Source organism: Nonomuraea antimicrobica, assembly GCF_039536965.1.
Taxonomy (GTDB): Bacteria; Actinomycetota; Actinomycetes; order Streptosporangiales; family Streptosporangiaceae; genus Nonomuraea; species Nonomuraea antimicrobica.
This window is the reverse complement of record NZ_BAAAZP010000187.1, coordinates 57,246-114,564: the sequence shown is the minus strand read 5'-3', so window position 1 is coordinate 114,564 and position 57,319 is coordinate 57,246. Positions and strand designations below refer to the sequence as shown.

The window sequence follows — 57,319 nt, the reverse complement described above, 5'->3', positions numbered from 1 at the left end:
GCTCGGCCACCTCGGGCAGATGGAACCTGCGGGCCTGCTTGCCGGCCTCGCGGGCCGTGGAACGCCACCGGCCCAGCGCCTTGGCGACCTTGTCGCCCTTCCACTGGGTGATGCTGCGCGCGGCCGACCACGGCACGATCACGTCGACGCCGGCCTCGGTCATCATCTCGACGGCCAGCTCGCCCCTGTCGCCCTTGGGCAGACCCTGGACGACCACGAGCCGGGGCCTTGGCGCCTCGACGTCGTAGCGGCTCAGCACGTCGAGGCGGAGCGCGTCTTTCAGCGTCTCGCGCACGACGCACTCGGCGACCGCTCCGGCCCCGTCGGTCAGATCGACCCGCTCACCGGCCCGCAGGCGGCGTACGGCGGCGGCGTGCCGCCCCTCGGGGCCGCCGAGCGTCAACTCGGGGCCGTCGAGGTCGTGGGACAGGAAGACCGGTGTGGTCACCGGCCGTTGAAGGCGTCGCGCAGCCGGGAGAAGAAGCCCTGCTGCCCCGGGGCGAACTTGCCCGGCGGCCGCTCCTCGCCCCGCAACCTGGACAGCTCGCGCAGCAGCTCCTCCTGCGCGAGGTCGAGGCGGCTCGGCGTCTCGACGTTGACGTGGATCAGCAGGTCGCCCCGGCCCGACTCGTTGAGCCGCTGCACGCCCCGCCCGTACATGGTGATGACCTGGCCGGACTGCGTGCCGGGCCGGACGTCGATCTCCTCGGCGCCGTCGAGCGTCTCCACGGTCAGCACGGTGCCGAGGGCGGCGGCGGTCATCGGGATCTGCACGGTGCAGTGCAGGTCGTCGCCGCGGCGTTCGTAGATCTCGTGGGCCCGCTCGACGATCTCGAGGAACAGGTCTCCGGGCGGGCCGCCGCCGGGGCCGACCTCGCCCTCGCCGGCGAGCTGGATGTGGGTGCCGTCCTCGACGCCCGCGGGGATGCGGACCTTGATCGTGCGGCGGGTGCGCACCCGGCCGTCGCCGGAGCACTCCTGGCAGGGGTGGCGGATGATCGAGCCGAACCCGCCGCACTGCGGGCACGGCCGCGAGGTCATGACCTGGCCCAGGAACGAGCGGGTGACCTGGGAGATCTCACCGCGCCCGTTGCACATGTCGCAGGTGTCGGGATGGGTGCCCGCCGCCGCTCCGGCACCGTGGCACACCTCGCAGAGCACGGCCGTGTCGACGACCAGCTCGCGCGTGGTGCCGAACGCCGTCTCACGCAGGTCGAGCTCCACCCGGATCGTGGCGTTGCGCCCCCTGCGGGCGCGCGAGCGTGGCCCGCGGGCGCCGCTCGCCGTGCCGAAGAAGGCGTCCATGATGTCGCTGAACGGGAAGCCCGCCCCGAACCCGCCGGCGCCCGCGCCCGCACCGGCGCCGCCGAAGGGGTCGCCGCCCAGGTCGTACATCTGGCGCTTGTTCGGGTCGGACAGCACCTCGTAAGCCTGCGTGATCTCCTTGAACCGCTCTTGGGTCTCAGGATCGGGGTTCACGTCGGGGTGCAGCTCGCGGGCGAGTCGGCGGTAGGCCTTCTTGATCTCGTCCTGACTTGCGTCACGGCGCACCCCGAGGGTGGCGTAGTAGTCGCTGTTTGCCACTTATCGACCTCTTATGATGCAGCCAGGATCTGGCTGACGTAGCGTGCCACCGCGCGTACGGCGCCCATCGTCACGGGATAGTCCATCCTCGTCGGCCCCAGCACGCCGAGCCGGGCGAGTTGGTTGTCGCCAGAACCGTATCCCGTCGCGACGACGGATGTGCCGCGCAGGTAGGGGTTTTCCGAGCCGATACGCACGGTGAGCGCGGACGGGGTGTCTGAGGAAGTCTCGCCGAGCAGCCGCATCAGCACCACCTGCTCCTCCAGCGCCTCCAGGACGTCGCGCAGGCCGATGGTGAAGTCGGCGCCGGCGAGGTTGGCCGCCCCGGCGAACACGATCTTCTCGTCGTGCCGCTCGACCAGCGTTTCGAGCAGCACCGACAGGATCGTGGCGACGGCGGGCCGATCTTCGGCAGGCAGCCGCTCCGGCAGGTCGGCGACCAGCTCGGGCACACTGCTCAGGCCGCAGCCGTCGAGACAGGCGTTGAGCACGGCGCGCAGGTGGGCGATCCGCGCGTCCTCCACCACTTCGGGCAGCTCGACGGCGCGCTGCTCGACGCGGCCGGTGTTGGTGATCAGCACGAGCATGACCCGCCGGTCACTCAGCGGGACCAGCTCGACATGCCTGACGGTCGAACGGGTGAGCGTCGGGTATTGCACGACGGCCACCTGCCGGGTGAGCTGCGCCAGCAGGCGCACCGTGCGGGTGACCACGTCGTCGAGGTCGACCGCACCGGCGAGGAACGTCTCGATCGCCCGGCGCTCGGCCCCCGACAGGGGCTTGACCTGCGAGAGCCGGTCGACGAACAGCCGATAGCCCTTGTCGGTCGGCACCCGCCCCGCGCTGGTGTGAGGCTGGGTGATGTATCCCTCGTCCTCCAGCGCGGCCATGTCGTTCCTGACCGTCGCAGGGGAGACCTTCAGGTTGTGGCGCTCGGCCAGCGCCTTGGAGCCCACCGGTTCGTTGGTGGACACGTAGTCTTCGACAATGGCGCGGAGCACCGCCAGCTTTCGATCGTCGAGCACGTGCTCACCTCCTGCCTCTTGTCTTTATCAGGAACGAGGTGTCTAGCACTCTGTGTTCCTGAGTGCCAAGTGTACGGCTCTCGCCCACAAGGTGCGATAACACCGCGTCCCCTCCTGGTCTGGCTTCTTGCGAGCGACAGGCCTCACACTTGCCCACATGACCGACGAATCCCAGCCCCCGTCGTACGGCCCGCCGCCAGGGCAGGGTCCCTACCACGGTCAACCACGACCGCCTCAGTACGGCCCGCAGCCCGGCTCCCAGCCCGGCCCGCCATCAGGCCCACAGCCAGGCCCACAGCCAGGCCCACAACCAGGGCAACAGCCGGGTCCGCCGCCCGGGTACGGCCAGCCGTCACCTTTCGGACAAATGCCACCTTTCGGACAACAGCCCCAATCGCCACAATTCGGACAGGCGCCACCTCCGTTAGGTGAGCCGGCCCCGTTCGGCCCGCCACCTCAGTACGGACAATACGGCCAACAAGCCCAATTTCCACCGCCAATATCTTCCAAAGCCATAAAACCCAGCCTGTGGTGGCTGGCCGGCGCCTGGGGCGTGTTCGTGGTGTGCCTCGCGGCCGGGGTGGCGCTCTTCGTCGGCGGCGTGGCCGACGCGGGCCCGACCCGTACGTTCGCGTCCGGCGAAAGCGTCACCGTACCCGTCGACCCGGCCGAGAAGCCCGGCGTGTACATCGCCAGCGACACCCAGGTCAGCTACGACTGCGCCATCACCGGCGGCCCAGGACAGGCCAGGCTCGCCAAGACCACCGGCACCCAGACGGTCACGACCGGGGGCGCGGTGTGGGAGCAGTTCCTGGTGATCAACGCACCGGCCAAGGGCGACTACCAGCTCACCTGCGTCAACCAGGAACAGGCCACCGTGCGCTACGGCGTGGGCCCCGACGCCATGTCGGCCGTGGGCGGCGTCGCCGGCGGGCTGGTCGCCCTGATCGCGATCCCGGTAGCAGGGCTGCTCGCCGCGGTCGCCGGCACGATCGTCGTCCTGGTCCGCCGCGGCGGCGCGCGTAAGCGCCTTGCGGTCGGTGGGTGATTTGCTACGGTCCCCGTGTGTACGAGGGCGATGTGCTGGCGGGAAATTGGCGGCGGCCGGGCAAGGGGAAGATCCCGAAGGTGCCCGCCGAGCCGGACCTCGTCGTGGAGGACGCCGACAGCGGCTTCTGCGGCGCCGTGGTGGCCTGTGACAAGGAGGCCGTCACGCTGGAAGACCGGTTCGGCAAACGCCGGCTGTTCCCGCTCGCGCCCGCCGCGTTCCTGCTGGAGGGCAGGCCCGTGACCCTGGTACGCCCCACGGCGTCCACCGCTGGGTCCACCGCTGGGTCCACCGCTGGGTCCACCGCTGGGGCCCCCGCCGGGCCCAGGCGCAGCGCGTCGGGCTCGATCGCCGTGGAGGGGCTGCGGGCCAGGGTGGCCAGGCAGAGCCGGATCTACGTGGAGGGCGTGCACGACGCCGCCCTCGTGGAGCGGATCTGGGGGCACGACCTGCGGGTCGAGGGGGTGGTCGTCGAATACCTCGAAGGGGTCGACGACCTGCCGGCCATCGTCGCGGAGTTCGGGCCCGAGCCGGGGCGACGGCTGGGCGTACTGGTCGACCACCTGGTGCCCGGTTCCAAGGAGAGCCGGATCGCCGCCGAGATCACCTCGCCGGACGTGCTGGTGGTGGGGCATCCGTTCGTCGACATCTGGCAGGCGGTCAAGCCGTCGGTGCTGCGCATCCCCGCGTGGCCCGACGTACCACGCGGGGTGCCGTGGAAGGAGGGCGTGATCGCCGCCCTGGGCTGGCGCATGGAGCCCGCGCAGGCGTGGCGGCGGATCCTCGGCGCCGTCTCGACGTACACGGACCTGGAGCCGGAGTTGCTCGGCCGGGTCGAGGAGCTGATCGACTTCGTTACGGAGGCACCATGAGCCAGGACCCGTCCCAGAGCCAGGACCCGCCCCAGCCGCCGCCCGACGACGACGCCACGCGCAGCGTCTCCCCGTCGGACCTCCCACCTGCCCCGTCCTCCGGCCCTCAGCAGCCGGGCTACGGGGACGACGCCACCCGCAAGGTCTCCCGATCGGACCTCCCGCCACCCTCGCCCTCCGGCCCGCAGCAGCCCGCCCACGCCGAGCCCGGCCCGTACGGCCAGCCAGACGGCTACGCCCAGCCCTCTTACGAGCAACCCGGCGCGTACGGCCAGCCTGCTTACGGCCAGCCGGGCAACGACCAGCCGGGGCACGGCCAATCAGCCCCGCACGGCCAGACCCCCTACGGCCAGTCCGGCCCGCACGGCCAGACCCCCTACGCCCAGCAGGCTCCCTACGGCCAGCAGGCCCCGTACGCTCAGCAGGCCCCTTACGGCCAGCAGGTCCCCTACGGGCAGCAGCCCGAGTCGGCCCCCGGCTACGGCCAGCAGCCGCCGTCCGGCCACGGTCAGCAACCGCCCTCCGGCTACGGTCAGCAGCCGCCCGCCGGCTACGGCCACCCCGGCGCATACCCGCCCCCGCCTCCCGGATACGGCCCCGCCCAGCACCAGGCCCCCCAGGGCTACGGCCGCCCCCAGGAGCCGTACGTCCCCGGCAGGTTCGGCCCCCGCCCCGGCACCGACGACACCACCATGGCGATGTTGTCGCACCTCCTGGGCCTGCTGGTCTCCTGGATCGGCCCGCTGATCATCTATCTGATGAAGAAGGACGAGTCCCCCTACGTCAGAGACCAGGCGGCGGAGGCGCTCAACTTCCAGATCACCATGTTCATCGGCTACGTCGTCTCCGGGATCCTGATGGTCGCCTTCATCGGCTTCATCCTGTTTCCCGCCGTCTGGATCATGTCACTGGTCTTCCACATCATGGCCGCGATCGCCACGAACAAGGGCGAGCGCTACCGCTACCCGCTGTCCATCCGCATGATCACCTGAGGCGGTGCCGGTCAGACCAGCAGGTCCCGGATGAGGGCGTCGGCCAGCAGCCGCCCCTGAAGGGTCAGCACCATGAGACCGGCCTTGAACGGCTCGGGCTCTAGCAGCCCGCGCGCCAGGGCACTCGCGACCGTCGCGCGGGCGGCGGGCGCCACCTCGGCCAGCGGGTAGCCCGAGATCAGCCGCAGCTCCAGCATCAGCCGCTCGGCGTCGCGGTCGTCCTGGCCGAGCACCTCGCGGGCGTGCGCGGGCGAGTCTCCGGCGGCCAGGCGCTGGGCGTAGGCGGCCGGGTGTTTGACGTTCCACCAGCGGGTGCCGCCGACGTGGCTGTGGGCCCCCGGCCCGGCGGCCCACCAGTCGCCGCCGGTCCAGTAGAGCAGGTTGTGGCGGCAGCGCGCCCGGTCGGTGAGTGCCCAGTTGGACACCTCGTACCAGCCATATCCGGCACCGGCCAGCAGTTCGTCGGCGATCAGGTAGCGGTCGGCGGCCACATCGTCGTCGGGCATCGGCAGCTCCCCGCGCCGGATGCGGGCCGCCAGCCTGGTGCCCGCCTCGACGATCAGCGAGTACGCCGACACGTGGTCGGGCCCGGCCTCGATGGCCGCCGACAGCGAGGCCCGCCAGTCGTCGTCGGACTCGCCCGGCGTGCTGTAGATCAGGTCGAGGTTGACGTGCTCGAACCCGGCCTCCCGCGCCTCGCGGACGGCCTGCGCGGCCCGCCCGGGGGTGTGCCGCCGGTCGAGCACCTGGAGCACGTGCTCGCGGACGCTCTGCATGCCGAAGCTGATCCGGTTGAAGCCGCCGTGGCGCAGCTTCTCCAGCGAGGACGGGTCGACCGACTCGGGGTTGGCCTCCGTGGTGACCTCGGCCCCCGGCGTCAGCCCGAACTCGGAGTCGATCGCGGCCAGGATCCTGGCCAGGTCTTCAGGAGGCAGCAGGGTGGGCGTGCCGCCGCCGAAGAACACCGTCTCCACCGGCAGGTCGGCCGTGCCCAGGACGCGGCGCGCGAGGCGCACCTCCTCGACCACCGTGTCGGCGTAGTCGCGGTGCGAGGCGCCTGGCCCCAGCTCGGCGGCGGTGTAGGTGTTGAAGTCGCAGTAGCCGCAGCGCGTCACGCAGAAGGGCACGTGCACGTAGAAGCCGAACGGGCGCTCGCCGAGACCGCTCAGGGCGCTGTCGGGCAGCTCGCCGGAGGTGGGCACGGGATCGCCGTCGGGCAGGGTGGATGGCACGCTTCCAGTCTGCCCGGCCCACGGGAGTGTCTGGTCCGCCGGGCGTCGCACGGGGCTTGTGACCCTGGACGAGATCGTGCGGATCGTTGACGGTCGCGGGGAGCGGCTCTACGATCACGTCAATCTTATAGGAAAGTTTCCTATATAAGAGCCCAGTTCCCGGGAGCCGCTCCGTGAAGAAGAAGATCCTGTTCGCACTGTCGCTCTTACTCGGCCTCACGGTGGTCTCCGTGCCCGCCGAGGCCCGTACCGACTTCAAGCGGGTCGCGTACTTCATCCAATGGGGTGTCTACGGGCGCAACTACCACGTCAAGGACCTCGACACCACCGGCGCCGCGGCCAAGCTCACGCACGTGAACTACGCGTTCGGCTTCGTCAACGCGGAAAGCGGCTGCTACTCCTCCGACCCGTGGGCGGACTGGCAGCGTCCGGTGCCGGCGGAGCAGAGCGTGGACGGCGTCGCGGACGCACCGGGCCAGGCGCTCAACGGCAACCTCAACCAGCTACGCAAGCTCAAGGCCAAGCACCCCGGGCTCAAGGTGATGATCTCGCTGGGCGGCTGGACGGGCTCGAAGTACTTCTCCGACGCCGTTCTCACCCCCGAGTCGCGCGCCGCGCTCGCGACCTCCTGCATCGACCTGTGGCTGCGCGGCAACCTGCCGGGGCTGGAGCCGGGCGCGGGAGCCGGCGTGTTCGACGGGATCGACCTCGACTGGGAGTGGCCGGGGTCGTCCGGGGCCGAGGGCAACGTGATCAGGCCCGAGGACAAGCAGAACTTCACGCTGTTCGTGCGGGAGCTGCGGTCGCAGCTCAGGGCGTTCTCGTCGCGGGCGCAGCTCTCGGCCTTCCTGCCCGCCGCGGCGGCCAAGATCGACGCCGGCTTCGAGGTACGCGAGGTCTTCAAGCAGCTCGACTTCGCCACCCTCCAGGGCTACGACCTGCACGGCACCTGGGAGCCGCAGACCGGGCACAACGGCAACCTGTTCAACGACCGCAGGGACCCGAACCCCGTGAAGTACAGCGTGGACCAGACCGTCCGCGACTTCCTCTCGCGCGGGGCGCCCGCCCGCAAGCTCGTGGTCGGCGTGCCCGCGTACGGCCAGGGCTGGACGGGCGTCACCGGCGGCGGGGACGGCCTCTACAAGCCCGCCACCGGACCGGCCCCCGGCAAGTGGGCGGCGGGCGCCGAGGACTACAAGGACCTGGTGGCCAAGCCCGGCAAGCGCTACCGCGACCTGCGCACCGGGGCCATGTGGCTCTACGACGGGAACGAGTTCTGGTCGTACGACGACCCGGCGGTGATGCTGCAGAAGGCCGCCTACATCCGGCTCAAGGGGCTCGGCGGCGCCATGATGTGGTCCATCGACCAGGACGACTCGCGCGCCTCACTCACCTCAGCCCTGTATTCGGTCCTTCGCTGACACCTCGCGCCGACGGAAACTCCCGCGGCTGAGCACAGGGGCCGGCGACCACGCACCACGACGGGCGAACCGCCGGCCCCACCACCGTGATCCGGGAACGTCAGCGCCGGCCCCACCACCGTGACCTGGGAACGTCAGCGCCGCCCCGGGAAACGGACCGCTCAGCCGAGGGTGCGTTCGGCCATCTCGTCCCACTTGGGGTCGTGCCCTGGGACGGCCAGGATGCGGCGCAGGGCGGCTTCGTCGCCGTGCCGGGCGCGGAACCAGTCGGCCACGCTCACCCCGGTCTCGGGCCGGGCGACGACCTCTACCTCGTCGCCCGCACCCAGCGCGCCCAGCTCAACGACCTTCAGATAGGCCCCAGGCCGCGCCGCCGCCGTGAACCGCTTGAGCCAGCCGGACTCGTTCATCCAGTTGCGGAACACCACGCAGGGTGTCCGCGGCCCGGTGACCTCCAGCAGGGTGCTGCCCACCCGCCACCGCTCGCCGACCAGGGCGCCGTTGACGTCGACCCCAGAGGTCGTGAGGTTTTCCCCGAACCGCCCGGCCCGCAGCTCCCTCCCCAGCTCACGCTCCCACCAGTCGTAGTCTTCCCTGGCGTAGGAGTAGACGGCGTGATCGGGCGAGCCGTGGTTGGCCGTGTCGGCCCGCTCGTCTCCGGCCAGCCCGTTGGGCCGCACCTCGATCCGGTGCTCGACCGCCCGCTTGTCGATGGCCGTACGCCCCTGCTTTCCCGCCCATCCGGCATCGACCGACCTGCCCACGTTCACGGAAAGAATGCGCATATCTGGAACGTATCCGAGCCCCCCTCGACCTGCACCTTCAATTCCGCTCGCCCAGGGCGCGGCCCCACCCGGGGACCTGGCCCCGGCCGTCGCGCACGCCTGCCGCCACGGCCTGGTCAACCCCGGTTGAGCTGCGACTCCTCGTCGAAGCCCGCGAGCTGTAACAACGCCTCCAGCGCCGCCTGCCTGGTCTCCTCCACCGACCCGCCACGCTCGCAGAAGCACTCGGCCGCCACGTCGAGCACCGCCGTCACCACGGCCGCGTCGGGATAGGGCACGTCGACGAGGACGGTGCCGTCGTCGCCCTGCCCTCCCTCGCCCAGGTGCCGCCTCAGCAGCCGCCGCGTCTCCTCAGCCACAGCGACCCCCAGAACGGCGGCACGCTCGAATCGCTCAGAAGCACTCACGTCACCCTCCAGTCGCACAAGTGTTCGGGTGACCCAAGGTAGCCGGTGCCACCGACAGAATCCCTTGCGCCATCGGGGATCCCGGCATCCACCACGCCACGACGGCGACGCCGACGGACCGATCCCGAGCGTGTCGCCGACTCGGGATCAAGTGGCCCAATGCCCGGTCGATGTCCTTGCCCGGCCCTACTCGATGGCCGAGGGTATGTCGCGCGAGAAGATCGGCCCACCCTGCCGGGACAAACCTGCAGCCGAAGAGACAGCCGCCGTCCGATCCGGGCATCGGCTCCGACGTCTCAGGCGGCTCGGCTCTTGAGAAGGGAACCACACACCATGAGCAAGGTGATCGCGAACGCGACGGTCTCGCTGGACGGCTTCATCGCCGACGAGTCGGACCGGGTGGGTCCGCTCTTCGACTGGTACGGCAACGGGGACGTCCCGTTCAACGGCGGCGATCCCGAGCGCGTCTTCCACGTCTCGGCCGCGAGCGCCGCGTACATGGAGAAGACCTGGTCGCGGATCGGCACGGCGGTGATCGGCCGTCGCCTGTTCGACCTCACCAACGGCTGGAACGGCCGTCCCGCGGCCGGCGAGGCCGTCTTCGTGGTGACCCATGAAGCGCCGGCGGACTGGCCGTTCCCCGACGCGCCGTTCACGTTCGTATCGGACGGTCTGGCGAGTGCGATCGCCCGGGCCAGGGCCGCCGCCGGCGACAAGGACGTGTCGCTGACCGGCGGTGACCTGCTGGGCCAGGCCCTGGCCGCCGGGCTGGTGGATGAGCTGCAGGTGGATCTGGCCCCGGTGGTGTTCGGCAAGGGGATCCGGTTCTTCGGCGGCCACGACGGCCCGCCCGTGCTCCTCGGCGACCCGGAGGTCGTCCAGGGCGACCGGGTCACGCATCTGCGCTACGACGTCCTGCGGTAGCGGCCGCGGCCCGGCTCAGGCGACGTACACGTCGCTCGGCTCGCCTCCGTACGGGATCGTACGGTCCTTGCGCATCCCCGCCCGCTCGGCGACCTTGCGCGACGGCAGGTTGACGTCCCGGATGACCGCCACGACGGTGCCTAGTCGCCCGCCGACGCGCAGGGCGGCCCGGACGAGTTCGAGGGCGTACCCGTGTCCCCAGGCCGACGGGCGGAAGCGGTAGTAGAGGTTGAGCACCTCGTTCCCATCGACGACGGCGCGGCGCAGCCCGCCGAAGCCGATCACCTCCGGCCGCCCGGGCAGCCGGGCCGCCCAGTAGCCGATGCCGCGTTCCTCCCAGTCGGCCAGCCACAGGTCTAGCATCGCGCGGCACGACTCCACGTCGACGACGGGGCCGCCGGGGTGGTAGACGCTCGTACGGGGGTCGGAATGGATCTCATGGACGGCGTCCAGATCATCGAGAGTGACCCGAGATAGCACCATTCGTGCCGTCTGCACCACTTCCATAGCTTCAGGGTATTCGCCGAAGTAGACCGGCGACCCGCCACAGCGCACGCCCCCGCGAAGGGGACGCGCGACGTAATGCCGGGGGCACGAAACCCCCACGAACCAGGAAAGCGGCGGCGGCTACTTCTTGGCCTTGTCGACGCTGGAGTCGGTGGACAGCGCGGCGACGAAGGCCTCCTGCGGCACCTCGACCCGGCCGACCATCTTCATCCGCTTCTTGCCTTCCTTCTGCTTCTCCAGCAGCTTCCGCTTACGGGAGATGTCACCGCCGTAGCACTTGGCCAGCACGTCCTTGCGGATGGCGCGGATGTTCTCGCGGGCGATGACCCGGGCCCCGATGGCGGCCTGGATCGGCACCTCGAACTGCTGCCTGGGGATCAGCTCGCGCAGCTTCTTCGCCATGTCGACGCCGTAGCCGTAGGCCTTGTCCTTGTGCACGATGGCGCTGAAGGCGTCGACCGGCTCGCCCTGCAGCAGGATGTCGACCTTCACCAGGTCGGCCTCCTGCTCGCCGGCCGGCTCGTAGTCGAGCGAGGCGTAGCCGCGCGTACGCGACTTGAGCTGGTCGAAGAAGTCGAAGATGATCTCGCCGAGCGGCAGCGTGTAGCGGATCTCGACCCGGTCTTCCGACAGGTAGTCCATGCCGAGGAGCTGGCCGCGCCGCCCCTGGCAGATCTCCATGATCGCGCCGATGAACTCGGACGGCGCCAGGATCGTGGACTTGGTGACCGGCTCGAAGACCTGCGCGATCTTGCCGCCCGTGGGGAACTCGGACGGGTTGGTGACCGTGAGCTCCTTGTCGTCCTCCATGACCACGCGGTAGACCACGTTGGGCGCCGTGGAGATCAGCGACAGGCCGAACTCCCGCTCCAGCCGCTCGCGCACGATCTCCATGTGCAGCAGCCCGAGGAAGCCGACCCGGAAGCCGAACCCGAGCGCCGCCGAGGTCTCCGGCTCGTAGACCAGCGCGGCGTCGTTGAGCTGGAGCTTGTCGAGCGCCTCGCGCAGCTCGGGGTATTCGTCGCCGTCGATCGGGTAGAGCCCGGAGAACACCATCGGCTTGGGGTGCTCGTAGCCCGCCAGCATCTCGCCCGCGGGCTTGACCGCCGAGGTGACGGTGTCACCCACCCGCGACTGCCGCACGTCTTTCACGCCGGTGATGAGGTAGCCCACCTCGCCGACACCGAGCCCGCGCTCGGCGGGCTCGGGCTCGGGCGAGATGACGCCGATCTCCAGCGTCTCGTGGGTGGCGCTGGTGGACATCATCAGGATGCGCTCGCGCTTGCCCAGGTGACCGTCGATGACCCGGACGTAGGTCACCACGCCGCGGTAGGTGTCGTAGACCGAGTCGAAGATCAGCGCACGGGCGGCCGTGTCGGCGTTGCCGACCGGCGCGGGCACCACCTCGACCACGTGGTCGAGCAGCTCGCGTACGCCCTCGCCGGTCTTGCCCGACACCCTGAGCACGTCGGACGGGTCGCAGCCGATCAGCCCCGCCAGCTCCTCGGCGAACTTCTCCGGCTGCGCCGCCGGCAGGTCGATCTTGTTGAGGACGGGGATGATGTGCAGGTCGGCGTTCATGGCCAGGTAGAGGTTGGCCAGCGTCTGCGCCTCGATGCCCTGGGCGGCGTCGACCAGCAGGATCGCGCCCTCGCACGCCTGCAGCGACCGCGACACCTCGTAGGTGAAGTCGACGTGCCCGGGAGTGTCGATCATGTTGAGCACGTGACCGTCCCACGGCAGCCGCACGGCCTGCGACTTGATCGTGATGCCCCGTTCGCGCTCGATGTCCATCCTGTCGAGGTATTGGGCCCGCATGGAACGGTCGTCGACCACGCCGGTGATCTGGAGCATCCGGTCGGCAAGGGTCGACTTGCCATGGTCGATGTGCGCGATGATGCAGAAGTTGCGGATCAACGCGGGGTCGGTCTGGCCAGGCTGAGTGCGCACCGAAGTCCGTTTCGACAGGGTTGAGGTCAAGCAGTCTTTCATGGTGACATGCCCGGGTGATTGTCCGAACCGTCATCCGCCGCAGCCTGCGCCTGCTCGCGCTTGCCTTGGCCATCGTGGTGGCGCTGGCCGGCCTCGTCGCCGTCGCGCTCCGCCTTCAGTTTACCGGTGCCCCGGCCGCCTGGGCGAAGAGCACCGGCAACGACGCTCTGTGGATGGGGCACATGTGGGTGGACGGCCGCCGTACGGAGGAGGACGTGGAGCAACTGGCGACGCGCCTGCGCGCCACGGGCGTGAAGGACGTGTACGTCCACTCCGGCCCCTTCGAGTGGGACGGCCGCCTGGACCCCGCCAAATACCCCAACGCCGGAAATTTCATCCAATGGATGCGCAAGCACCTCCCCGGCGTCCGCGTCTCCGCCTGGCTCGGCCAGACCGTCAAGAACGGCCTCGACCTCGACGACCCGAAGTCCCGCGAGAACGTCCTGGCCGGCGTCGCCGCCATCATGCGGCAGGGCTACGACGGCATCCACTACAACTTCGAGCCGATCGGCGACGGTGACGCCGAGTTCCTCGACCTCCTCGACCGGACCAGGCAGCACACGCGGCTCCTGTCCACCTCCACCCCGCAGATCGAGCCGTACGCCGGCATGCGCCTGTCCGCCAGGGCCGTGCTGGGCCACGACAAGTACTGGTCGGAGGGCTACTTCCGGCAGGTCGTGGACCGCGTCGACCAGGTGGCCATCATGACCTACGACTCCTTCCTCCCCTTGCAGACCCTGTACGGCGGACACGTGGCCCGCCAGGCCGCCCTGGCACTCGACCTGGTCCCCGACGCCAAGTCCCTCTACATGGGCGCCCCCGCCTACCACGACCACGGCGTGCCGTGGGCCGACCAGGCCGAGAGCGTCGCCACGGCCGCCGAGGGCGTTCGCCTGGCGCTGTCGGAGCACGGCCGCCGCGAACGCTTCGGTCTGGCCCTCTATGTGGACTTCGCCGCCACCGAGGAAGATTGGCAGGAGTACATGACACGATGGCGTTGATTTGAGCAGCCGCCTCGGTTATTGGTACCCTGAGCAACTGCGTGTGGCGCGCCCTCTCTCGAGCCGCGCGCCCCGTCCATCACTTCAGACTTCACCGAGGCTTCTTCGTGGCGAACATCAAGTCCCAGATCAAGCGCAACAAGCAGAACGAGAAGGCTCGTCTGCGCAACAAGGCAGTCAAGTCCTCGCTGAAGACGGCTGTCCGCAAGTTCCGTGAGGCCGCCGAGCAGGGCGACGCCGAGCAGGCCGTGGCCCTGCAGCGGGCCGCCGCCCGTCAGCTCGACAAGGCCGTCAGCAAGGGCGTCATCCACAAGAACCAGGCCGCCAACCGCAAGTCCTCGATCGCCAAGCAGGCCGCGGCCCTCGCAGCCGCCAAGTAGGCACCGCGAGCAGGCGCCCCGAGTAGGCGCCGCCGGGCACGTCGGTTTTGCGACGCCGCACCTCACGAGGGTGCGGCGTTCTGGCTTTCTGTGGCCCCTTTTGTCACGGTTTCGATATCACACCGCCATATCGGGTCCGTCACCGTTGAAAAGATCCCTTGCCCCCGCTCACGCACCTGCCCGAGGGTGCACTAAACGGGCGAGGGGGGACTCATGCGGGGGCCGTTGGTCGTCAAGAGGGCGTTCAGCGAGCCGCTGCTCCTCCTGGCCGCGTTCGGCTCGATCCTGCTCGCCACCACCACGCTGGTGGCGCTGACCATGTACGCCTCCTCCATCGCCGAGGCCGGAGTCCGCCGCACGATGGAGACGGCCTCGTACCGGCAGACCGCCGCCACCGTCAGCGCACCCGTGACGGCCGAGACGTTCCCCGTGTACGACCGGGCCGTACGCGCCGAGTTCGGCCGGGCCTACACCCAGCCGCCCGCGATCACCACGAGCCTGCGCTCCGACTCCTACACCATGCCGGGCCAGGAGGACCGGGAGCTGCCCGAGCTGCTCAGGTTCGGCAGCTACGACGGGCTCGACCGGCAGGCCAGGCTCGTCTCCGGCACCTGGCCGCGGCCCGGCGACGAGCCGGTCCAGGTGGCGATCTCGCTGTCGGCGGCGTCGGCGACCGGGTTCGAGGTGGGCCGGGAGTTCACCACCACGGGCCGGCTGGACCCCCGCCCGGTCAAGGTGCGCGTGACCGGCGTCTTCCAGCTCAACGACCCGTTCGGCGAGCGCTGGGCCGGCGAGCAGTTGCTCAGCCGCGGGGTCGAGCGGGGCGACTTCACCACGTACGGGCCGCTCATGGTGGCGCGCGAGACGTTCGTCGCCCGGTTCGCCACCAGCGTCAACGCGACCTGGACCGCCGTCCCCGACCTGCGCACGCTCACGCCCGAGCGGTTACGGCCGCTGGCCGGCGCGATCGCGCAGGTGGGGCCGCGGCTGAAGGAGGGCGGCTGCCCGAGCTGCGTGGCCGCCAGTCACCTGCCCGAGATGCTCACCCAGCTCGACACCGCCTCGCTGGTGGCGCGCTCCACGATGCTGATCCCGGTGCTGCAACTGCTGTTGCTGGCCGCGTACGCGCTGATGCTCACCGCGCGGCTGCTGGCCGACCACCGGCGCATGGAGGTGGCGCTGCTGCGCTCGCGCGGCGCGGGCACCGCGCGGCTGGCGGCGTTGGCGGGCGGTGAGGCGCTGCTGGTGGCGCTCCCGTGCGCGGTCGTCGCGCCGTTCCTGGGGCCGCCGCTGCTCGCGCTGGTGAACCTGCTGCCGTGGATCAGGTCCTCCGGGGTGCGGCTGGCGCCGGCGGCGGACGCGGGGACGTTCCTGGTGTCGTTCGGGGTGGCGGCGGCCTCGGCCGTGCTGCTGGTGCTGCCCGCGCTGGCCGGGGCGCGGCGTACGTACGTGGAGGAGCAGTCGGCGCGCGGGCGCGGCGGCGGGCGCGGGCTGATCGAACGCGCGGGCGCCGACCTCGCGCTGCTGGTCGTGGCCGGGCTGGCGATCTGGCAGCTCCAGCGCTACGGCGCTCCCGTGACCGCGACGGCCGCGGGCGGCCTGGGCATCGACCCGCTGATCGTCTCCGGCCCAGCGCTGGCCCTGCTCACCGGCGGCATGCTAGGGCTCCGGCTGGTGCCGCGCGTGTCGCGGCTGGCCGAGCGGCTGACCTCGAAACGCCCCACGCTCGCCCCCGCGCTCGGCGCGTGGCAGGTCAGCAGGCGCCCACTCAAGTACGCCGGCCCCGCGCTGCTGCTCACCATGGCGATTGCGATCGGCATCGTGTCCCTGGCCACCGCCGCCACCTGGCGTACCTCGCAGCTCGACCAGGCCCGCCACCAGGTGGGCGCCGACCTGCGGCTGTCGGGGCCGTCCGACGGGCCGGAGCTGGGCGCGCTCGGCCGCGGAACGGCGTTCGCCGCGCTGCCCGGCGTCACCGCGGCGGCACCGGGCTTTCGCGGGCAGACCGACGTGAGCGGGGAGAACGCGCTGCTGCTCGCGCTCGACGCGGACCGGCTCGCCGAGCTGTTCCACCTGCGTCCCGACCTGTCGGCGCAGCCGGTCGAGGAGCTGTCGCGCGCGCTCTCCGGCGACCGGGCGACCGCGTTGGACCTGCCAGGACGTCCGCTGAAGCTGACCCTGCGCGCCGAGGTGAGCACGGACCTGCCGCTGCGGCTGGTGTTGTCCGACGGGCTCGGCGTCTGGCGCGACGTGTCGCTCGGGGTGCTGCGGCCCGGCGCGAACCAGGTCGACGTCGACCTGCGGGCGCTGGCGGGCCGGAGCGGGGCGATCACGTACCCGGTGTCGCTGCTCGGCCTGGTCGCGGGCGCCCCGGAGGGCGCCCCGAAGAGCGCTGCGGAGCTGAAGGTGACCGGCGTGAGCGCCGACGGCCACGACGTACGCGTGCCCGCGCTCTCGATGAGCGTGACCCGAGCGGCGGCGGCGCCGTTCGTCCGTCGCCCGGAGCAGCCGGGGCCCATGCCCGTCGTGCTCACGGCCGACCTCGCCGCCTCGCTCAAGCTGAGCGTCGGCCAGGTCGGGCGGGCGAGCATCGACCGCAGGGTGATGCCGATCAAGGTCGTGGGCGTCGTGGAGACGATGCCGACGACCGCGGCCGGGCAGATGGCCGTGCTCGCCGACTGGGAGACGATGCAGACCCACGAGCTGGCCGCGGCGCAGTTGCCCAGGCCCGCCACGGAGTGGTGGCTGGCCGCCGCCGACACCTCGGCCGCCGCGGCGGCGCTCAAGGGCCACCCCGAGTGGGACGCCACCGCGCTCGACCAGCGTGAGCTGGCCGCCTCCCTCCGGGACGACCCGCTGGCCAGCGGGCTGCAGGGGGCGCTGATCCTGGGGTTCCTGGCCGCGCTGGTGTTCGCGGCGCTCGGGTTCCTGGTCAACGCGGCCGTCGCCGCTCGGGAGCGGACGGCCGAGTTCGCGATCCTGCGGGCGCTCGGGGTGAGCTCCCGGCAGATGTTCGGGATGCTGGCCATGGAGCAGGCGTTCGTGGTCGGGCTGTCGCTGGTGGCCGGCACCGGGCTGGCCGTGGTCGTCGGCGTGCTGGTGGTGCCGCACATCGTGCTGACCGGCCAGGCCGCCGCCGTGACGCCCGGCGTGCTGCTCGACCTCCCATGGGCGGCGACCGGGCTGATGCTGGCGCTGGTGGCCGGGGTGCTGTTCGCGATCATCGCCGGGCTGGCGCGCAACCTGCGCAGGCAAGGGCACGGCCTTCGGGAGGAACAGTGAGGATCTGGCTGCTCGCCCGGGTGCACCTGGGCCCGGTGGCCGTGCTCTTCGTCCTGACGCTGAGCGCCTGCCTGCTGGTCGCGGGCCTGCCCAGGGCGACGCAGGCCGCGTACGACGAGGCGCTGCGCCGCGCGCTGAGCGCCACCCCGGCCGTGCAGGCCGACCTGACCGTGGCCGTGGAGTCGCGTTCGCCGGAGGAGGACCTGCACGAACGCGCCCAGTTCGACTCCCGCGACCGCCTCTGGCGCGAGATCCTGCCCGGCGAACTCCGTCCGCTGGTGACCGGCGCCGGTCACATGAGCGCCAAGACCACGCTCACGCCGATCACCGGGACCGGCGGCAAGTCGTACCTCAACCTCGGCTGGCTGTCCGACGGCGAGCGGCGGGTGGACTGGGTACGGGGACGCGCCCCCGGCGCGCCCGCCACCATGCGGTACGAAGGCAAGACGATCCCCGTGTTCGAGGTCGGGATCGTCGAGGAGGCCCTGCGGGAGATGGGCCTGGGGGTGGGCCAGACGAAGATGGTCGGCGAGCACGACTACGCCGCCGTCACGATCGTCGGCGCCTACCGGGCCAAGGATCCCGGCGACCGCTACTGGTCGCACAACGCCGACCTCCTGCACGTCTCCAAGATCCAGCCGCCCGGCGGGCTGGACTTCGAGAAGCACATCACCGCCCTGACGTCCGACGCCGGGCTGACCGTGCTCAGCGGAGAGGGGCGCAACCTGACCTACCGCTGGGTGCTGCCGATCGCCACCGGGGCCGCGAACGCGCTGGACGTGCCGGGCCTGCGGGCCGCGGTCGCCGAGTTCGACCGGGTGGTGGCGCTGCAGTCCAACGGCACGGCCAGCCCCTACCACGTCGAGACCGGGCTGCCCAAGGTGCTGGGCGACTTCCTGGCCGCGCTGTCCACCGCGCAGACCGTCATGTACCTGGTGCTCGGCGGCCTGCTGGCGGTGGCGCTCGGCGTGATCGTGCTGGCCGTGCAGCTCCTCGCCGACCGGCTGGACCACGCCCTGACGCTCGCGCGGGCGCGTGGCGGCTCGTTGCGGCAGGTGGCGGGGGCCGCGGCGGCGCTGACCGGGCTCGCGGTGGTGCCGGGGGCGCTGGCCGGGTACGCGCTGTCGTACCTCGTGCCCGGCCCCGTGCTGCCCGTCGTGCACGTGGGGCCGGTGATCGTGGTGCTCGCGGCCGTCGGGTTCGCCGCCGTCCGGCTGGCTCTCGCGCACCGCAGGCCGCTGCACGAGCGGCGCGACGACGTGGCCGCCGCCCGGCCCTCCGCCAAGCGGGTCACGCTGGAGGTGCTGGTCGTGGTGCTCGCGCTGGTGGGGGCCTACCTGCTGCGGGCCCGCGGGCTGAGCGCCTCGGCAGGGCAGGACCCGTTCCTGCTGGTGGTGCCGGTCGCCCTGACCGCCGCGGCGGCGCTGATCACGCTGCGCTGCTATCCGTACCCGCTGCGCCTGTTCGTACGGGTGGCCGCGCGCGGCCGGGCGGCCGTGGCGTTCCTGGGGCTGACCAGGGCGGCCAGGGCGCGTTCCGCCAGCGTGCTGCCGGTGCTGATCCTGCTGCCCGCGCTGGCCGTCTCGGTGTTCGCGGCGGTGATCTCCGACGGGATCGCGGGCACCCAGCGGCTGGCGTCCTGGCAGCAGGTGGGGGCGCCGATCCGGATGATCTCCGACATCGAGATCCCGGCCACCGCGATCGAGCAGGTGCGCAGGACGCCCGGGGTGGCGCAGGTGGTGCCCGCCCAGACCGGCCGGGTCCAGGTCGGGTACGGCGCCGAACGGGCCGAGGCCATCGCCGTGGACGTCGCGCAGTGGCGTTCGATCCTGGGAGACGCCCCCGTCGGCCTGCCCTCGCTGCCCGACGGGGCGCTCGTCTCGCCCGAGCTGCGCGGACGTGGAACGCTCGAGCTCGGCTGGCAGTCGCGGCTCAAGCTGCCCACGCGCGGCGTGATCGACTCGGTGCCCGGCTTCTACGCCACGGGCAAGTTCCTGGTCGTGCCGCTGAGCGTGCAGATCCGTCCGGCCGTGAACACGTTGCTGATCAAGGGGGACGCCTCGGACGCCACGCTCACCGAACTGGCCCGGCTGGTGCCGTCGGCCACCGTCGAGTCGCAGGAGCGGGCCCTGCTCGCCATCCGGGACGACCCGCTGACCGGCACGGTACGTTCGACGCTGGTGGTGGTGACGGTCGCGCTGGCCGCGTACGCGCTGCTGGCCGTGGTGCTGTCGCTGGTCGTCGGGGCCGCGGACCGGGCCAGGGCGGTATCGTTCCTGCGGACGCTGGGCCTGTCGCACCGGCAGGCCCAACGGCTGACCGTGCTGGAGATCCTGCCCATGATCCTCTTCACCGCGCTGGCCGGGCTCGGCCTGGGCCTCGGCCTGCCCGCCGCGCTCGGGCCCGGCGTCGACCTGTCCTCCTACGCCGGCGACCTGCCCGTCGGCGACTACTCGCTCGACCTGTTCCTGCCCAGCGCGCTGACGGCCGGGCTGGCCGCCGTCGCCGTGCTCGGCGCGTACGCGCACACCGCCATCAGCCGCCGTCTCAGCCTCGGCGCCGTCCTTCGAGTGGGGGACCTCACATGAACCCGACCCTGTCAGAGCTGGAAGCCAAGGCCACCGGAAAGAAGGTCGCGTTCGGCGGTGACGCGCACATCGTGTGCGACAACCTCGTACGCATCTACAAGACCGAAGGCGTCGAGGTCGTCGCCCTGCAAGGGCTGGACCTGGTGATCGACGAGGGCGAGCTGGTGGCCATCGTGGGCGCGTCGGGGTCGGGCAAGTCGACGCTGCTCAACGTGCTGTCCGGGCTGGACGTGCCGACGGCGGGGGTGGCCAGGGTGGCGGGCATGGACCTGCTGTCGATGAACGCCCGCGACCGGCTGCGCTACCGGCGCTCCGTGGTCGGGTTCATCTGGCAGCAGACGGCCAGGAACCTGCTGCCGTACCTGACGGCGCGGGAGAACGTCGAGCTGCCGATGAAGCTCGCGGGCGGGCCCTCCGGGGCCTCCCGCGCCCGGTCGCGGCGCGAACGGGCGGACGAACTGCTGGAGCTGCTCGGCGTCGCCTCCTGCGCGAACCGCAAGGCTCCCGAAATGTCGGGCGGGCAGCAGCAGCGCGTGTCCATCGCCGTGGCCCTCGCCAACTCCCCGCAGCTCATCCTCGCCGACGAGCCGACCGGCGAGCTGGACAGCGAGACCTCCGAGCAGGTCTTCGACGCCCTGCGCACGGCCAACAGGGAGCTGGGGGTGACCGTGGTCATCGTGACGCACGACCCGCTGGTGTCGGAGCAGGTGGACCGGACGGTGGGCATCCGCGACGGACGCACCAGCAGCGAGACGCTGCGGCGCGAGGGCGCGGAGGGCCAGATCATCGCCGAGGAGTACGCCGTGCTCGACCGCGTGGGACGCCTCCAGCTTCCCCGCGACTTCATGAACGCCCTCGAGATGGAACGGCGGGTGCGTCTCGAGCTCGAATCCGACCACATCGGCGTATGGCCCGCCCGAGAGGAACCCTCGAATGACTGACGCGCCCCTGGTCGCAGGAGAGAAGGCCCGCATGACCGACGCGCCCTTGATCGTGGTGGAGGAGGCCCCGCATGACTGACGCGCCCCTGGTCGTGGTGGAGGAGGCCCCGCATGACTGACACGCCCCTGGTCGTGGTGGAAGGGCTGCGCAAGGTTTACCGGACCGGGCCCAAGGAGGTCGTGGCGCTGCGGGAGGTGTCCTTCTCGGTGCTCCCCGGCGAGTTGGTCGCCCTCAGGGGCCGGTCGGGCTCGGGCAAGACCACCCTGCTCAACCAGATCGGCGGCCTGGACAAACCGGACGCCGGTCGCGTGGTGGTGGACGGGCACGAGATCACGTCCATGTCGGAGGACGAACTGCTGGCCGTGCGCCGGGACGTCGTCGGGTTCGTCTTCCAGTCGTTCGGGTTGATCCCCGTACTGTCCGCGGCCGAGAACGTGGGGGTGCCGATGCGGCTGCTGCGGGCCCCGGTGGCGGAACGCGAGGCCCGCGTACGGATGCTGCTGGGCCTGGTGGGGCTGGAACAGCACGTGAACCAGCGGCCGTACGAGCTGTCCGGAGGGCAGCGGCAGCGGGTGGCGATCGCCCGCGCCCTGGCGAACCGGCCGCGGCTGCTGGTGGCCGACGAGCCGACCGGGCAACTGGATTCGCAGACCGGGCGGCAGATCATGGAGCTGTTGCGGGCGCTCGTACGCAGTGAGGGGGTTACCGCGCTGGTGGCGACGCACGATCCGAGCTTGATCTCGCTGGCGGACCGCGTCCTGGAGATCACCGACGGCGTCGTACAGGAAGCCGCCCGCACCTGAACACCAGCCCCCCACGAACGTCAGCCCCCGTGAACACCAGCCCTCCGTGCCCAGGCACACCCGGCGCCCGGGCACGCCCACCGCACCGAGAGCCGCAGCTCGTTCATCCGAGCCCGAGCCCGAGCCCGAGCCCGAGTCCGGAACCGGCCGCCCAGCACGCCTTCGGCCCGCGAGGTGGCCCACGCGACGAAGGGTCTACCGTCCCGTACGGCTGGCCACGATGACCTGCACCGTGTGCTCCAACGCGTAGGCCGGGTCGGCTCCCCCGCCTTTGACCTGCTCATCCGCACTGGCCACGGCCTGGATCGCCCTCGACAGCCCTTCAGGACCCCACCCGTTGAGCTGCCGTCTCACCCGATCGACCTTCCACGGCGGCATGCCGACGTGACTGGCCAACTGCCCGCCCCTCAGGTTGCGAGGAGCACTGCCGACCTTCGCCAGCGACCGCAGCCCACCGGCCAGGGCGCTCACCAGCAGCACGGGGGCGACCCCGGTGCCGAGTGCCCACCGCAACTGCTCGAGCGCGTCCGCCAGCCGCCCTTCGACGGCCGAGTCGGCGACGTTGAACCCGGTGACCTCGGCCCGCCCCTTGTGATACCGAGCCACCGCCGCCGCACTGATCGTCTTGTCCTCGGTGTCGAACATCAACTGACTGGACGCGGCGGCCAGCTCACGAAGATCGTTCCCCACGGCGTCGAGCAGAGCCTGTGCGGCGTCCCCGGAGATGTTCCGCCCGGCTCGCTTGAACTCGCCCCTGATGAAGTCGAGCCGCTCTCCCGCCTTGGTGACCTTGTCGACCGTGATCACCTTGGCCCCGGCCTTCTTCACCCCGTCGACCAGCGCCTTGCCCTTCACCCCACCGGGATGCGCCAGGACGATCACCGTGTCGTCGGACGGTTGCCTGGTGTACGCCACGATCTCCGCGATGACGTCCTTGGCCAGGTCTTGCGCTGATCGGATCACCACGACCGACCGGTCACCGAACAGCGACGGCGAGGTGAGCTGCGTCAACTCACCGGACGTGACCTTGCTCCCCACAAGATCATGCACCTCGGATCCCTGGTCGGCGGCCCGCGCCGCCGCCACGACGCCACCCACCGCCCGCTCGGCCAGCAGCTCTTCGTCGCCGACGACCAGGGTCACAGGTGCTGGATCGGTTCCCGCCATGTCAGGCAGCATGCCATGCCCCACCGACAACCGCGTACTCAGCGCTCCTCCGGTCGGCCACGAGCGACGCCGGTGCGCATCCGATCCTGCGCTCGGGCCGGTCCCCCGGCCGCATCAGGTAGAGCTGACCTGCCCGGAGGCGGCTTCTGAGACAGGCAGGGCCGTCAGGTCGGTGCGCCGGCCGCATCACGTGGAGCTGACCTGCTCGGAGGCGGCTCCTGAGACCGGCAGGGGCCGTCAGGTGAGGTCGAGTACCGCCTTGCCGTGCAGGCGGCGTTCGACGAGGGCGCTCACCGCCTCGGACGCGTCGTTCCAGCCGCCGCGCCACGTGATCTGAGGGCTCAGCACACCGTCCGCGACCTGCCGGGCCAGCCAGGTCAGGTCTCGCCCCAGGCCGCCACAGAACACCAGCATGAACGTGACGATCGAGCGATCGTCACGTTCCGGTCCACTGAACATGGCTCCGAACGGGAAGCTCTCGCCGTCACCCGAGGAGTGCCCGACCGCCACCAGCGTGCCACCCTCGCCAAGCTGGTCGAACGCCTCCACGAGTTGCGGCCCGCCCACCATGTCGAGCACGCCGTCGAGCTTGCCGCCGACTTGCGCAGGACCGGACACCACCTCATGGGCGCCCAGAGCGCGCAACGCCTCGCCGTGCTTGGCAGGATCGCCGGTGGAGGCGATCACATGCGCACCGCCGAGTCGGGCGAGTTGGACGGCGTAGCGCCCGACGCCGCCAGTGGCGCCGGTCACGAGGATCCTGCGCCCCAGTATGGGCCCGGTCCTGTGGAGTGCGCGCAGCGCGGTGCCGGCCGCGACCGGGATGGTGCTGATCGCGCCCGGCTCCGCGCCCTCGGGCGCCACACCGATCCAGTCGGTACGCACGGCGCGGAACTCGGCCCAGCCGCCGCTCTCCTCAAGGGTCACGACGGGAGTGCCCACGGCCGGCCCCGACCCGTCCGCCGCCGCCTGGACGACGACTCCGGCGGCGTCCCAGCCGAGCACCGTCCCCTCCTCGGCCGTCTCTATGCCGTGCTTGACCTCGCCGTAGTTGAGCGAGGTGGCCGTGACCCGGACCAGCGCCTGGTTGGCGGCGGGCACGGGCTCGGGCACTTGCCCCACCCGCAGGCCGCCGGGGACGGAACGATCAACGATCAGGGCGCGCATGGCGTGATCCTTTCCTCAGACATTCGCACAAAGTGCCACTCAGGAGCATAAGCCTACAGAAGGCATCTGCGTTCCAGTTACACTAGAGGCGATGACTGCCGACCTTTCTTCCGCCTCCGAGCCGGGAACGCTCTCGCTGCGGGAGCGTAAGAAGCTCAGGACCAGGACCGCGCTGGTCGATACGGCCCTCGTGCTCTTCACCGAGCGCGGCTTCGACGCGGTGACCCTTGACGAGCTGTGCGAAGCCGTCGAGGTCTCCAAGCGCACCTTCTTCCGGAACTTCGCCAGCAAGGAGCAGGTCGCCTCCGCTCCGCTGGAGGCTCTGTGGAACGGCCTGCGGGACGACGTCGAGCACCTGCCGCTCGGCCGCGTACCCGTCCTGGAGGTGCTGCAGGAGGCGTTGCTCGCGGCGCTCGCCCGGAGGGACGACGGCGGAGCCTGGGTGACCCGCGTACGACGGAGCCGGAATCTGGCCGAGCGCACGCCGTCGATCGCCGCGTACGGGCTTCAGTACTGCGACCACACCAGCGCGGCCGTCGAGGCGACCCTGCGGCGCAGGCTGGGCCTGGACTCTGCCGACCCGCGCCCAAGGCTGGCACTGGACCTGGTGATCGCGTCGTTCCACGCCGCGCTGCGGGCCTGGACGGCCAAGCCCGGCCCGCAGACCCACGCGGGTCTCGCGGCCGAGCTGCGGTCGGTCTTCGCGACTCTCCCCGATGCGCTCACCTTCAGCGGGGCCTGACGAGCGGCCGGCCCGTCCGTCGCGTGCCACCACCGCACAACCACAGCACTCCCGAAGCAGGCATACCACCGATCCCGCCGACAACAGGACCTGCGACAACCCTCTCGTCCTCCCTCCGATGGAGGCACGAGGCCAACTGGCGCTCTCGGCTACGCAGCCTCACTGAGCTTGTGAACGAGAGACGAGCCGGAGGGAGCCATCAGCGCCCTCGATCGGCACCACCGGCCTGAGCGGAAGTTGTCCGTGACGTTGTCGTATGCGCCGTTCCTGTCGGCCGGCCAGAAGTCGAGCAGCACGTTGGCGAGGGGCTGGCAGGCGAGGCCGAAGACGTAGCCGCTGACCGTCAGCGGCGTGCCCGTGCCGGGCAGGACCGCGCGTTGCGGCGGGGTGACGGCCGACGACGAGCCGGTGCGTTGGGTGGCCGGTCGATTGAGGACACCGGACCGCACGCCGAGGCACCCACCTACCCGGCAGTACCGCACGCGGCAGACCGGAAAGTCACCTCCGACAGGCCGTGCCCTGAGACGATCACCCCCAAGAAGCCGTGCCCTGAAGGCGGTCGCTACCGACAAGCCGTGCCCTGGGAGGTCGCCACCGAGAAGCCGTGCCTGGACGGTCGCCACCGAGAAGTCGTGCCCTGAGGGGCGACCGCTACCGAGAAGTCGTGCCCCGGACCAGGTCGATCAGTTCGCGCAAGCGGAACGAAGACGCGGCTCAAGCGTTCGCCGGTACGGCCGTCGCCGGAACGGCCGTGAGCCGATGGACGCCAAGCAACGCGTAGCCCAGCACCACGAAGGCGGCCAGCGCGGCGACCGCCACCGCCGCGACCGTCGGCCAGCCCAGTCGCTCCACGTCCAGGAAGGGGTAGACGTAGCGGCGGGGCAGGTTGGGGGCGGCGATCAGCACGAAGCCGCCGTACAGGAGCGGGTAACCCAGCCAGGCGAACGGCGCCGCCCAGCGCACCCGGCGCGACCGGTCGAAGGTTGCCCAATCGACCAGCGCCATGACCGGTGTCACGTAGTGCAGCAGGAAGTTGCCCACCCCGCGCACGCCGCCGCCGTCCAGCAGCGCCAGCGGGTTCGCCAGGTCGCGCGAGATGTAGTTGACCAAGCAGGTGACCAGCAGGTACAGGGTCACCGCGCCCTTGGCGTCGGCGAAGCCCGAGCTCCTGCGGCCGTTGACCAGCCGCCACCCGTAGTAGAGCGCGAGCATGACGTTGCTCTGCACTGTGAAATACGCCCACGGGCGGCCGATCGACGTCGCCAGGCACACCAGGCCCGCAACGGTCGCCGTGACCAGCAGGATCCGCCACGCCGTCATCCGGCCCTCCGTAGCCAGAACGTGTGCGCGGCACAGGCCACCCCGGCGCCTGCCGCGTACCAGAAGAGGTCAGGCGGGTTGAACGTGCTGCCCAGGATCGGCCGCAGCAGGGCCGGGATTTCCCCGAGCTGGGCGAACTCGATCACCCAACTCGCCCCGGCCGCCAGCACCGCCGCCACCCAGGGACGCGTCCTGGGGAGGATCAGCACCACGAGCGTGTAGATCAGCACGGTGTAGAGGGCGTCGCCCGCGTACTTCGACACAGGGCCGTCGAACAACGCACGCACTCCCAACCCGACCGCAACAGTCAGGACGGCTACACAGAAGACGGGCAGGCGGGACATCAGATCACGTTAGCGCCAAGAGCAGAACGATTTACACCGCACCCGGAAACGACGGTGAACGGATTTCCGTCAATCGGCTCATCCGGCAGACGCCCATGTCAATGGACTCTGAGATTTCCCCGATGGCGGACTTGAGATGTCCCCGCTGGTGGACAGCAGTTCTCCCCAGGGTGGACACGGTTTCTCCCCGGGGCTGGGGTTAGTTGAGTGGGACGAGATCGATCCGATGCGATTCCCGATTCCCGATTGCCGCACGCTGCCCGGCTACCCACCACCTGCCCGGCTGCCCCACCTGCCCACCTGCCCACCTGCCCGCCTGGCCGCCTGGCCGCCTGGCCACCTGGCCACCTGCCCGAGGGGACCTGCCGCCCATTGCCGGAGGCCACGGGCAGTCCTACCCTCGCCGAGCGATCGCCTGAGCCGGATCGACGTGCATGGCGAGGAGTGGGCTAGGGACCGCGAGGGACTATGGCCATGCGTCCGTCCTCCCCTTCCACGATGGCGAGGTCTCCTGACTGGTCGGTTCGGTAGACGGTGAGGCCGAGCCGGTGGAGCAGGCGCAGGGTGGACGTGGCGGGATGGCCGTAGTCGTTGTCGGCACCGACGCTGATCAACGCCGTTCGGGCACCGAGGGACGCGAGGAAGGCGGGCGACTGCCTGTTCGATCCGTGGTGCGGGGTTTTGAGGATGTCGGCCCGTACCGTGAGCCGGTGCAGGAGTTCGTCTTGGGCCTCGGTTTCCAGGTCGCCGCCGAGCAGGATCGAGCCGGCTCGCCAGCGTACGTGGAGGACCACGCTTGAGTTGTTGATCGCGCTGCCCTCCCCCAGCCCGTTCATCTCGCCTCGGGCGGGGTCGGGAGCCAGCACGGTCACCTCCGACGGGCCGAAGCGCCAGCGTGTTCCCGGAGCGACCGTCCCTTCGGGTATTCGGTGCTGCCGGAGCACGGCCGAGATACGGTCATCCGCGCGGCCACCGGTCACCGGAGGGCCTACGACCACAGCCCCGACGCGCCGGTTCCTGAGGACTCCGGGAAGGCCGTCCACGTGATCGGCGTGGGGATGCGTGAGGACGAGCAGAGGGACGTCGTCAACGCCGACTCTCCTGAGGCACCGGTCCATGGCGATCGGATCTGGCCCCGTGTCCACCACGACGCCTCGACCCGGCCCGGCCGAGACGACGAGACCGTCCCCCTGCCCCACGTCGCACATCACCATCAACCAGTTCCTGGGTGGCCAATGACCGGCGATCGGCCGGACCACCAGTACCGCCACCAGGACGGCGGCGGCCACGGTCACGGCAACGGCGCGCCACGCGCGGCGTCGCAGGATCGGGATCGCGACGGCCACGGCGAGCAGGAGCAGTGCCAGCCCCGCGAGACCCGCGGGCCATGGCACGGTGGCGAACGGCAGATTCACCGCCCAGCGGGCGACCGTGACGATCCAGCCCACCGCGTACCCGGCCGGGATCACCAGCAGCCGTGCGCCGTCGGGCCACAGAGGTGCCACCAGCGCAGCACCGAACCCCAGCAAAGTCGCGGGTGCCACAGCCGGGGCGACGAGCAGGTTGGCGATCACGGCGACCGGGGTTACTTGTCCCGACATCAACACCAGGACAGGCGTCACAGCCACCTGCGCCGCCGTCGGCACCGCCACCGCCTCGGCTATCCAACGAGGCAGACGCCACCTCCGGCACCCCACACCATCTGGGCCCCTTTGGCGCTTCGCATGGTCAGGGGGTTCGTGGTTCTCACGGTCAGGACGCGTATCGCGCCCTTCACTCCCGCGACCTCTCCGGCACTCCTCAAGCTCACCGTGCCCCTGGCACATCTCAGGCTCGTGGTGCCCCTGACACATCTCAAGCTCAGGGTGCACGGCCAGCTCGGGGTGCCCTGGGTGCATGGCCAACTCGCGATCCCCCGGGTGCATGGTCATCTCACGGTGCCCCGGGTGCGCCGCCAACTCCTGGTGCCTCGGGTGCGTCGCCAACTCCTGGTGCCTCGGGTGCGTCGTCAGCTCACGGTATGTCCGGTGCTTCTCAAGCGCATGGTGCTCCTGATGTGTCTCAAGGTCGCGGTACCGCAGGTGCGTCTCGTGCTCTGGGAGCTGCTGGCGGGGCGTCCGGTTCAGGAGGGTAGGGATGTTGGCACGTCGAGGTTCGTCGGGCGGGGCTTCAGGCCGGTCGCCCGCTTCTTCCAGGATCTCGTCCGTGGCGGACGTGCTCTCCGCCGCCGCCCTCCTGTTCCCCTTCGGGGGCGGCGTCCAGAGCCCTTCGGCCGCCATCCGGCTTGGTGTCCTCGCCGTACCCTTCGCGTCCGGCCCTCCCTTCGGCTGCTCGTCCGTTGAACGTGTCGGGGCAGGGGCTGAGTCGGTCTCCTCGTCCCTTGGGGTTGTCAGCCTGTCTCGCCAGCGTGGGGCGAGGATGAGGATGCCTGCGGTGGCGGTGACCGAGAGCGCGAAGCCGTAGGAGCGGGCCAATTCCGGGGCGAACAGCACCAGGAAGAGGACCGTCGCAGAAAGGGCCGCGACCCCGTCCTTCGAACGGCCTGTGCCCATGGCGACGGCGGCTGCCAGGCCCATGAGGAGAGCCCGAAGCACGCTGGGGGAAGGGCGCGCCACCACGGTGAACGCGAGCATCGCGAGCGCCGCGAAGGCCGCCCGGAGGGGAAGCGGAAGACCGATCAGGCGGGACAGGGCGAGCGCCGCACCTGCCACTATCGCCAGATTGGCCCCGGATACGGCGTTCAGATGGCTCAGGCCGGCTTCCCTGAGGTCGGAGGTCACCTGAGGGTCCATGCGGGAGACATCGCCGACCACCAGGCCGGGGAGGAGGCCGCGTTGTTCGGGAGGGAGGACGTCGGCAGCGGATCTGAGGCCGGATCTGAGGGCTCCGGCGGCTGTTTGGAGGGTGGATGGGGGTGTGAGGACCCGTGGTGGGTCTCGAACCAGCAGGAACGCCGCCGCCAGGGTGCCGTGGGTTGGTTTCGCCAGACGACCGGTGACCTCAACCTGTTGGGTGGGCAGGAGGGCACTCCACGACCGTCCGGTGGCGAAGACCGTGATGGGGACGTTGACGGACTGTCTGGTCGTGGAGGTTTGGATGATCTCGAGGGTCGCGGAGATCACATAGCTTTCTTGAGCGAAACGCATGGTCCCATTCGGCCTGCGTTTGGGGTCGTCGGTCAGGGCGATCTGAGCGGTGATGAACGCGTTCCTGTGGGCGAGGTCTGCGGCGGGACCTGTGGTCACGGCATGGACGCGGAAAGCCACCGAGGCAGAAGCCGCCGCAGTGCAGATAAGGGTGGCTATCGTGATGTTGCGCCATGGGGTGGGTCTGACATTACGCCGGGTGGTGTGCGGGTGGGTGGGGTGGCGTCCGGTGGGGTCGGCCTTGTGGTGGGCGAGGTGACGTCCGACGGGATCGGACTCGTGATGGGCGAGGCGACGTCCAACGGGATCGGACTCGTGATGGGCGAGGCGACGTCCAACGGGATCGGACTCGTGATGGGCGAGGCGACGTCCAACGGGATCGGCCTCGTGGTGGGTGGAGTCTGTGGCGGTGGCGTCGTGGCTGGTGTGCTTCTTTTCTCCGTGGGCGGGATGATCGATGGCGTGCTGTCTGGTGCGCTTGGGCCCGACGTGTCCGGGTGGGGCAGCGGGCACTCTGGTTAGCCAGGCTGCGGTTGCGGAGGCGATGAGGGCCGATGCCGCGGCCATCATGCCCACCGGTGCGGGGCAGCCCAGGAGGATCAAGGCGCTGGCCCAGGCGGCCAGGGCGGGGAGGGCCAGAGGCCAGGAGCGCTTTCCCTCGTCGGTGGTGTCGGGGGCGCTCTGGAGTTCGAGGATGGACCGGCGCTGATCTTCGGCTGGCGGGACGGGCATGTCAGACGCGGACCTTCGGCTTGATTTCCTCGAACTTTCTCGGACCGATGCCGCTGACATCGCGAAGCTGGTCGACGGTGGTGAAGCCGCCACGGCTCGTACGGAACTCGGCGATGCGTGCCGCCAAGACCTCCCCTACGCCTGGGAGCTGTTCCAACTGATCTGTTGTGGCGGAGTTGAGGTCGAGGACGACGGACGCCGGGTCTGCGCCCATGGGCGAACCAAGGGCCGCCTGGCCTGCTGGTGCACCGACGACTATCTGCTCACCGTCGATCAGGCGTCTGGCCAGGTTGAGCGGGCCTGTGGAAGCCCCTCGGGACGCCCCGCCCGCCGCTGCCACCGCGTCCGTCACCCTTGCGCCTACGGGGAGCAGGTAGACACCCGGTTTGCGGATCTTGCCCGCGACGTGAACGGTCACCTTGGTGACGGCGCTGGTGGAGGACGGGGTGACGGGTGCGATGGGATGGAGGGAGGTTGGGGGTGGCAGAGGCTGTGGGGAAGGCTGCGAGCGCCAGACGACGAAGACGGCTACGGACGTTGCCACGACTCCTATGGCGAGGAGGACGCGTAGGCCGGGCTTGCCAGGGTCTAGGGACGGGCTCTGGGCGTTGAGGAGCTTACGGAGGGTTTGGAGGGAGGTGGGGAGGGCGGATGTGGAGGCGGGCGGCGTTTTGAGCGGCAGTTGGGGTGGAGGTAGCGGTGTCGAGGCCGGTGGCGGTTGGAGCTCCGAGTGGGGTGGCGCTGCTTCAGGTCGGTGAGATCCCGGAGGTGTTGTGTGGAGGGACGAGTATTCCGATAGCTCAGGTTGTGGGGGCCAGGCTGGCGGTGGTGGGAGCAGGGTGTCGTTGGCGTCGTGAGTGTGGGCGTTGTTGAGGTTTGAGCTTTGGTGGAATCTCGGGGGCCGGGTGCCTGCGGGGTCGATGGAAGGCTGCGGCCCTGGTGTGAGCTGCGGCCCTGGTGTGAGCTGAGCGGCTGGTGTGTTGTTTCGGGCTTCCTGACGGTGCTTGTCGTGCTGACTGCTGTGGGATGTGGTCCGGCTTCCCGTGGCCCAGCCTGGTCGTGCCGGCAACCGGCGGGAGCGGCGGGCAGGCGCGATGATCGACCGTAGCCGGGATTCGGCTATGGCCCGCTCTGCCGTCGGGTCGGGGGTTCGCACGGCAGCGAAGGTACGGCCTGAGCGCCTGGCTCCGAGGAACCGAGCGGGGTTCTGGGGATGAGGGGTGAGGCGGGACGAGGTGGTTGTGGATAACGCTGGCCGACGCTCAGGCGTTGCAGCCCACATCCCGGTGGATGGTGGGCGGCTGGAGTTGCAGGGGCGGTGGTCAGGGATTGGCGGACGTGACCGTGACGCCGAGCATGCCCGGCCCCACATGTACGCCGATCACCGCCCCCACCTCCACGATCCGCAGGTCCACCAGCCCGGGTACGCGCGTCGTAAGCCGTTGCGCCAGGGACTCCGCTCGGTCCTTCGCCTCCAGATGTTGCACTGCCACCTCCACCGGCCGGTCCCCAGCCGCCTGTACCGCCAGGTCCTCCAGGCGGGCGATGGCGCGCGAGGCCGTACGAACCTTCTCCAGGAGGGAGATACGGCCGTCCACGATGTGGAGTAAGGGCTTGATCATGAGGGCGGAGCCGAAGAGGGAGGCCACCGTGCCGAGGCGGCCGCTGCGGCGAAGGTAGTCGAGGCTGTCCACGTAGAAGTACGTTCGCGTGGACGCCATGCAGCGGCGGGCGGCCGAGACCACCGCCGCCAGCGGAGGACCGCTCGCCGCCGCGCGAACGGCGGCCAGGACCGGGTAGCCCAGGCCCATGGCGATCGACCGGCTGTCGAGCACCTCCACCGGTACGGGAGCGTCGCGCGCGGCGGCGCGAGCCGACTCCACGGTGCCTGACAGCTCGCCGGACAGGTGAATCGAGACGATACCCGTGGCACCGGCTGCCGCCAGGCTGGAGTAGCACGAGGCGAAGCGGGCGGGGGAAGGGCGAGACGTGACGGCGAAGGAGAGGTCGCCGGTGAACGAGTCCTCATCGGACGAAAGGGAGGAGGAGGTGACGGGAGGGTGGCAGGTGACGGGAGGGTGGGAAGTGGCGGGATGTGCAGAAGCCGGGTGGGCGGAAGCCGGGTGGGCGGGGTCAGCCTCGCTGGACGTGTCTTCCGCTAACGACGGCCGCCGGACGTTCGCGAGGGACCCACCCAGCGAGGGGCGATCGTCAGGTGTGGATAACGCGTTCTGTGGTGGTGGTGGTGGAGGGGAGTCGTCGCCGCTTGCGGAAAGAGGCGTAGGCGCGGAGTGGTCGTCGCCTTTGGACGACGACCGCAGTGATGGCGGCGTGGGGCTGTCGCCGTTGGCCGACGGCACGCTCGGTGCTGTTGGCACTGGATCATCGAGGTTTGCGGAAGACGCAGACGGTGGCGTTTGAGGTGACGTCCCCGCTCCAATGCCTCCGTGCGTGCCCTCCGCAATCGGCGGCGAGCCCACCCCCACGCCACTGGACCCGTCCTCCGCTGACGACGGCGGGTGGGGCTCGGCGCCGCTACTCGTGCTCGTGTCGTTCGCGAAGGACTGGCGCTGGCCGCTGGGATGCGGATCTTCGCCCCCGTACGGTGCCCCACCCCCGTACGCCCCCGAGGCCCGGACCGTCACCTGGACGGGCACCACGAACACCCCAGGCACCGAACCCAGGTAAGCGGTCGAATCCGTGACAACGGCAATCCAGGGCACCATAACCCGAGATCAACTACTGGACCGGTGTCCCACCCCGCCACACGCGGCGTGGCTTGAGGCCGAAGGACCAGGCGAAGGCGCCCTCGTGGTCGGCGTCCCACTGGACGATGTCCGCCAGCCGCCCCGGTGCCAGGACGCCGCGGTCGGGAGCGCCCAGGACCGTGGCGCCGCCGAGCGTGGCCGCGCGGAGGGCGTCGTTGACGCTCATCCCGAACGCCGACACCGCCATCGCGATGACCAGGGACATCGAGGTGATGCCGCAGTAGCCGGGGTTGTGGTCGCTGCCGAGGGCGATCTGGACGCCGTGCTTGATCATCTGGCGGACCGGCGGGAGGTGGCCGCGCTGGAGGGCGGTGGCGGGGCAGACGACGGCGGGGACGCCGTAGCGCGACATGATCGCGATGTCCTCGTCGGACATGTGGTGGAGACCGTCAGCAGAGGCGCAGCCGAGTTCGGCGGCGAGCTGGACGGCGCCGCGGCGGCTGAAGAGGCCGGCGTGGATGCGCGGCAGCAGGCCGACGTTGCGGCCGGAGGCGAGGACCCAGCGGGACTCCTCGGTGGTGAAGTGGCCCTCGTCGCAGTAGACGTCGACGCTGTCGGCGCCGGCCGCCGCCGCGTCGGCGCACCACGCGCCCACGGCCTCGACGTATTCGCGCTGCCTGCCGAAGTATTCCGGCGGCACCACGTGCGCGGCCAGGAACGTGACGTGCACCCGCGGCATCATCGGCTCCTTCTCCAGCTCGCGCAGGAGCCGCACGTCGGCGAGCTCGCCGTCGCGGGTGAGGTGGTAGCCGGTCTTGGCCTCGACGGTCGTGGTGCCGCTGAGCAGCCAGCCGCGCAGCCGCTCGCGTACGCCGTTGCACAGCGTCCACGGGTCGGTGCCGCGGGTCACGGTGACCGTGGAGCCGACGCCGCCACCGGCCGCGGTGATCGAGGCGGAGGTGGACCCGCCGGTGCGGATGGCCAGCTCGGCGTAGCGGTTGCCGGCGTAGACCGGGTGCGTGTGGGCGTCGATGAGGCCGGGCGTGACCAGCGCGCCGCCCAGGTTTTCGACGTGGTCGACGTCGACGATGTCGTCGACGACGCCCGGCACGCTCTGCGGCAGGTCGGGTGCGCGGCCGACCCACGCGATGCGATCGTTGTGCACCAGGATGGCGGCGTTGCTCAGGACCTCGTTTCCGGTCCAGAGGCGGCCGATGTTGGTCAGAAGTCGAACGGTCACCGCATCACCACCCAGCGCGACCCCTCGCACGGGTGCAGAGCGCAGTGCACGGCCTGCGCCGCGCCCACTGAGTCCGCTCCGGGTCCGGACGACATGGGGGGTCTCCTGCTCTCATCCGCATCGATGTTGTGCGGTGACCGTATCGCCGGACGCATGATCCGGCGATTTCAGTTCAGTTACGTTATTTCACATGTCGGGCTGGTGTACAGGGTTATTCGGAAGAAAGACCTCTCTTCACAACCGTAACGCAGCCCTACCTTGTCCCCATGGCCCCCGTTGACGACTTCGACACGTGCAGTCATCATCTGAAACCTTGAACCCGAAACCCAAAACCTGACCAACGTTAGGTCTGGCCAATCCTAGCAACGCCAAGGGGTCGCCTACCACTGCCGCTTTTGGGCATACCTGTGCGCTTTTAGGCGAGAGCTGCCCGGCCATACCGGTAAGTCATGGTCACGAGTTCCAGCGGACAGCGTCTGACCTGGTCCGAGCGGCCAGGGACGAGAAGCCGGCGAGCCACAGGCGGGATGCCGGGCCGGGCCGGGACGACCCCGGCGCCCGAGCGACCCCGCCTGACGCGAAACGACCCCGCCTGACGCGAGACGGTCTAAAGCCCTGACGCTAGAACACCCGCTCCACCGGCTTGCCCACCCGCAGCAGCTCCTGCGACAGGCTCGACAGCACGCGGGCGTGCAGGATCGTGCCGTCCTCCACGTGGTCCATCGAGAGCACCTCGCCCTCCTTGTGGGCCCGCGAGATCAGGTCGCCCCTGTCGTACGGCACCAGCAGGTGCACCTCGTGGTCGAGCCGCGGCAGCCGCTCCTCGATGAGCGCCATCAGCTCGGGGATGCCCTTGCCGGTGCGCGCCGAGACCACGATGCTGTCGCGTTCGCGCCTGGCGATGCGGTCGAGCACCTCCTGGCTCGCGGCGTCGGCCTTGTTGATCACCACGATCTCGGAGATCCCGGCGGCGCCGTCGATGTCGGCGAGCACCTCGCGCACCGCCGCGAGCTGGCCCTCGGGGTCGGGGTGCGAGCCGTCGACCACGTGCAGGATCAGGTCGGCGTCGCCGACCTCCTCCAGCGTGGAGCGGAACGCCTCGACGAGCTGGTGCGGCAGGTGCCGGACGAAGCCGACGGTGTCGGCGATCGTGAACAGCCTGCCCTCCGGCGTGCGCGCGCGGCGCACGGTCGGGTCGAGGGTGGCGAACAGCGCGTCCTCCACCAGGACGCCCGCCCCGGTGACGCGGTTGAGCAGCGAGGACTTGCCCGCGTTGGTGTAGCCGGCGATGGCCACGGCCGGGACCTCGCGCCGCTGGCGCTGGTGGCGCATGGTCTCGCGCGAGGTGGACATGCCGCTGATCTGGCGGCGCAGCTTGGACATGCGCTCGCGGATGCGCCGCCGGTCCAGCTCGATCTTGGTCTCACCGGGGCCGCGGCCGCCGATGCCGACGCCGCCCGCGGCGCGACCGCCGACCTGCCGGGACAGGTTGCCACCCCAGCCGCGCAGGCGCGGCAGCAGGTAGGAGAGCTGGGCCAGCTCGACCTGGGCCTTGCCCTCGCGGCTCCTGGCGTGCTGGGCGAAGATGTCGAGGATGAGCGCGGTGCGGTCGATGACCTTGACCTTGACCGTCTCCTCGAGCTGGCGGAGCTGGCCTGGGGTCAGCTCGCCGTCGCAGATCACGGTGTCGGCGCCGGACGACTCGACGACGTCGCGCAGCTCAAGGGCCTTGCCCGAGCCGATGTACGTGGCCGGGTCGGGCCGTTGCCGCCGCTGGATGAGCCCGTCGAGCACCTGCGACCCGGCCGTCTCGGCCAGGAGCTTCAGCTCGAGAAGGGAGTTGTCGGCGTCTTCGGCCGTGCCCGAGGTCCAGACGCCGACGAGGACGACCCGTTCGAGTCGTAGCTGCCGGTATTCGACCTCGGAGACGTCCTGAAGTTCGGTGGAGAGGCCCGCCACCCGGCGCAGCGCCTGGCGTTCCTCGAGGTCCATGTCGCCGGTCTCGAACGCGTCGAACTCGGAGTATTCGTGCATACGTGTCATCTCTATGAGGGAACGTCTGGACACCTCGGTGTCTTCCCACGATGGTGGCATGACATCCCCGACGCCATCACCTGGTTATCCGGGCAGCTCAACAGACTGTCAAGACACGGTGACGTCGCCGGAGCCCGCGGTGATCGAGATCTTGTTCGGTGCGGAGGCGTCGGTCCTGACCGAGATGTTGCTGTCGCCCGACCCCATGTCGCTCTTCACGGCGTAGGCGCCGTCGGGGACGTCGAGCGTGATGTCCCCCGAACCGGTGTCGAGCTCGGTGCTCTCGGGCGCGGCCAGGAACTCGAGCTCGACGTTCCCCGACCCCGACTTGGCGAACACCTTCTTGCCCGTCAGCCCGGCGGCGTCCGCGTCGCCGGAGCCCAGGTCAAGTTCGAGCGGCCCGCTGAGGCCCCTGAGCGTGAGGTTGCCGGAACCGGCGCGCAGGTCGAGGTGGAGGCCCTTGGGGACCTCGATCTCGTAGTCGACGCTGCAGTTCCCCCGGCACTCGTAGGTGAGGAACAACTCCCCCGCCTCGACGTTGTGCTCCGGCACGGGCTTGTCGTCGCCGCGCCAGCGGAGGGTCTCGACGACGCGTACGGCGGTGCCGTCGGTCTCGTTGATCACGGCATCGCCCGAGCCGCTCTTGAGCTGAAGCTTGGTCACCTTGTCGGTCACCTGGTACGAGGCGCTCTCCTCGTTGCCCGGCCCGGCGAGGCTCGCGAGGCCGCATCCGGTGAGCAGCACGGCGGAGGCCGCCAGCGCGCCCGCCATCGCAATCGTCTTCATGCCGGAATCATGTCGCGCCCGCCGGGTCGGCCACATCGGGGAACACCCGGAAGACGCCCGGGGATGTCCCCAACCTTTGACCCCCGAAGATCAGGGGAGTAGCGTCGTTTCCACAATCCAGAATGCTATTTCCATATTGTGGAAACACCGTGGAAAGGAAGAAGCCCATGGAGATCACCGGCCCGATGCTCGACCGGTTCGACGAGATCCTCACGCCGGAGGCGCTCGATTTCGTGGAGGCTCTCCAGCGGGAGTTCGGCGCCAGGCGGCTGGAGCTGCTGGAGCTGCGCCAGACGCGCCAGGCGGAGCTGTCGGCGGGCGGCACGCTCGACTTCCTGCCGGAGACCAAGAAGATCAGGGAGGCCGACTGGCAGGTCGCGTCCCCTGCGCCCGGCCTGGAGGACCGCCGCGTCGAGATCACCGGCCCGGTCGACAAGAAGATGACCATCAACGCGCTCAACTCCGGGGCCAAGGTGTGGCTGGCCGACTTCGAGGACGCCAACTCTCCCCTGTGGGAAAACTGCGTGGTCGGTCACCTCAACCTGCGCGACGCGCTCGACCGCACGATCGACTTCGAGGCGGGCGGCAAGGCGTACGCGCTCGGGCCCGACGACGAGCTGGCCACGGTGGTCGTGCGGCCCCGCGGCTGGCACCTCGACGAGAAGCACGCCCGGGTGGACGGGCGGCCGGTCTCGGGGTCGCTGTTCGACTTCGGGCTCTACTTCTTCCACTGCGCGCAGCGGCAGATCGACAAGGGCAAGGGCCCCTACTTCTACCTGCCCAAGATCGAGTCGCACCTGGAGGCCCGGCTCTGGAACGACGTGTTCACCAGGGCGCAGGAGCTGCTCGGCATCCCCCACGGCACCATCAGGGCGACGGTGCTCATCGAGACGTACCCGGCGGCGTTCGAGATGGAGGAGATCCTCTACGAGCTGCGCGACCACTCGGCCGGGCTCAACGCGGGCCGCTGGGACTACCTGTTCAGCGTGATCAAGAAGTTCCGCACCCGGGGCCGCGAGTTCCTGCTGCCCGAGCGGAACGCGGTGACGATGACGGCCCCGTTCATGCGCGCGTACACCGAGTTGCTCGTGCGCACCTGCCACAAGCGCGGGGCGCACGCGGTCGGCGGGATGGCGGCGTTCATCCCCTCGCGCAGGGATCCCGAGGTCAACGCCGTGGCGCTGGAGAAGGTGCGGGCGGACAAGACGCGCGAGTCGGGCGACGGGTTCGACGGCTCGTGGGTGGCGCACCCCGACCTGGTGCCGATCTGCCGCGAGGTGTTCGACGGCGTGCTGGGCTCGCGGCCCAACCAGCTCGACCGGCTGCGCGAAGACGTGAACGTCTCCGCGGCGGAGCTGCTGGCCGTCTCCGAGACGCCGGGCGAGATCACCGAGACGGGTCTGCGCAACAACGTGGACGTGGCGCTGCGTTACCTGGCCGCCTGGATGGGCGGGCTGGGCGCGGTGGCCATCCACAACCTCATGGAGGACGCCGCCACCGCCGAGATCTCGCGCTCGCAGATCTGGCAGTGGATCCACAACGACATCACGCTGGCCGACACGGGCGCGCAGGTGACGAAGGAGCTGGTCGAACGAATCATCTCCGAGGAGCTGGCCAAGATCTCGCAGGAGCCCGGCTACGACCAGGCAATGTTCGGGCAGGCGACGGCGTTGTTCAAAGAGGTGGCGCTGGACGACGACTTCGCGGAGTTCCTGACTCTTCCCGCCTACGCCAGGATGCCGTAGAAAGTCGTAAAGCGGAGGTGATCGGGTGATGGACACGCTGGTGGCGGCTCTGCGCACTCTGCTGCCCCACGACTCGGTGATCACCGACCCCGTACGCCTGCGCACGTACGAGTGCGACGGCCTCACCTACCACCGGGCGACCCCCGGCGTGGTCGTGCTGCCTGGCACGGCCGAGCAGGTCGCCCGCGTGGTACGGCTGTGCAACGACTTCGGCGTGCCCTTCGTGGCCAGGGGCGCGGGCACCGGCCTGTCGGGGGGCGCGCTGCCGCGCGAGGACGGCGTGCTGATCGTCACCTCCAAGATGCGTTCGATCCTGGAGATCGACCTGGACAACCGCCGGGCGGTCGTCGAGCCCGGCGTCACGAACCTGGCCATCACCGAGGCCGTGCGCGACCGCGGCTACTACTACGCCCCCGACCCCTCCAGCCAGCAGGTCTGCTCGATCGGCGGCAACGTCGCGGAAAACTCCGGCGGCGCCCACTGCCTGAAGTACGGCTTCACCGTCAACCACGTCGAAGCCTGCGAGATCGTCACCCCCGACGGCGACCTGGTCACGCTCGACCGCATGGACCCCGGCTACGACCTGCTGGGGGCGTTCGTGGGCTCGGAGGGCACGCTGGGCATCGCCACCAAGGTCACGGTGCGGCTGTGCCGCGCGCCGGAGGCCGTGACCACGGTGCTGGCCGCGTTCGAGAGCATCGAGCAGGGCGGGCAGGCGGTCTCGGCGATCATCGGGGCGGGCATCGTGCCGGCCGCGATCGAGATGATGGACGCGCTGGCCATCGAGGCGGCCGAGGCGGCGGTGGCCTGCGCCTATCCCGAGGGCGCGGGGGCGGTGCTGATCGTCGAGCTGGACGGGCCCGCCGCCGAGGTCGACCGGCAGTTCGCGCGGCTGCGGGAGATCTGCTCGGGGGCGTTCGAGCTGCGCGTGGCGGCCGACGCGGGCGAGCGGGCGGCGATCTGGAAGGGCCGCAAGTCGGCGTTCGCGGCCGTGGGGCGCATCAGCCCGGCCTATATCGTGCAGGACGGCGTGGTGCCGCGTACGTCGTTGCCCACCGTGCTGGCCGCCATCGACCGGCTCTCCCTGGAGCACCACATCAGGGTGGCCAACGTCTTCCACGCCGGCGACGGGAACCTGCACCCGCTGGTGCTGTTCGACGACGGGGAGCCGGGGGCGGGCGAGCGGGCCGAGGTGGTCTCGGGCGCGATCCTCGACCTGTGCATCGAGCACGGCGGTTCGATCACGGGCGAGCACGGGGTCGGGGTCGACAAGTCCCGCTACATGACGAAAATGTTCAGCGCCGACGACCTCGACACCATGCAGCTCGTCCGGTGCGCGTTCGACCCCCAGGGGCTGTCCAACCCGGGCAAGGTGTTCCCCACCCCGCGGCTGTGCGGTGAGGTGCCGGGCGTGCGCAAGGGCGTGCACCCGCTGGTCGAGCAGGGGAAGGCGGAGCAGTTTTGATCGGCGGCGTGACGGTCAGGCAGGCGGGCGCGGACGACGCGGTCGGCGGGGTGCGCCCGCGGTGGGTGGCGCTGCCCGAGACCGTCGAGGAGGTCGCGGCCGTGCTGCGGGCGTGCGCCGGGCAGGACCTGGCGGTGGTGCCCGCGGGCGGCGGCACGAAGCTGCACTGGGCCCCGCCGCCCGAGCGCTGCGACGTGCTGCTCGACCTGTGCTGCATGAACGAGATCCTGGAGCACGCCGCCGGTGACCTCGTGGTGCGCACGCAGGCCGGGGTGACGATGGGCGCGCTGGCCGGGGTCCTGGCGGGCAAGGGGCAGGAGCTGGCGCTCGACGTGCCGTTCGCCGAGCACGCCACGGTCGGCGGCACGCTGGCCGCCGCGCCGCCGGGCCCGCGCGCCTTCCGATACGGTGGCGCCCGCGACCTGCTCATCGGCATCACGGTCGTGCTGGCCGACGGGACGATCGCCAGATCAGGCGGCAAGGTGGTCAAGAACGTCGCCGGCTACGACCTTGGCAAGCTGTTCACCGGCTCGTACGGCACGCTCGGCGTCATCGCCGAGGCCACGTTCCGCCTGCACCCGCTGCCGCCCGACCGCCGCTGGGTGGTCGCCAGGCTCGATCGCGCCGAGACGCCGCGGATCGCCGCGGCGCTGGCCGCCTCGCAGGCCGAGCCGAGCGCGGTCGAGGTGGACCGGCCCGACCCCGGCGGGCCGATCACGCTGGCCGCGCTGGTCGAGGGCACGGCGGCCGAGGACAGGGCGGGGACGCTGCGCGAGCTGATCGGCGCGGGCTCGGTGACGCGGGAGCGGCCGCCCTGGTGGGGGCTGATCCAGCGGGACGAGGTGCTGGTCGAGGTGCGCTTCCCGCCGTCGGCCACGGGCGCCGTGCTCGACGCGGCGGCAGAGGCCGGGCTGCCGCTGCGGGGCTCGCCCGCCTCCGGGCGGGTGCTGCTGGAGTCGTGGCAGGCCGTGGAGGAGGACGAACTGGTCGCCGTGGTGGCCGGGCTGCGGGAGCGGGCCGAGGCGGCCGGTGGGCGGGTGAACGTGCTCGCCGCGCCGTACGAGAGCGTCGAGAGGTGGGGCGACGTGAGCGCGCTGCCGTTGATGCGGCGGGTCAAGGAACGGTTCGATCCCGGGCGCAGGATGTCTCCCGGCCGGTTCGTGGGAGGGATCTGACGACCATGGGCATAGACCCGGAGCTGATCAACGACTGCGTGCACTGCGGATTCTGCCTGCCGACGTGCCCCACGTACGTGTTGTGGGGCGAGGAGATGGACTCGCCGCGCGGGCGCATCCACCTCATGGGGCAGCACGTCGAGGGCACGCCGATCACACCCGAGATGGCCGGGCACCTCGACGCCTGCCTGGGCTGCATGGCCTGCGTCACCGCCTGCCCCTCCGGCGTGCGCTACGACCGGCTGATCGAGCAGACCAGGGTGGAGGTGGAGCGCCACCACGTACGCCCGCCGCGCGAGCGGGCGGTGCGCGGCATCGTGTTCAGCCTGTTCCCCTACCCGCGCAGGCTGCGGCTGCTGCGGCCGACGATGTGGCTGGCCGAGCGGATGGCGCCGTTCCTGACCAGGGTGCACCCGAGCCTGGGGGCGATGGCCGCGCTGGCGCCCCGTGTCGAGCACCGGCAGCGCCTGCCGCGCCTGGTCAGGGCCAGGGGCGAGCGCCGGGCCACGGTCGGGATGCTCACCGGGTGCGTGCAGCGGGAGTTCTTCCCGCAGGTCAACGCGGCCACCGCGCGGGTGCTGGCGCTGGAGGGCTGCGACGTGGTGATCCCGCCCGAGCAGGGCTGCTGCGGGGCGCTCAGCGTGCACTCCGGGCTCGGCGCGCAGGCCGGGCGGCTGGGGCGGGCCACGGTCAGGACGTTCGAGCGGGCCGGGGTGGACACCGTCGTGGTCAACGCGGCCGGCTGCGGCTCCTCGATGAAGGAGTACGCCGAGCTGCTCGGGCGCGAGCCGGGCTTCCGGGTGGTGGACCTGTCGGAATACCTGGCCGAGCTGGGCCCGGTGGCCAAGCGGCACCCCCTGCCGCTCACCGTCGCCTACCACGACGCCTGTCACCTGGCCCACGCGCAGGGTGTCCGGGCGCAGCCGCGCGAGCTGCTGAGCGCCATCCCTGAGCTGCGGGTGCGCGAGATCCCCGAGTCGGCCATCTGCTGCGGGTCGGCGGGCACGTACAACCTGTTGCAGCCGCAGGCGGCCCGCGACCTGGGCGACAGGAAGGCCGGGGCGGTCGCCACGACCGGCGCGGAGCTGCTGGTCTCGGCCAATCCCGGGTGCACGATGCAGATCGCGGCGGCGATGCGGCGCGCGGGCGCCGACATCAGGGTGGCGCACACGGCCGAGGTGCTGGACGCCTCGTTGCGCGGGGTCCCGCTGTGAGCGTCCAGTCGGTCGAGCGGGCGCTCGACGTGCTGGAGGCGCTGGCCGAGCACGGGGGTGAGGCCGGGCTGTCGGAGATCGCGGCCAGGACCGGGCTGCCGTACGGGACCATCCACCGGCTGCTGCGGACCCTGCTGGCCCGCGGCTACGTACGCCAGGAGTCGGATCGGCGTTACGCCCTGGGCGGCGGGCTCGTCCGGCTGGGCGGCGTCGCCGAGGGCATGGTCGGCGTGTGGGCGCAGCCGTACCTGGCCAGGATGGTCGAGCTGTCCGGTGAGACGGCGAACCTGGCCGTGCTCGAAGGCGACTTCATCGTCTACGTGGCGCAGGTGCCCTCGCCGCGCAGGCTGCGCATGTTCGCCGAGGTCGGGCGGCGGGTGCTGCCGCACAGCACGGCGGTGGGCAAGGTGCTGCTGGCCGGGCGGCCGGCCCCGGAGGCGGTCGCGGTGTTCGAGCGCACCGGCATGCCGCGCCGCACCCCCAACACCATCACCGACCTGACCGCCATGCTGGCCGAGCTGACCACCGTCAGGCACCGGGGCTACGCCCTCGACCTGGGCGAGGAGGAGCTCGGCGTGCACTGCCTGGCCGTGCCGGTACGCGACGGCGACCGCGTGGTGGCCGCGATGTCGGTCTCGGGGCCCGCCGAGCGCATCGACGCGCTCGATCGCGACGAGCTGGCCGCGGCCCTGCGCAGGATCGCCGTCGACTTCGGCGGCGAACTCGGCCCGGCCGGCGGCTGAACGCTATTCTGTTGCGCTATGAGCAACAGCGCGTCGGTTCAGTCCGTCGATCGCGCCATCGCGATCCTGGAGATCCTCGCCCGCGACGGCGACAGCAGGGTGACGGACCTGGCGGCGGAGCTGGACGTGCACAAGTCCACGGCCTTCCGGCTGCTGGCGGCGCTCGAACAGGGCGGGCTGGTGGAGCAGAGCGGCGACCGGGGGCGCTACCGGCTCGGGTTCGGCGTCGTACGGCTGGCGGGCGCGGCCACCGCCCAGCTCGACCTGTCGCGCGAGAGCCGTCCTGTGTGCCTGCGCCTGGCGGAGCAGGTCGGCGAGACCGTCAACATCGCGGTGCCGCGCGACGGCGACACGGTCAACATCAGCCAGGTACGCGGCCCCGCCGCCATCAGCGGCCACAACTGGGTCGGCCAGCGCACCCCCTCCCACGCCACCTCCAGCGGGAAGGTGCTGCTGGCCTTCGGCGCCCTGAGGCCGGCGGACGAGCTGGAGTCGTACACGCCGCACACCGTCACCTCACCGGCCGGGTTGGAGCTGGCGGAGATCAGGCGGCGCGGCTGGGCCGCCACGGTGGAGGAGCTGGAGGTGGGCCTGAACGCGGTGGCGGCGCCCATCAGCGGCGCAGACGGGTCCGTGGTGGCCGCGGTCAGCGTCTCGGGGCCGTCCTACCGGCTGACGCAGGACCGGCTGCCGGAGGTGGGGGCGCTGCTGGTGGCGGGCGCGCGGGAGATAAGCCAGCGCATCGGCTATTACGGTTAGGGCATGTGCAGAAGCATCAAGACCCTCCGCCCGCCCTACACCGAGAGCGTGACCGAGGAGGACGTGCGGGCCGCGGCGTTGCAGTTCGTCAGGAAGATCTCCGGGTTCCGCGCGCCCGCGGCGCACAACGCCGAGGCGTTCGACCGGGCCGTCGAGACGATCACCCGGGCCTCTGAAGAGCTGCTGGCCTCGCTCCAAGTTCGCGGGAGTCGTTGACAGGGCCGGTCCGCGGGAGAAGTCTGCCTGGATAGAGCCCTCAGCGACCCCCCAGGGAGCTGCCATGATCAGCGGGTTGTACCAGGGACAGGACGGCGACTCCCGGCTGGCGCTGCGCGTCGACGTCGACGGGCCCAGGCCCACGGGGCGGGTCAGCGGCGACCTCTTCACCGTGACCGGGGCTACCACCTCCTACGCCGGGTCGTTCGTGGTCGGCGCCCCCGGTGTGCGTGACGGGCGGATCGAGGGGCGGGCAGACTTCACGTTCGCCGCCCCGGTGCGCGACGTGCGCGTCACGATCGCCGACGGGGCGGGGACGGCCGAGGTCGCGGGGCGCACGTACGCGGTGTCGTTCGTCTCGGCGTTCTTCCGCAGCGTGCTGCTGGAGCAGGACTCCGTGGCCGGGACCGTGCCGTTCGTGTCGTACCGGACGGGGGCGCTGCCGGGGCCCGCGTCGTCGCCCGCCAGAGGGCTGAGCGTGCGCGCGGCGTACGCGGAGGCGGGCGTCGAGCTGACCCTGGCCGAGCCGGGGGTGATCCCGGTGGACGGCTCGGGCGCGGACCTGGCCTGGGACGACGCCGAGCTGCACCACGCGATGACCCGGCACTTCGGCGCGTTCGGCGACGCGCCGGCCTGGCGGGTGTGGCTGCTGGTGGCGAGCAGGCACGTCGGCGGCTACCGGGGGATCATGTTCGACTCCGACGACGCCCACCAGCGGCAGGGCGCCGCGGTCTTCCACGACGTGATCAAGGGCACGACGCCCGAGTCGCAGCGGGCGCAGTTGCGTACGTACGTGCACGAGTTAGGGCACGCCTTCAACCTGCTGCACTCCTGGCAGAAGCACCTCGCCAGCCCGCCCCAGCCCCTGGGCCCCGACGGGGGCTTCGGCGACCTGTCGTGGATGAACTACGTGCAGAACTACCGCCCCGGCGGCGAACAGGGCTACTGGGCCGCCTTCCCGTTCCGGTTCACCGACGCCGAGCTGGTGCACCTGCGGCACGGCTTCTACCAGGACGTGGCCATGGGCGCGAACGCGTTCGGCGCCGGCGCGGCCGAGATCGAGCCCTTCGAGCAGCCCGTCGAGGACCGTTCGGGGCTGCGGCTGGAGGTGCGTGCCAAGGAGTCGTTCGAGCTGGGTGAGCCCGTCGTGGTCGAGCTCAAGCTCTCCGTCACGGGCGAGCCGCGCGTCACGCACGGCCACCTGCACCCCGACACGGAGTTCGCCCAGGTGTCGATCACCCGGCCGGGCGGCGGGACCGTGCTCTACCGGCCCATGATGCGGCACTGCGTGGACACCTCACCGCAGATCCGGCTGGACGCCGACCACCCGGCCATGTACCGCAGCGCGTACATCGGGCACGGGCGCGACGGTCACTACTTCCAGCGGCCCGGCGAGTACCAGGTGCGCGCCCAGTACGTCGCCGCCGACGGCTCCCTCGTCGTCTCCGCCGCCTGCCCGGTCAGGGTGCGCCCGCCGGTCACCCGCGACGACCAGCGGGTGGCGGAGCTGATGCTGGGCGAGGACCAGGGCAAGCTGTTCTCGCTGCTCGGCTCCGACTCGCCGGAGCTGCGCTCAGGCAACCTGGCGCTGGACGAGGTCATCGACCGCCACGGCGGCCACCCGCTGGCCGTCTACGCGCGGCTGGTCAAGGGACTCAACGCCGAACGGGAGTTCAAGGAGCTGACGCGGGACAACCGGCTGCGCGTCCGGCCGCCGGACCCCAAGCAGGGCATCGAGCTCCTCAGCCGGGTCGCCGACGCGGCCGGCCTCGACAACATCACGCTCAACCTGGTGATGCGGCGGCTGGCCAGGGCCGAGGCGCGGCGGGGCGACCTCGTACGGGCCGGCGCGGTCCTGGACCGGATGGTCGCCACGTTCGCCGCCAAGGGCGTCAACCCCGTCGTCATGGGGCAGATCCGCCGCCAGGCCGAGCTGACGAAGTCGGCACTCGGCGCCGGGCCGTGAGCGACGCCCGCGTGGCGGGCCCGGAACGCCGGGTCACGAGTGGGGCCGGACGGTGGGCACCTCCCCCTGCCCCGCGCCCTCATCCGAGCAGACGATCCTGAGCTTGACCTCCTCGCCCTCGTCCGGCTCGAACTCAACCCTCGCCTCCGAGGCCGGCCCGCGCTCGACGCTGTCCACCGAGTAGCCCTGGGCCGGGCTCCACGAACGCAGCGTGACCAGGCCGTCGGCGCAGGAGGCGATCACGGTCCCGCCCGCGCTGCGGATGAGCCTGTCCTGCGACGTCGGCGTCACCGTGGCACCCGGGGTGGCCTCTGGTGATGCCGCCGCTGACGGTGTGGTGGCTGACGGTGTGGTGGGGGTGCGCGTGGTGGCGGTGGCCAGCGCCGCACGGATCTCCTCCGGGCCCAGCACGTGACTGTCGGCGCCGGTGAGGCCGGTCCCGAGCAGCCCGAGCACCGCCACCGCGGCGCCGGTGGCGGCCGCCGCGGTGGCAGCCCAGGCCACGACGAGTCTCTTCATCCCGCCCAGGCTCCCCCATGTACGGCTAAGGCCAGGTTAAGCCGACGCTAAGACGGCTCAAGCTCCGGCCGGAAACGGTCTACGTTCGTGCTATGGCTGACATTCTGCTCATCGAGGACGACGCGGCGATCCGTACGGCGCTCAGCCGCGGGCTGCGGGAGCTCGGCCATGCCGTCTCCTCCTCCCCCACCGCCCTGGACGGGCTGCGGCGGGCCGTACAGGACCGGCCCGACCTGGTCGTGCTCGACCTGGGGCTGCCGGACCTGGACGGCGTGGAGCTGCTGCGCATGGTGCGGGCGGTCAGCCGGGTGCCGGTCATCGTGGCCACGGCCCGCGACGGGGACGCGGAGATGGTGCCGGTGCTGGACGCGGGGGCCGACGACTACGTGGTCAAGCCGTACAGCGCGGCGCAGCTCGACGCGCGGGTGCGGGCCGTGCTGCGGCGCGCGGGTGGGGCGGCCCCCGAGGCGCCGCTGGCGGTGGGGGCGCTGCGGGTGGACCCGCGGGCGCGTACCGCCACGCTCGATGGCACGGCCCTGGATCTGACGCCGCGCGAGTTCGACGTGCTGCACTACCTCGCCGCGCGGCCCGGCGAGGTCGTCACCAAGCGGGAGCTGCTGACGGAGGTGTGGCAACTCCCGTACGGCGGGGCCGACAAGACCGTGGACGTGCACCTGTCGTGGTTACGCAGGAAGCTGGGCGAGACGGCCGCCGAGCCCCGCTACCTGCACACCGTACGAGGTGTCGGCGTCAAGCTCGTCGAGCCGTCATGAGGCGCTGGCTGGCGCTGCTCGTCGCGGCCACGACGTCGCTGGTGCTGATCGCGCTGCTGGTGCCGATGGCGCTGCTGATCCGTACGGTGGCCGAGAACGGCGCGATGAGCCGGGCCACGGCCGCCGCCGAGTCGGTCGCGGTCGCGGTGGGCACCCCCGATCTGGAGCTGGCGGTGGAGCAGGTCGCGCGTCCCGTGACGGTGTTCCTGCCGGATGAGAGCCCGGACCGGAACACCGTGGGGGCTCCGGCCGCCCGGTCCGACGCCGTACGCCTGGCCGCGACCGGGCGCAGCGTCACCGCCGCCGTCCCCGGTGGCAGGGAGGTGCTGGTCTCGGCGCAGTCGCCGGACGGCACGGCCGTGATCAGGGTGTTCGTGCCGGACGGCGAGCTGACGAAGGGCGTGCGGGAGGCGTGGCTGGCGTTGCTGGTGCTCGGCCTCGGGCTGGTGGTGCTGGGCATCGTGCTCGCCGACCGGCTGGCGCTGGCCGTGACGCGGCCGGTGGACGGCCTGGCGCGGGTCTCGCACCGGCTCGCCGGGGGCGACCTGACGGCCAGGGCCGAGCCCGGCGGGCCGCCAGAGGTGCGCTCGGTGGCGCTGGCGCTCAACCAGCTCGCGGGGCGGATAGACGAACTGCTGGTGGCCGAGCGGGAGTCGGTGGCCGATCTGTCACACCGGCTGCGTACGCCGCTGACCGGCCTGCGGCTGGACGCCGAGTCGCTGCGTGACCCGGAGGAGGCGGCGCGCGTCCAGGCCAGAGTGGACGCCCTGGAGCGGGCGGTGAGCGCGGTCATCACGGAGGCGCGGCGCCGCACGGCCGGGCGCGACTCGTGCGACGCGGCGGCGGTGGTGCGCGAGCGGGTGCGGTTCTGGTCGGTCCTGGCGGAGGACCAGGGGCGGGAGGTGACGGTCTCCCTGCCGGACGGGCCGCTGCCGGTCGCGGTGGGGGCCGAGGAACTGGCCGCGTGCGTGGACGCGCTGCTCGGCAACGTCTTCGCGCACACCCCCGAGGGGGTCGCCATGTCGGTACGCCTCCGGGCCCGCCCTCCCGGAGCCCTGCTGGCCGTGCAGGACGCGGGGCCCGGGTTCGAGCCCGCGCTGCTGGGGCGGGGCAGCAGCGGGGGCGGTTCGACGGGGCTCGGGCTCGACATCGCCCGGCGTACGGCGGAGTCGTCGGGCGGCGGCGGCCTGACGGTCTCCAGACCGGCCGGGGGCGGGGCACGCGTGGAGGTGCTCCTCGCGGCCCCTGAGCCCCGGTAACCCGGCGAGAGGTCAGCGAACCATCCGCATGATGACGGGCCGGTGGTCGGACAGCGTGGTGGAGAGCACGGATCCGCTGGTGGTGGTGACCCCGCGGGTGTAGATGTAGTCGATGCGCGCGTCGCCGAGGGTGGGCTGGGGGGCGTACCTGGCGCCGGTGTCCACCCAGCCCGCGCTCACGAACCGCTTGGACAGCGCGTCCGTGGGCGGCGCGTTGAAGTCGCCGGTGAGGATCAGGCCGGTCCTGGTGCCGAAGTAGTCGAGCACCTTGGCGGCCTGCGCCTCGCGGCGGGCGACCGAGGTCGCCGACAGGCCGGGCGACAGGTGCGTGGTGAACACCCGCACCTCCGCGCCGCCGCCGAGGTCCAGCCTGACCCCGGCCATCGAGCGGTTGACCGGGCAGGTGGCGAAGTCCGTGAGCGGGATCGTCACCCGCTCGACGATCCGGTACGACGACAGGACCGCGTTGCCCGCTTTGCCCGGCTGCGGGGCGTCGCAGGGCCCGACGTCGTCACCGGCGCCGAAGTGGGCGTTGGCGGTGATGTCCCAGCCGAGTTCGTCGGCGAGCTGGCGTACCTGGTCGGCTTCCGGCTTGCGGTGGATCTCCTGGAGTGTGACGACGTTGGCGCCGTTGTCGCGGATCACCTTGGCGATGGCCTTCATGTCGGCGGTCTCGCCATGGATGTTCCAGTTGAGCACGACGACGCTGGCCGCCGCGTTGGCTGCTGCGGACGGTGCGGCGAGCAGGGCGCCGGTGAGGACGGCGAGCGCGGCGATGACGGGGGCACATCTTCTTGCACGCATGCTTTCCGATCTTACGGACATATGTCACATAAGTCAGCAGCTCCCCAGTATCCCCTCCATAGCCGTCTTCTCCGCCGAAGTCACCCATACACCATATTTCGCCTTCACCTCGATCTGCCGGGCGATGTAGGTGCAGCGGTACGCCTTGCGCGGCGGCAGCCAGGTGGCGGCGTCGGAGTCGCTCTTCTGGCCGTTCAGCGGGCCGTCCACGGCCATGAGGTTCAGCGGGTCGTTGGCGAACTCCTTGCGCTTGGCCGCCGACCACTGCTGCGCGCCCTTCTGCCAGGCGTCCGACAGCGGGATCACGTGGTCGATCTGCACGGCCGTGCTGGTGTCCTGGCCGCGTTTGAAGTCGATGGTCTTGCCGCTGTAGGGGTCGTGCAGGGTGCCGGTCAGGACGATGCAGTCCTTGGTGCCGGACTTGAACGTCTCGTCCACGAGGTCGCGCTTGAGTATGTCGTTGCGGGTGTCGCAGCCGTTGCGGTCGACGTCGGACCAGGCGGGGCCGAACTTGTCGCGGTCGAAGCCCGTCTTGGGGGCGCGGCCCTTGACGGCGAGCCCGTCCAGTTTCTCGCGGGCCTCGGAGATCGAGGCCGGGTCCGGTTTCGAGGTCTGTTCGCCGCCCGACTGCGCTTGGAGTCCCCCGCAGCCCGCCAGCGCCGCCACCGCGACCAGACCGGCCGCTAACGCCCGTACCCGCACATCTGCCCCCAGACTTTTCACCATGTTTCCGTAAAGTCTAGGTAATGCCCCGATATAGACCTAGATATAGGACTTATAGGCCGTCGATCGCGTCGAGCAGCCACTCCGCCAGGTACCTGGTGTAGGACGACCTGACGTAGATCCGGTAGGTCTCGGGGTCACGCCGTTCCAGGACGACCGAGGTCCTGCCGAGCAGGGTCTGGGCGTGGCCGGGCAGCGTGTGCAGGTCGAGGGGGCAGCCGGTGATCAGGACGTCCTCGGCCGACGGGCCCGACAGCTCCAGGACCGTCCGTTGGCCCGACACGTCCACCCAGTCCCGCCGGGGTTCTGCGGCCCCGCGGACGAGCCACCAGGACGGGCCCAGCCGCAGGCCCACCCCCGGATCCGGGCCCCGGGTCTCCCACATGGGCTCGAACGGCACCTCGCGCAGCCGTACGGACGCGCCGCCCGCCGCCTCGAACCTGGCCGCGAACGCGGCGGCCGGACTCTCGGCCCTGACCTCGAACGCCCGCCCAAGACCCGCCTCCCGCACCTTCGTCGCTTCCGCTGAAGGCTCGCCCTCGCGCCGGGCGTTGTCCGGGTCGTAGAAGACGGGCTCCACGACGGTCACCGGCAGGGCCGCCGCCCCCGACACGGCGACGAGCCGATCGCCGGGCACCACATCCCTGGCCAGGGCCAGGCAGAACGTGCGGCCCAGCGCGGGCCCGACGTAGCTGGAGGTCACATGCCCGAGCATCGGCCGGGCCGGTGACTCCTCGGCCGCAGCCGGCTCAGCCGGTGAGGGGCCAACGGCGACCAGTTGGGAGCCCTCCTCCACCAGTGCGGCCGGGTCGTCCGGCAGCAGGCCGACCAGGTGCTTGCGGCCCGCCCTGGCGGTGTCGGGGCGGGCGTGCGAGCGTCTGCCGACGAAGTCTGGCTTGCGCGCGGAGACGATCCAGGACATGCCGAGGTCCTGCGGGGTGACGGTGCCGTCGGTCTCCTGCCCGACGATCGCGAACCCCTTCTCGGCCCGCAGCACGTGCATGGTCTCCGTCCCGTACGGCACCGCGCCCGCCGCCAGCACCGCCTCCCACAGCGCCCGCCCGTACGCCCACGGCACGTTGACCTCGTACGCCAGCTCACCCGAGAAGCTGATCCTGAACACCCGGCCGGGCACGCCCAGCACGTCGGTGGCCAAGCACCGCATGAACGCCAGGTCGAGCGCCCCGGGCGCGACCGACGCGAGCACCGTCCTGGCCCGCGGACCGGCGACGGCCACGGTGGCCCAGTGGTCGGTGACCGACGTGAACGAGACGTCCAGGCCGGGCCACTCCGTCTGGTGCCACTCCTCCAGCCGGTCGAGCACCGCGGCGGCGTTGCCCGTGGTCGTGGTCATGAGGAAGTGGTCCTCGGCCAGCCTGGTCGTGGTGCCGTCGTCGAAGACCATCCCGTCCGCGCCGCACATGAGGCCGTAGCGGCAGGCGCCGACGGGGAGGGTGGAGTAGAGGTTGGTGTAGATCCGGTCGAGGAAGGCCCCGGCGTCCGCGCCACGTATGTCGATCTTGCCGAGGGTGGAGGCGTCCATGGCGGCCACGCCGGTGCGGGCCGCGTGGCACTCGCGCCGGACGGCGGCCTGCATCGTCTCGCCGTCCCGTGGGAAGTACCACGGGCGTTTCCACTGGCCGACGTCCTCGAACACCGCTCCTCTGGCCACGTGCGCGTCGTGCATGGCGGTGGTCCTGACGGGGTCGGACAGCTCGCCGCGGTCGCGCCCGGCCAGGGTGGCGAAGGAGACCGGCGCGTACGGGGGCCGGAACGTGGTGGTGCCCACCTGGCCGGGGTCCGCGCCGAGGAGCGTGGCCATGACGCCGACGACGACCGCGCCCGAGGTCTTGCCCTGGTCGGCGCCGGTCCCCGCGGTGGTGTAGCGCTTGACGTGCTCGACCGAGCGCATGCCCGTACCGGCGGCCCTGGCCAGGTCGGCCACGGTCACGTCGCGGTGCAGGTCCGCGAAGGCGGGCTCCTCCGGCTCCTCCGGCTCCTCCGCGACGCCCGCGTCACCCGTATCGCCCGTATCGCCCGTATCGCCCGTGCCGCTTTCGACCGCCCACAGGGCGGCAGGCGGGCGCGGGGGTCGTTCGTCGGATTCGGGCACCCGAAGCCCACGTGGATGGTGCCCGGCGGCCTCGGCCCCGGCCGCGTAGCCGTCCGCGATGGCCTCGCGGGTGCCGTACAGGCCCCGGCAGGCCCCGGCGGACCGCTCCGCCTGGGCCGAGGCGCCCGGCACGAACGCCTGGAGCGCCTCGTCGAACCTGACCCGCCCCTGCGACTGGCTGAACAGGTGCACGGCCGGGTTCCAGCCCCCGGCCACGGCCAGCAGGTCGGCCTCGAAGTACGCCGAGCCCACCCGTACGCCGGTCAGCACGCCCTCCTCGTCGCCCGTGGTGCCGGTGACCACCTGTCCGGCCAGGGCGCCGGACGAGCCGGGGCGCGGGTCGACGATCGCGACGATCTCCACCCCGGCCGCCGCCAGGTCTCGCGCCGCCTCGTACCCGGAGTCGGCGCACGCGAAGACCACCGCCCGCCGCCAGGGCGCGACCCCGTACCGGTTGGCGTACGCGCGGGCGGCCGAGGCCAGCATCACGCCCGGCCGGTCGTTGCCGGGAAAGGCGACGGAACGCTCGTGCGCCCCCGTCGCCAGCACCACCCGGCCCGCCCTGAGGTGCCACAGCCGCTCGCCCCGCGCCCGCCGTTCCACCGCCACCACGTAGTTGTGGTCGTAGTAGCCGACGGCGGTCGTACGGGTGAGCACCCGGCCCGGCAGGTCGAGCCCTGGCAGATCAAGCGCGGCCACCCAGTCCAGCGCGGGCGCGCCGTCCAGGAGCAGCCGCGAGTTCAGCAGGTCGCCGCCGAGCCGGGGCTGCTCGTCCAGCAGGATCACCCGCGCGCCCGACCGCCCGGCCGCCACGGCGGCGGCCAGCCCGGCGGGGCCGCCGCCGACCACGAGCACGTCGCAGTGCAGGTAGCCCTTGTCGCAGCGGCGATCGTCGGTCGCGTCGAGGTCCACCCGGCCCTTGCCGCGCAGGCTCCACGCCTCCAGCCCGTCGTACAGCGCCACGGTCGTGGCCGCCAGCATCGGGTCCGGGCCCACCCGGACCAGGGCGTTCGGCTCCTCCGTACCGGCGCTGAAGATCCCGCGCGGCCGGCCCAGCTCCACGCTGCGGCCCACCACCCGCACCCCGTTGCGCAGCAGGGCGGCGGCCAGCGTGTCACCCGGCTCGCCCCGCATCGGACGGCCGTCGAACGTGAACCTCATGGCGTCTTCCTGATCTCGTGGGTCACGGTGTGCCGTTCGACGGAGAACCAGGTCCGGCAGCCGTGCACGTGGAACCAGCGTTCGCGGAACCAGCCCTTGGGGTTGTCGCGCAGGAAGACGTACTCGGCCCATTGCTGGTCGGAGAGGGCGGCGGGGTTCTCGGGGTAGGAGATCCCGGCCTGGCCGCCATAGTGGAACTCGTTCTCGTCGCGGGGGCCGCAGTGCGGGCAGTCGATGAGCAGCATCAGTGCGCCACCGCCGCCGCGCCGTGCTCGTCGATGAGCGCCCCCGTGCCGAACCTCTCCAGCGCGAACGGCTCGGCCAGCGGATGGGGACGGTCGTGGGCGATGGTGTGGGCGTACACCCAGCCGGAGCCCGGGGTGGCCTTGAAGCCGCCGGTGCCCCATCCGGCGTTGACGTACAGGCCGTCGACCGGGGTGCGGCCGATGACGGGCGAGGCGTCCGGGGAGACGTCCACGATGCCGGCCCACGTTCGCAGGACGCGCACCCGGCTGAAGATCGGGAACAGCTCCAGCGCCGCCGCCATCTGCGCCTCGATCACGTGTACGCCGCCACGCTGCCCGTACGAGTTGTACGCGTCGATCCCCGCCCCCATGACCAGCTCGCCCTTGTGGGCCTGGCTCACGTACACGTGGACGGCGTTCGACATGACCACGCAGTCGAGCACCGGCTCCAGCAGCTCCGACACCAGCGCCTGGAGCGGGTGCGACTGCAGGGGCAGCCGGATCCCGGCGTGCGCGGCCAGCACCGAGGTGTGCCCGGCCGCGGCGAGCGCGACCTTCCCCGCGGCGATCCGGCCGCGCGAGGTGCGCACCGCCGTGACCCGGTTGTTCGCGATCTCGAACCCGGTGACCTCGCAGCCCTGGATGAGGTCGATCCCGTACGCGTCCGCCCGGCGGGCCAGCGCCCAGGCCACGTGGTCGTGCTTGGCGATGCCGCCGCGCCGCTGCAGCGTGGCGCCCATGACCGGGTAGCGGGCCCGGGGTGACACGTTGACGATCGGGCAGAACTTCCTGACCTCGTCGGCGTCGAGCCATTCGGCGTCCACGCCGTTGAGCCGGTTGGCGTTGACCCGGCGCCGGCCCTCGCGCACGTCGCCCAGGTTGTGCGCCAGGTTGAGCACCCCTCGCTGGCTGAACTGCAGGTCGTAGTCCAGCTCCGCGCTCAGCCCCTCCCACAGCTTCAGCGAGTGCTCGTAGATCGCGGCGCTCTCGTCCCACAGGTAGTTGGAGCGGATGATCGTGGTGTTGCGGGCCATGTTCCCGCCGGCCAGCCAGCCCCGCTCCAGGACGGCGACGTTGGTCAGGCCGTGGTTCCTGGCCAGGTAGTAGGCGGTGGCCAGGCCGTGCCCGCCCCCGCCCACGATGACCACGTCGTAGGAGGGCCTGGGCTCCGGGTTGCGCCAGAGGAAGTCGGGGTGGGTCAACGTCTGATCTTCTCCATCCCGGGGTCGTACAGCGGCTCGGCGGCGACCTCCGCGGGGACGCGGCGGCCGAAGTAGGAGATGTCCACCTGTGTCCCGGGGGTTGCCAGCTCGGCCGGCAGCCAGGCGTACGCGATGGGGCTCTGGACGGTGTGGCCGTAGGCGGCGCTGGTGACGTACCCGACGGTGCGGCCGTCGTGCCGGACCGGCTCCTTGCCCATGACCACCTCGGCGCTGAGCAGCGGCACCAGCTTGCGGCGCACGTCCGTGGAGAGCGCGTCGCGGCCGAGGAAGTCCTTGTCGGCCTTGACCGCGAAGCCCAGCCCGGCCTCGTACGGGTTGTGCTCGGTGGTCATGTCCACGCCCCAGAGCCGGTAGCCCTTCTCCAGCCGCAGGCTGTTGAACGCGGCCCGGCCGCCGGCGACCGCCAGCCCGGGGGCCCAGAGCGTGTCCCAGAGCTTGAGCCCCATGTCGGCGCTGGTGTACAGCTCCCAGCCCAGCTCGCCCACGTACGACACCCGCAGCGCCAGCACCGGGACATGCCCGACGTATCCCCTCGCACAGCCGAAGTAGCGCAGGCCCTCGTGCGACAGGTCCAGGTCGGTCAGCCCCTGCACCAGCTCCCTGGCCCGCGGGCCCCAGACGCCGACGCAGCAGGTGCCCGGGGTCAGGTCGCGCACCCGCACCCCGCCGGGGGCGTGCCGGGTCAGCCAGTCGAGGTCGAGGTGGCCGTTCGCGCCGACCTGGAACGTGTCCTCGTCGAGCCGGGCCACCGTGAGGTCGGAACGGATGCCGCCGTGCACGTCCAGCAGCAGGGTGTAGGTGACCGAGCCGGGCTTCCTGTCCACGTTGTTCGTGGTCATCCGTTGCAGGAACGCCGCCGCCCCCGGCCCGGCGACCTCGATGCGCTTGAGCGGCGTCATGTCGTACAGGGCCACCCGCTCCCTGGTGGCGTACGACTCGGCGGCGGCGATCGGCGACCAGTGGCGGCCCGCCCACACGTCGCGCCGCCCGGTGCCCGTGAGCGCCTCGGAGTCGCCCCGCCGTACGAGGTCGGCCAGCAGCGGCGCGTTGGCCTCGAACCACTGCGGCCGCTCCCACCCGGCCCCCTCCAGGAAGTACGCCCCCAGCTCCCGCTGCCGCTGGTGGAACGGGCTCGTACGCAGCGGCCGCGGCGACTCCATCGGCTGCAACGGGTGGATGACGTCGTAGACCTCGACGAAGTTCTGCCTGCCGCGCTCCTCGACGAAGGCGGGCGAGAGCTGCGCCTGCTCGAACCGGTTCAGCTCGCACTCGTGCAGGTCGACCTCGGAACGCCCGTCCACCAGCACCTGGGCCAGCGCCCGCGCCACGCCGGCCGAGTGCGTCACCCAGACGGCCTCGGCAAGCCAGAACCCGTCGAGGTGCGGGGCCTCGCCGATCAGCGGGAACCCGTCGGGGGTGAAGGAGAAGATCCCGTTGATGCCGTCCTCGTACTTGGACTCGGCCAGGGCCGGCAGCAGCTCGACCGCGTCCCGCCAGGCCGGGTCGAAGTCCTCCGTGGTGAACGCCTGCACCGAGGGCATGGTGGTGGCCTTCTGGCCGATCTCGTCCTGGGTGACCGGCATGGGGCGGTGGGCGTAGGAGCCGATGCCGACGCGGTCGCCGTGCTCCCGGAAGTACAGGTCGCGGTCCTGGTGGCGGAGGATCGGGCCCGGCTCGTTCGCGGGCCGCCGCATCGGCAGCGGGCCTGACTTGGCGTACTGGTGGGCCAGGGGCAGCAGCGGCACGGTGAGCCCGGCCAGCGCGCCGATCGAAGGACCCCAGAAGCCCGCCGCGCACACCACCACGTCGGCCGGGATCGTCCGGTACTCGCCCGAGGCCGGCCCCGAGGTCAGCACTGCCACCCCGGTGACCCGGCCGCCGCGCTGCTCGATGCCGACCACCGTGTGCCGCGGCAGGAACCTGGCCCCGCGCTCGGTGGCCCGCGCCGCCTGTGCCTGGCCGCACGCGACCGCCGCCGCCAGCCCGTCGCCCGGCACGTGGAAGCCGCCGAGCACCTTGTCCCGGTCGAGCAGCGGCCACAGCGC

At 71.3% G+C, this 57,319-nt stretch carries 48 protein-coding genes (2 of these 48 only partly in view); 22 read left to right on the top strand and 26 right to left on the bottom strand.

From position 1 onward, the window contains the following. The 3 genes in view from ABD844_RS42490 to hrcA are tightly spaced (at most 11 nt apart) and all read right to left on the bottom strand, a layout consistent with a single transcriptional unit that may run on beyond the window. Positions 1-448, bottom strand: the 5' portion of a protein-coding gene (locus ABD844_RS42490) for a 16S rRNA (uracil(1498)-N(3))-methyltransferase (RefSeq protein WP_344891897.1). It extends 278 nt beyond the left edge of the window; 448 of the gene's 726 nt are visible here — the first part of the coding sequence; its start codon is at positions 446-448; its stop codon lies off the left edge, out of view. Further along, on the bottom strand, positions 445-1,584 hold the full coding sequence (dnaJ, locus tag ABD844_RS42485; protein ID WP_344891894.1) for a molecular chaperone DnaJ: 1,140 nt from the start codon (positions 1,582-1,584) through the stop codon (positions 445-447). Before dnaJ ends, ABD844_RS42490 begins: the two co-directional genes overlap by 4 nt. A gap of 11 nt (positions 1,585-1,595) precedes the next feature. Further along, complete coding sequence (hrcA, locus tag ABD844_RS42480) at positions 1,596-2,609, bottom strand: heat-inducible transcriptional repressor HrcA (protein WP_344891891.1); 1,014 nt, start codon at positions 2,607-2,609, stop codon at positions 1,596-1,598. A 559-nt stretch (positions 2,610-3,168) separates the two neighbouring features. On the opposite strand from hrcA, the gene ABD844_RS42475 reads away from it, so the two are divergent. From ABD844_RS42475 to ABD844_RS42465, 3 genes are read left to right on the top strand one after another with little or no spacing between them, the layout of a single operon-like run. Further along, positions 3,169-3,657, top strand: a complete 489-nt coding sequence (locus ABD844_RS42475; RefSeq protein ID WP_344891888.1) for a hypothetical protein — start codon at positions 3,169-3,171, stop codon at positions 3,655-3,657. Positions 3,658-3,674: 17 nt separating this feature from the next. Continuing rightward, positions 3,675-4,529, top strand: coding sequence for a DUF3097 domain-containing protein (locus ABD844_RS42470; protein ID WP_344891885.1), 855 nt, complete (start codon positions 3,675-3,677; stop codon positions 4,527-4,529). After that, positions 4,526-5,521 carry a DUF4870 domain-containing protein gene (locus ABD844_RS42465; protein ID WP_344891882.1) on the top strand — a complete coding sequence of 332 codons (996 nt, stop codon included), beginning with the start codon at positions 4,526-4,528 and terminating at the stop codon, positions 5,519-5,521. The genes ABD844_RS42470 and ABD844_RS42465 overlap by 4 nt, the downstream gene beginning before the upstream one ends. A gap of 11 nt (positions 5,522-5,532) precedes the next feature. On the opposite strand, the gene hemW is transcribed toward ABD844_RS42465, so the two are convergent. Beyond that, a complete protein-coding gene (hemW, locus tag ABD844_RS42460) occupies positions 5,533-6,753 on the bottom strand; it encodes a radical SAM family heme chaperone HemW (RefSeq protein ID WP_344891879.1) in 1,221 nt (406 codons plus the stop codon). Positions 6,754-6,926: 173 nt separating this feature from the next. On the opposite strand from hemW, the gene ABD844_RS42455 reads away from it, so the two are divergent. Beyond that, complete coding sequence (locus tag ABD844_RS42455) at positions 6,927-8,174, top strand: glycoside hydrolase family 18 protein (protein ID WP_344891875.1); 1,248 nt, start codon at positions 6,927-6,929, stop codon at positions 8,172-8,174. A 161-nt stretch (positions 8,175-8,335) separates the two neighbouring features. Here ABD844_RS42455 and ABD844_RS42450 read toward each other — a convergent pair whose 3' ends face one another. Continuing rightward, positions 8,336-8,959, bottom strand: a complete 624-nt coding sequence (locus ABD844_RS42450; RefSeq protein ID WP_344891872.1) for an MOSC domain-containing protein — start codon at positions 8,957-8,959, stop codon at positions 8,336-8,338. Between the two features lie 116 nt (positions 8,960-9,075). Continuing rightward, positions 9,076-9,318 carry a hypothetical protein gene (locus ABD844_RS42445; RefSeq protein ID WP_344891869.1) on the bottom strand — a complete coding sequence of 81 codons (243 nt, stop codon included), beginning with the start codon at positions 9,316-9,318 and terminating at the stop codon, positions 9,076-9,078. Between the two features lie 381 nt (positions 9,319-9,699). Here ABD844_RS42445 and ABD844_RS42440 point away from each other — a divergent pair, with 381 nt between their 5' ends. Then, positions 9,700-10,290 (top strand): dihydrofolate reductase family protein, encoded by a 591-nt coding sequence (locus ABD844_RS42440; protein ID WP_344891866.1) that lies wholly within the window; start codon positions 9,700-9,702, stop codon positions 10,288-10,290. A 15-nt stretch (positions 10,291-10,305) separates the two neighbouring features. Here ABD844_RS42440 and ABD844_RS42435 read toward each other — a convergent pair whose 3' ends face one another. Both ABD844_RS42435 and lepA read right to left on the bottom strand, forming a co-directional pair. After that, positions 10,306-10,797 (bottom strand): GNAT family N-acetyltransferase, encoded by a 492-nt coding sequence (locus ABD844_RS42435; RefSeq protein ID WP_344891863.1) that lies wholly within the window; start codon positions 10,795-10,797, stop codon positions 10,306-10,308. 120 nt (positions 10,798-10,917) lie between these two features. Continuing rightward, positions 10,918-12,789 (bottom strand): translation elongation factor 4, encoded by a 1,872-nt coding sequence (gene lepA / locus ABD844_RS42430; protein WP_344891860.1) that lies wholly within the window; start codon positions 12,787-12,789, stop codon positions 10,918-10,920. A gap of 14 nt (positions 12,790-12,803) precedes the next feature. On the opposite strand from lepA, the gene ABD844_RS42425 reads away from it, so the two are divergent. From ABD844_RS42425 to ABD844_RS42400, 6 genes are all read left to right on the top strand, one after another. Then, positions 12,804-13,790: a glycoside hydrolase family 18 protein gene (locus ABD844_RS42425; RefSeq protein ID WP_344891858.1), complete on the top strand. Its 987-nt coding sequence runs from the start codon at positions 12,804-12,806 to the stop codon at positions 13,788-13,790. A gap of 107 nt (positions 13,791-13,897) precedes the next feature. After that, positions 13,898-14,170 carry a 30S ribosomal protein S20 gene (gene rpsT, locus ABD844_RS42420; RefSeq protein ID WP_344891855.1) on the top strand — a complete coding sequence of 91 codons (273 nt, stop codon included), beginning with the start codon at positions 13,898-13,900 and terminating at the stop codon, positions 14,168-14,170. Between the two features lie 213 nt (positions 14,171-14,383). After that, positions 14,384-17,452, top strand: a complete 3,069-nt coding sequence (locus ABD844_RS42415; RefSeq protein ID WP_344891852.1) for an ABC transporter permease — start codon at positions 14,384-14,386, stop codon at positions 17,450-17,452. After that, the gene (locus ABD844_RS42410; RefSeq protein ID WP_344891849.1) at positions 17,449-20,040 is read left to right on the top strand and encodes an FtsX-like permease family protein; all 2,592 of its coding nucleotides are present in this window, start codon (positions 17,449-17,451) and stop codon (positions 20,038-20,040) included. The genes ABD844_RS42415 and ABD844_RS42410 overlap by 4 nt, the downstream gene beginning before the upstream one ends. After that, positions 20,037-20,981 carry an ABC transporter ATP-binding protein gene (locus ABD844_RS42405; RefSeq protein WP_344891846.1) on the top strand — a complete coding sequence of 315 codons (945 nt, stop codon included), beginning with the start codon at positions 20,037-20,039 and terminating at the stop codon, positions 20,979-20,981. The genes ABD844_RS42410 and ABD844_RS42405 overlap by 4 nt, the downstream gene beginning before the upstream one ends. A gap of 111 nt (positions 20,982-21,092) precedes the next feature. Next, complete coding sequence (locus tag ABD844_RS42400; protein WP_344891843.1) at positions 21,093-21,785, top strand: ABC transporter ATP-binding protein; 693 nt, start codon at positions 21,093-21,095, stop codon at positions 21,783-21,785. Between the two features lie 195 nt (positions 21,786-21,980). Here ABD844_RS42400 and holA read toward each other — a convergent pair whose 3' ends face one another. Together holA and ABD844_RS42390 are read right to left on the bottom strand one after the other, a co-directional pair. Beyond that, positions 21,981-22,952, bottom strand: coding sequence for a DNA polymerase III subunit delta (gene holA, locus ABD844_RS42395; protein ID WP_344891840.1), 972 nt, complete (start codon positions 22,950-22,952; stop codon positions 21,981-21,983). 237 nt (positions 22,953-23,189) lie between these two features. Further along, the gene (locus tag ABD844_RS42390; RefSeq protein WP_344891837.1) at positions 23,190-24,119 is read right to left on the bottom strand and encodes a zinc-binding dehydrogenase; all 930 of its coding nucleotides are present in this window, start codon (positions 24,117-24,119) and stop codon (positions 23,190-23,192) included. Positions 24,120-24,210: 91 nt separating this feature from the next. Here ABD844_RS42390 and ABD844_RS42385 point away from each other — a divergent pair, with 91 nt between their 5' ends. Then, positions 24,211-24,861, top strand: a complete 651-nt coding sequence (locus ABD844_RS42385) for a TetR family transcriptional regulator (protein WP_344891834.1) — start codon at positions 24,211-24,213, stop codon at positions 24,859-24,861. A gap of 149 nt (positions 24,862-25,010) precedes the next feature. Here the strand turns inward: ABD844_RS42385 and ABD844_RS42380 are convergent, their stop codons facing one another. From ABD844_RS42380 to ABD844_RS42340, 9 genes are all read right to left on the bottom strand, one after another. Then, entirely contained in the window at positions 25,011-25,310 is a 300-nt protein-coding gene (locus ABD844_RS42380) for a hypothetical protein (protein ID WP_344891831.1), read from the bottom strand. 265 nt (positions 25,311-25,575) lie between these two features. Then, on the bottom strand, positions 25,576-26,181 hold the full coding sequence (locus ABD844_RS42375; protein ID WP_344891828.1) for a Pr6Pr family membrane protein: 606 nt from the start codon (positions 26,179-26,181) through the stop codon (positions 25,576-25,578). Then, on the bottom strand, positions 26,178-26,459 hold the full coding sequence (locus tag ABD844_RS42370; protein ID WP_344891825.1) for a ribosomal maturation YjgA family protein: 282 nt from the start codon (positions 26,457-26,459) through the stop codon (positions 26,178-26,180). Before ABD844_RS42370 ends, ABD844_RS42375 begins: the two co-directional genes overlap by 4 nt. Before the next feature lie 515 nt (positions 26,460-26,974). After that, on the bottom strand, positions 26,975-30,403 hold the full coding sequence (locus tag ABD844_RS42365; protein WP_344891822.1) for a ComEC/Rec2 family competence protein: 3,429 nt from the start codon (positions 30,401-30,403) through the stop codon (positions 26,975-26,977). 1 nt (position 30,404) lies between these two features. Further along, the gene (locus ABD844_RS42360) at positions 30,405-30,821 is read right to left on the bottom strand and encodes a ComEA family DNA-binding protein (RefSeq protein WP_344891819.1); all 417 of its coding nucleotides are present in this window, start codon (positions 30,819-30,821) and stop codon (positions 30,405-30,407) included. 904 nt (positions 30,822-31,725) lie between these two features. Then, positions 31,726-33,129, bottom strand: a complete 1,404-nt coding sequence (locus tag ABD844_RS42355) for a DegV family protein (RefSeq protein WP_344891816.1) — start codon at positions 33,127-33,129, stop codon at positions 31,726-31,728. 13 nt (positions 33,130-33,142) lie between these two features. Continuing rightward, positions 33,143-34,351, bottom strand: coding sequence for an imidazolonepropionase (gene hutI / locus ABD844_RS42350; protein ID WP_344891813.1), 1,209 nt, complete (start codon positions 34,349-34,351; stop codon positions 33,143-33,145). Positions 34,352-34,972: 621 nt separating this feature from the next. Further along, positions 34,973-36,394, bottom strand: coding sequence for a GTPase HflX (hflX, locus tag ABD844_RS42345; protein WP_344891810.1), 1,422 nt, complete (start codon positions 36,392-36,394; stop codon positions 34,973-34,975). A gap of 99 nt (positions 36,395-36,493) precedes the next feature. Then, positions 36,494-37,171, bottom strand: a complete 678-nt coding sequence (locus tag ABD844_RS42340) for a DUF4097 family beta strand repeat-containing protein (RefSeq protein ID WP_344891807.1) — start codon at positions 37,169-37,171, stop codon at positions 36,494-36,496. Positions 37,172-37,338: 167 nt separating this feature from the next. Between ABD844_RS42340 and aceB the strand changes: the two genes are divergently transcribed. The 8 genes from aceB (at position 37,339) to ABD844_RS42300 (ending at position 46,454) form a co-directional block, all read left to right on the top strand. Further along, positions 37,339-38,916: a malate synthase A gene (aceB, locus tag ABD844_RS42335; RefSeq protein WP_344891804.1), complete on the top strand. Its 1,578-nt coding sequence runs from the start codon at positions 37,339-37,341 to the stop codon at positions 38,914-38,916. Between the two features lie 28 nt (positions 38,917-38,944). After that, complete coding sequence (locus ABD844_RS42330) at positions 38,945-40,381, top strand: FAD-linked oxidase C-terminal domain-containing protein (protein ID WP_344891801.1); 1,437 nt, start codon at positions 38,945-38,947, stop codon at positions 40,379-40,381. A gap of 8 nt (positions 40,382-40,389) precedes the next feature. Next, the gene (locus ABD844_RS42325; protein ID WP_344891798.1) at positions 40,390-41,556 is read left to right on the top strand and encodes an FAD-binding oxidoreductase; all 1,167 of its coding nucleotides are present in this window, start codon (positions 40,390-40,392) and stop codon (positions 41,554-41,556) included. A gap of 5 nt (positions 41,557-41,561) precedes the next feature. After that, the gene (locus ABD844_RS42320) at positions 41,562-42,770 is read left to right on the top strand and encodes a (Fe-S)-binding protein (RefSeq protein WP_344891795.1); all 1,209 of its coding nucleotides are present in this window, start codon (positions 41,562-41,564) and stop codon (positions 42,768-42,770) included. After that, positions 42,767-43,513, top strand: coding sequence for an IclR family transcriptional regulator (locus ABD844_RS42315; protein WP_344891792.1), 747 nt, complete (start codon positions 42,767-42,769; stop codon positions 43,511-43,513). The genes ABD844_RS42320 and ABD844_RS42315 overlap by 4 nt, the downstream gene beginning before the upstream one ends. An 18-nt stretch (positions 43,514-43,531) precedes the next feature. Next, the gene (locus ABD844_RS42310; RefSeq protein WP_344891789.1) at positions 43,532-44,272 is read left to right on the top strand and encodes an IclR family transcriptional regulator; all 741 of its coding nucleotides are present in this window, start codon (positions 43,532-43,534) and stop codon (positions 44,270-44,272) included. A 3-nt stretch (positions 44,273-44,275) separates the two neighbouring features. Further along, positions 44,276-44,488, top strand: coding sequence for a DUF2277 domain-containing protein (locus tag ABD844_RS42305; protein WP_344891786.1), 213 nt, complete (start codon positions 44,276-44,278; stop codon positions 44,486-44,488). A 64-nt stretch (positions 44,489-44,552) separates the two neighbouring features. Beyond that, entirely contained in the window at positions 44,553-46,454 is a 1,902-nt protein-coding gene (locus ABD844_RS42300; RefSeq protein ID WP_344891783.1) for a hypothetical protein, read from the top strand. A gap of 33 nt (positions 46,455-46,487) precedes the next feature. Here the strand turns inward: ABD844_RS42300 and ABD844_RS42295 are convergent, their stop codons facing one another. Beyond that, on the bottom strand, positions 46,488-46,973 hold the full coding sequence (locus tag ABD844_RS42295; RefSeq protein WP_344891780.1) for a hypothetical protein: 486 nt from the start codon (positions 46,971-46,973) through the stop codon (positions 46,488-46,490). Between the two features lie 92 nt (positions 46,974-47,065). On the opposite strand from ABD844_RS42295, the gene ABD844_RS42290 reads away from it, so the two are divergent. Together ABD844_RS42290 and ABD844_RS42285 are read left to right on the top strand one after the other, a co-directional pair. Next, on the top strand, positions 47,066-47,746 hold the full coding sequence (locus ABD844_RS42290) for a response regulator transcription factor (RefSeq protein ID WP_344891777.1): 681 nt from the start codon (positions 47,066-47,068) through the stop codon (positions 47,744-47,746). Continuing rightward, the gene (locus ABD844_RS42285) at positions 47,743-49,005 is read left to right on the top strand and encodes a sensor histidine kinase (protein ID WP_344891774.1); all 1,263 of its coding nucleotides are present in this window, start codon (positions 47,743-47,745) and stop codon (positions 49,003-49,005) included. Before ABD844_RS42290 ends, ABD844_RS42285 begins: the two co-directional genes overlap by 4 nt. A gap of 12 nt (positions 49,006-49,017) precedes the next feature. On the opposite strand, the gene ABD844_RS42280 is transcribed toward ABD844_RS42285, so the two are convergent. The 6 genes in view from ABD844_RS42280 to ABD844_RS42255 are tightly spaced (at most 49 nt apart) and all read right to left on the bottom strand, a layout consistent with a single transcriptional unit that may run on beyond the window. Further along, a complete protein-coding gene (locus tag ABD844_RS42280; protein ID WP_344891771.1) occupies positions 49,018-49,809 on the bottom strand; it encodes an endonuclease/exonuclease/phosphatase family protein in 792 nt (263 codons plus the stop codon). A gap of 33 nt (positions 49,810-49,842) precedes the next feature. Then, on the bottom strand, positions 49,843-50,535 hold the full coding sequence (locus tag ABD844_RS42275) for an HNH endonuclease family protein (RefSeq protein WP_344891768.1): 693 nt from the start codon (positions 50,533-50,535) through the stop codon (positions 49,843-49,845). A gap of 49 nt (positions 50,536-50,584) precedes the next feature. Then, positions 50,585-53,806, bottom strand: coding sequence for a 2Fe-2S iron-sulfur cluster-binding protein (locus ABD844_RS42270; protein WP_344891765.1), 3,222 nt, complete (start codon positions 53,804-53,806; stop codon positions 50,585-50,587). Further along, positions 53,803-54,051, bottom strand: coding sequence for a sarcosine oxidase subunit delta (locus ABD844_RS42265; RefSeq protein WP_344891762.1), 249 nt, complete (start codon positions 54,049-54,051; stop codon positions 53,803-53,805). Before ABD844_RS42265 ends, ABD844_RS42270 begins: the two co-directional genes overlap by 4 nt. Next, positions 54,051-55,253 carry a sarcosine oxidase subunit beta family protein gene (locus ABD844_RS42260; protein ID WP_344891759.1) on the bottom strand — a complete coding sequence of 401 codons (1,203 nt, stop codon included), beginning with the start codon at positions 55,251-55,253 and terminating at the stop codon, positions 54,051-54,053. The genes ABD844_RS42265 and ABD844_RS42260 overlap by 1 nt, the downstream gene beginning before the upstream one ends. Continuing rightward, positions 55,250-57,319, bottom strand: partial view of a GcvT family protein gene (locus tag ABD844_RS42255; protein WP_344891756.1) — the 3' portion only. The gene runs 363 nt beyond the window's last position; the window shows 2,070 of its 2,433 coding nt (coding positions 364-2,433); the start codon falls outside the window, past its right edge; the stop codon is at positions 55,250-55,252. Before ABD844_RS42255 ends, ABD844_RS42260 begins: the two co-directional genes overlap by 4 nt.

What these genes read in the sequence shown, in the direction of transcription:
- ABD844_RS42340 (WP_344891807.1), bottom strand. Translation starts at nt 37,171, where the DNA reads ATGAAGACGATTGCGATGGCGGGCGCGCTGGCGGCCTCCGCCGTGCTG.
- ABD844_RS42375 (WP_344891828.1), bottom strand. Translation starts at nt 26,181, where the DNA reads ATGACGGCGTGGCGGATCCTGCTGGTCACGGCGACCGTTGCGGGCCTG.
- ABD844_RS42330 (WP_344891801.1), top strand. Translation starts at nt 38,945, where the DNA reads ATGGACACGCTGGTGGCGGCTCTGCGCACTCTGCTGCCCCACGACTCG.
- ABD844_RS42450 (WP_344891872.1), bottom strand. Translation starts at nt 8,959, where the DNA reads ATGCGCATTCTTTCCGTGAACGTGGGCAGGTCGGTCGATGCCGGATGG.
- ABD844_RS42285 (WP_344891774.1), top strand. Translation starts at nt 47,743, where the DNA reads ATGAGGCGCTGGCTGGCGCTGCTCGTCGCGGCCACGACGTCGCTGGTG.
- holA (WP_344891840.1), bottom strand. Translation starts at nt 22,952, where the DNA reads ATGGCGGGAACCGATCCAGCACCTGTGACCCTGGTCGTCGGCGACGAA.
- ABD844_RS42440 (WP_344891866.1), top strand. Translation starts at nt 9,700, where the DNA reads ATGAGCAAGGTGATCGCGAACGCGACGGTCTCGCTGGACGGCTTCATC.
- ABD844_RS42265 (WP_344891762.1), bottom strand. Translation starts at nt 54,051, where the DNA reads ATGCTGCTCATCGACTGCCCGCACTGCGGCCCCCGCGACGAGAACGAG.
- aceB (WP_344891804.1), top strand. Translation starts at nt 37,339, where the DNA reads ATGGAGATCACCGGCCCGATGCTCGACCGGTTCGACGAGATCCTCACG.
- ABD844_RS42400 (WP_344891843.1), top strand. Translation starts at nt 21,093, where the DNA reads ATGACTGACACGCCCCTGGTCGTGGTGGAAGGGCTGCGCAAGGTTTAC.
- ABD844_RS42280 (WP_344891771.1), bottom strand. Translation starts at nt 49,809, where the DNA reads ATGCGTGCAAGAAGATGTGCCCCCGTCATCGCCGCGCTCGCCGTCCTC.
- lepA (WP_344891860.1), bottom strand. Translation starts at nt 12,789, where the DNA reads ATGAAAGACTGCTTGACCTCAACCCTGTCGAAACGGACTTCGGTGCGC.
- ABD844_RS42270 (WP_344891765.1), bottom strand. Translation starts at nt 53,806, where the DNA reads ATGAGGTTCACGTTCGACGGCCGTCCGATGCGGGGCGAGCCGGGTGAC.
- ABD844_RS42435 (WP_344891863.1), bottom strand. Translation starts at nt 10,797, where the DNA reads ATGGAAGTGGTGCAGACGGCACGAATGGTGCTATCTCGGGTCACTCTC.
- hflX (WP_344891810.1), bottom strand. Translation starts at nt 36,394, where the DNA reads ATGACACGTATGCACGAATACTCCGAGTTCGACGCGTTCGAGACCGGC.
- ABD844_RS42320 (WP_344891795.1), top strand. Translation starts at nt 41,562, where the DNA reads ATGGGCATAGACCCGGAGCTGATCAACGACTGCGTGCACTGCGGATTC.
- ABD844_RS42300 (WP_344891783.1), top strand. Translation starts at nt 44,553, where the DNA reads ATGATCAGCGGGTTGTACCAGGGACAGGACGGCGACTCCCGGCTGGCG.
- ABD844_RS42305 (WP_344891786.1), top strand. Translation starts at nt 44,276, where the DNA reads ATGTGCAGAAGCATCAAGACCCTCCGCCCGCCCTACACCGAGAGCGTG.
- ABD844_RS42465 (WP_344891882.1), top strand. Translation starts at nt 4,526, where the DNA reads ATGAGCCAGGACCCGTCCCAGAGCCAGGACCCGCCCCAGCCGCCGCCC.
- ABD844_RS42355 (WP_344891816.1), bottom strand. Translation starts at nt 33,129, where the DNA reads ATGGTGCCCTGGATTGCCGTTGTCACGGATTCGACCGCTTACCTGGGT.
- ABD844_RS42405 (WP_344891846.1), top strand. Translation starts at nt 20,037, where the DNA reads ATGAACCCGACCCTGTCAGAGCTGGAAGCCAAGGCCACCGGAAAGAAG.
- ABD844_RS42415 (WP_344891852.1), top strand. Translation starts at nt 14,384, where the DNA reads ATGCGGGGGCCGTTGGTCGTCAAGAGGGCGTTCAGCGAGCCGCTGCTC.
- ABD844_RS42385 (WP_344891834.1), top strand. Translation starts at nt 24,211, where the DNA reads ATGACTGCCGACCTTTCTTCCGCCTCCGAGCCGGGAACGCTCTCGCTG.
- ABD844_RS42310 (WP_344891789.1), top strand. Translation starts at nt 43,532, where the DNA reads ATGAGCAACAGCGCGTCGGTTCAGTCCGTCGATCGCGCCATCGCGATC.
- ABD844_RS42390 (WP_344891837.1), bottom strand. Translation starts at nt 24,119, where the DNA reads ATGCGCGCCCTGATCGTTGATCGTTCCGTCCCCGGCGGCCTGCGGGTG.
- ABD844_RS42365 (WP_344891822.1), bottom strand. Translation starts at nt 30,403, where the DNA reads ATGCCCGTCCCGCCAGCCGAAGATCAGCGCCGGTCCATCCTCGAACTC.
- ABD844_RS42295 (WP_344891780.1), bottom strand. Translation starts at nt 46,973, where the DNA reads ATGAAGAGACTCGTCGTGGCCTGGGCTGCCACCGCGGCGGCCGCCACC.
- ABD844_RS42275 (WP_344891768.1), bottom strand. Translation starts at nt 50,535, where the DNA reads ATGGTGAAAAGTCTGGGGGCAGATGTGCGGGTACGGGCGTTAGCGGCC.
- ABD844_RS42290 (WP_344891777.1), top strand. Translation starts at nt 47,066, where the DNA reads ATGGCTGACATTCTGCTCATCGAGGACGACGCGGCGATCCGTACGGCG.